At 70.9% G+C, this 56,108-nt stretch carries 54 protein-coding genes and 1 pseudogene (1 of these 55 running past the window's edge); 19 read left to right on the top strand and 36 right to left on the bottom strand.

Features of this window, described 5'->3' with window-relative positions; translation table 11 throughout:
* Positions 1–7: 7 nt before the first annotated feature.
* Positions 8–799 carry a 4,5-DOPA dioxygenase extradiol gene (gene ygiD / locus OPF83_RS08160; RefSeq protein ID WP_264886861.1) on the bottom strand — a complete coding sequence of 264 codons (792 nt, stop codon included), beginning with the start codon at positions 797–799 and terminating at the stop codon, positions 8–10.
* 267 nt (positions 800–1,066) lie between these two features.
* Between ygiD and OPF83_RS08155 the strand changes: the two genes are divergently transcribed.
* The 3 genes from OPF83_RS08155 (at position 1,067) to OPF83_RS08145 (ending at position 3,849) form a co-directional block, all read left to right on the top strand.
* Positions 1,067–1,495, top strand: coding sequence for a rhodanese-like domain-containing protein (locus OPF83_RS08155; RefSeq protein WP_264886860.1), 429 nt, complete (start codon positions 1,067–1,069; stop codon positions 1,493–1,495).
* A 135-nt stretch (positions 1,496–1,630) separates the two neighbouring features.
* A complete protein-coding gene (gene lysS, locus OPF83_RS08150) occupies positions 1,631–3,262 on the top strand; it encodes a lysine--tRNA ligase (protein WP_264886859.1) in 1,632 nt (543 codons plus the stop codon).
* A gap of 35 nt (positions 3,263–3,297) precedes the next feature.
* Complete coding sequence (locus tag OPF83_RS08145) at positions 3,298–3,849, top strand: DUF6518 family protein (RefSeq protein WP_264886858.1); 552 nt, start codon at positions 3,298–3,300, stop codon at positions 3,847–3,849.
* A 13-nt stretch (positions 3,850–3,862) separates the two neighbouring features.
* On the opposite strand, the gene OPF83_RS08140 is transcribed toward OPF83_RS08145, so the two are convergent.
* Together OPF83_RS08140 and OPF83_RS08135 are read right to left on the bottom strand one after the other, a co-directional pair.
* Positions 3,863–4,642 (bottom strand): L,D-transpeptidase, encoded by a 780-nt coding sequence (locus tag OPF83_RS08140; protein ID WP_264886857.1) that lies wholly within the window; start codon positions 4,640–4,642, stop codon positions 3,863–3,865.
* 15 nt (positions 4,643–4,657) lie between these two features.
* Positions 4,658–5,314, bottom strand: a complete 657-nt coding sequence (locus tag OPF83_RS08135; RefSeq protein ID WP_264886856.1) for a DUF1801 domain-containing protein — start codon at positions 5,312–5,314, stop codon at positions 4,658–4,660.
* A gap of 114 nt (positions 5,315–5,428) precedes the next feature.
* Between OPF83_RS08135 and OPF83_RS08130 the strand changes: the two genes are divergently transcribed.
* Entirely contained in the window at positions 5,429–6,067 is a 639-nt protein-coding gene (locus OPF83_RS08130; protein ID WP_264886855.1) for a L,D-transpeptidase, read from the top strand.
* Between the two features lie 88 nt (positions 6,068–6,155).
* Here the strand turns inward: OPF83_RS08130 and OPF83_RS08125 are convergent, their stop codons facing one another.
* Positions 6,156–6,713, bottom strand: coding sequence for a hypothetical protein (locus tag OPF83_RS08125; protein ID WP_264886853.1), 558 nt, complete (start codon positions 6,711–6,713; stop codon positions 6,156–6,158).
* Positions 6,714–6,829: 116 nt separating this feature from the next.
* Positions 6,830–9,559 carry an ATP-dependent RNA helicase gene (locus tag OPF83_RS08120; protein WP_264886852.1) on the bottom strand — a complete coding sequence of 910 codons (2,730 nt, stop codon included), beginning with the start codon at positions 9,557–9,559 and terminating at the stop codon, positions 6,830–6,832.
* Between the two features lie 251 nt (positions 9,560–9,810).
* Here OPF83_RS08120 and OPF83_RS08115 point away from each other — a divergent pair, with 251 nt between their 5' ends.
* On the top strand, positions 9,811–12,468 hold the full coding sequence (locus OPF83_RS08115) for an ATP-dependent Clp protease ATP-binding subunit (protein WP_264886851.1): 2,658 nt from the start codon (positions 9,811–9,813) through the stop codon (positions 12,466–12,468).
* Between the two features lie 119 nt (positions 12,469–12,587).
* Here the strand turns inward: OPF83_RS08115 and OPF83_RS08110 are convergent, their stop codons facing one another.
* Both OPF83_RS08110 and OPF83_RS08105 read right to left on the bottom strand, forming a co-directional pair.
* Complete coding sequence (locus tag OPF83_RS08110) at positions 12,588–13,112, bottom strand: flavin reductase family protein (RefSeq protein WP_264886849.1); 525 nt, start codon at positions 13,110–13,112, stop codon at positions 12,588–12,590.
* 107 nt (positions 13,113–13,219) lie between these two features.
* Positions 13,220–14,395, bottom strand: coding sequence for an ROK family transcriptional regulator (locus OPF83_RS08105; RefSeq protein WP_264886848.1), 1,176 nt, complete (start codon positions 14,393–14,395; stop codon positions 13,220–13,222).
* Positions 14,396–14,542: 147 nt separating this feature from the next.
* On the opposite strand from OPF83_RS08105, the gene OPF83_RS08100 reads away from it, so the two are divergent.
* From OPF83_RS08100 to OPF83_RS08085, 4 genes are all read left to right on the top strand, one after another.
* A complete protein-coding gene (locus OPF83_RS08100; protein WP_264886847.1) occupies positions 14,543–15,802 on the top strand; it encodes an LLM class flavin-dependent oxidoreductase in 1,260 nt (419 codons plus the stop codon).
* A gap of 88 nt (positions 15,803–15,890) precedes the next feature.
* Positions 15,891–16,661, top strand: a complete 771-nt coding sequence (locus OPF83_RS08095) for an ABC transporter permease (protein ID WP_264886868.1) — start codon at positions 15,891–15,893, stop codon at positions 16,659–16,661.
* A gap of 31 nt (positions 16,662–16,692) precedes the next feature.
* On the top strand, positions 16,693–17,424 hold the full coding sequence (locus OPF83_RS08090; RefSeq protein ID WP_264886846.1) for an ABC transporter ATP-binding protein: 732 nt from the start codon (positions 16,693–16,695) through the stop codon (positions 17,422–17,424).
* Positions 17,421–18,464, top strand: coding sequence for an ABC transporter substrate-binding protein (locus OPF83_RS08085; protein ID WP_264886845.1), 1,044 nt, complete (start codon positions 17,421–17,423; stop codon positions 18,462–18,464). Before OPF83_RS08090 ends, OPF83_RS08085 begins: the two co-directional genes overlap by 4 nt.
* Positions 18,465–18,519: 55 nt before the next feature.
* On the opposite strand, the gene OPF83_RS08080 is transcribed toward OPF83_RS08085, so the two are convergent.
* The 23 genes from OPF83_RS08080 to OPF83_RS07970 all read right to left on the bottom strand — a co-directional run bounded on the left by OPF83_RS08080 (position 18,520) and on the right by OPF83_RS07970 (position 35,636).
* Complete coding sequence (locus OPF83_RS08080) at positions 18,520–18,912, bottom strand: DedA family protein (RefSeq protein WP_264886844.1); 393 nt, start codon at positions 18,910–18,912, stop codon at positions 18,520–18,522.
* A 46-nt stretch (positions 18,913–18,958) separates the two neighbouring features.
* Positions 18,959–19,267, bottom strand: a complete 309-nt coding sequence (locus OPF83_RS08075; RefSeq protein ID WP_264886843.1) for an antibiotic biosynthesis monooxygenase — start codon at positions 19,265–19,267, stop codon at positions 18,959–18,961.
* 65 nt (positions 19,268–19,332) lie between these two features.
* Positions 19,333–19,818: a hypothetical protein gene (locus tag OPF83_RS08070; protein WP_264886841.1), complete on the bottom strand. Its 486-nt coding sequence runs from the start codon at positions 19,816–19,818 to the stop codon at positions 19,333–19,335.
* 27 nt (positions 19,819–19,845) lie between these two features.
* A complete protein-coding gene (locus OPF83_RS08065; protein WP_264886840.1) occupies positions 19,846–20,316 on the bottom strand; it encodes a hypothetical protein in 471 nt (156 codons plus the stop codon).
* A gap of 96 nt (positions 20,317–20,412) precedes the next feature.
* Positions 20,413–20,706: a hypothetical protein gene (locus tag OPF83_RS08060; RefSeq protein WP_264886839.1), complete on the bottom strand. Its 294-nt coding sequence runs from the start codon at positions 20,704–20,706 to the stop codon at positions 20,413–20,415.
* A 169-nt stretch (positions 20,707–20,875) separates the two neighbouring features.
* The gene (locus OPF83_RS08055; protein ID WP_264886838.1) at positions 20,876–21,277 is read right to left on the bottom strand and encodes a hypothetical protein; all 402 of its coding nucleotides are present in this window, start codon (positions 21,275–21,277) and stop codon (positions 20,876–20,878) included.
* A gap of 7 nt (positions 21,278–21,284) precedes the next feature.
* On the bottom strand, positions 21,285–25,061 hold the full coding sequence (locus OPF83_RS08050; protein ID WP_264886837.1) for a DNA/RNA non-specific endonuclease: 3,777 nt from the start codon (positions 25,059–25,061) through the stop codon (positions 21,285–21,287).
* A complete protein-coding gene (locus OPF83_RS08045; RefSeq protein ID WP_264886835.1) occupies positions 25,061–25,546 on the bottom strand; it encodes a hypothetical protein in 486 nt (161 codons plus the stop codon). The genes OPF83_RS08050 and OPF83_RS08045 overlap by 1 nt, the downstream gene beginning before the upstream one ends.
* Positions 25,543–26,151: a YbaB/EbfC family nucleoid-associated protein gene (locus tag OPF83_RS08040; protein WP_264886834.1), complete on the bottom strand. Its 609-nt coding sequence runs from the start codon at positions 26,149–26,151 to the stop codon at positions 25,543–25,545. The genes OPF83_RS08045 and OPF83_RS08040 overlap by 4 nt, the downstream gene beginning before the upstream one ends.
* Complete coding sequence (locus OPF83_RS08035; protein WP_264886833.1) at positions 26,148–26,897, bottom strand: hypothetical protein; 750 nt, start codon at positions 26,895–26,897, stop codon at positions 26,148–26,150. The genes OPF83_RS08040 and OPF83_RS08035 overlap by 4 nt, the downstream gene beginning before the upstream one ends.
* Positions 26,894–27,637, bottom strand: a complete 744-nt coding sequence (locus tag OPF83_RS08030; protein ID WP_264886832.1) for a hypothetical protein — start codon at positions 27,635–27,637, stop codon at positions 26,894–26,896. Before OPF83_RS08030 ends, OPF83_RS08035 begins: the two co-directional genes overlap by 4 nt.
* A gap of 5 nt (positions 27,638–27,642) precedes the next feature.
* A complete protein-coding gene (locus OPF83_RS08025; RefSeq protein ID WP_264886831.1) occupies positions 27,643–28,026 on the bottom strand; it encodes a hypothetical protein in 384 nt (127 codons plus the stop codon).
* A 2-nt stretch (positions 28,027–28,028) separates the two neighbouring features.
* Positions 28,029–28,550: a hypothetical protein gene (locus OPF83_RS08020; RefSeq protein ID WP_264886830.1), complete on the bottom strand. Its 522-nt coding sequence runs from the start codon at positions 28,548–28,550 to the stop codon at positions 28,029–28,031.
* 32 nt (positions 28,551–28,582) lie between these two features.
* On the bottom strand, positions 28,583–29,656 hold the full coding sequence (locus tag OPF83_RS08015; RefSeq protein ID WP_264886829.1) for a hypothetical protein: 1,074 nt from the start codon (positions 29,654–29,656) through the stop codon (positions 28,583–28,585).
* A gap of 201 nt (positions 29,657–29,857) precedes the next feature.
* Entirely contained in the window at positions 29,858–30,139 is a 282-nt protein-coding gene (locus OPF83_RS08010; protein WP_264886828.1) for a WXG100 family type VII secretion target, read from the bottom strand.
* 42 nt (positions 30,140–30,181) lie between these two features.
* Entirely contained in the window at positions 30,182–30,511 is a 330-nt protein-coding gene (locus OPF83_RS08005) for a WXG100 family type VII secretion target (RefSeq protein ID WP_264886826.1), read from the bottom strand.
* Between the two features lie 12 nt (positions 30,512–30,523).
* The gene (locus OPF83_RS08000; protein WP_264886825.1) at positions 30,524–31,408 is read right to left on the bottom strand and encodes an ESX secretion-associated protein EspG; all 885 of its coding nucleotides are present in this window, start codon (positions 31,406–31,408) and stop codon (positions 30,524–30,526) included.
* Complete coding sequence (locus OPF83_RS07995; RefSeq protein ID WP_264886824.1) at positions 31,405–32,478, bottom strand: PPE domain-containing protein; 1,074 nt, start codon at positions 32,476–32,478, stop codon at positions 31,405–31,407. Before OPF83_RS07995 ends, OPF83_RS08000 begins: the two co-directional genes overlap by 4 nt.
* Positions 32,475–32,807 carry a PE family protein gene (locus tag OPF83_RS07990; protein ID WP_264886823.1) on the bottom strand — a complete coding sequence of 111 codons (333 nt, stop codon included), beginning with the start codon at positions 32,805–32,807 and terminating at the stop codon, positions 32,475–32,477. Before OPF83_RS07990 ends, OPF83_RS07995 begins: the two co-directional genes overlap by 4 nt.
* A gap of 61 nt (positions 32,808–32,868) precedes the next feature.
* A complete protein-coding gene (locus tag OPF83_RS07985) occupies positions 32,869–34,251 on the bottom strand; it encodes a hypothetical protein (protein ID WP_264886822.1) in 1,383 nt (460 codons plus the stop codon).
* 3 nt (positions 34,252–34,254) lie between these two features.
* Entirely contained in the window at positions 34,255–34,671 is a 417-nt protein-coding gene (locus OPF83_RS07980) for a type VII secretion target (protein WP_264886821.1), read from the bottom strand.
* A 333-nt stretch (positions 34,672–35,004) separates the two neighbouring features.
* Positions 35,005–35,343: a YbaB/EbfC family nucleoid-associated protein gene (locus OPF83_RS07975; protein ID WP_264886820.1), complete on the bottom strand. Its 339-nt coding sequence runs from the start codon at positions 35,341–35,343 to the stop codon at positions 35,005–35,007.
* Complete coding sequence (locus OPF83_RS07970; RefSeq protein ID WP_264886819.1) at positions 35,325–35,636, bottom strand: hypothetical protein; 312 nt, start codon at positions 35,634–35,636, stop codon at positions 35,325–35,327. The genes OPF83_RS07975 and OPF83_RS07970 overlap by 19 nt, the downstream gene beginning before the upstream one ends.
* Positions 35,637–35,831: 195 nt before the next feature.
* On the opposite strand from OPF83_RS07970, the gene eccA reads away from it, so the two are divergent.
* Complete coding sequence (gene eccA / locus OPF83_RS07965; RefSeq protein WP_264886818.1) at positions 35,832–37,640, top strand: type VII secretion AAA-ATPase EccA; 1,809 nt, start codon at positions 35,832–35,834, stop codon at positions 37,638–37,640.
* A gap of 13 nt (positions 37,641–37,653) precedes the next feature.
* Here eccA and OPF83_RS07960 read toward each other — a convergent pair whose 3' ends face one another.
* Positions 37,654–39,393 (bottom strand): type VII secretion protein EccE, encoded by a 1,740-nt coding sequence (locus OPF83_RS07960; protein ID WP_264886817.1) that lies wholly within the window; start codon positions 39,391–39,393, stop codon positions 37,654–37,656.
* A 103-nt stretch (positions 39,394–39,496) separates the two neighbouring features.
* On the opposite strand from OPF83_RS07960, the gene eccB reads away from it, so the two are divergent.
* The gene (gene eccB / locus OPF83_RS07955) at positions 39,497–40,930 is read left to right on the top strand and encodes a type VII secretion protein EccB (protein ID WP_264886816.1); all 1,434 of its coding nucleotides are present in this window, start codon (positions 39,497–39,499) and stop codon (positions 40,928–40,930) included.
* Between the two features lie 37 nt (positions 40,931–40,967).
* Here the strand turns inward: eccB and mycP are convergent, their stop codons facing one another.
* Both mycP and eccD read right to left on the bottom strand, forming a co-directional pair.
* Positions 40,968–42,389 carry a type VII secretion-associated serine protease mycosin gene (gene mycP, locus OPF83_RS07950; protein WP_264886814.1) on the bottom strand — a complete coding sequence of 474 codons (1,422 nt, stop codon included), beginning with the start codon at positions 42,387–42,389 and terminating at the stop codon, positions 40,968–40,970.
* 10 nt (positions 42,390–42,399) lie between these two features.
* Complete coding sequence (gene eccD, locus OPF83_RS07945) at positions 42,400–43,866, bottom strand: type VII secretion integral membrane protein EccD (protein ID WP_264886813.1); 1,467 nt, start codon at positions 43,864–43,866, stop codon at positions 42,400–42,402.
* Between the two features lie 143 nt (positions 43,867–44,009).
* Here eccD and eccCa point away from each other — a divergent pair, with 143 nt between their 5' ends.
* Positions 44,010–48,227 (top strand): type VII secretion protein EccCa, encoded by a 4,218-nt coding sequence (gene eccCa / locus OPF83_RS07940; RefSeq protein ID WP_264886812.1) that lies wholly within the window; start codon positions 44,010–44,012, stop codon positions 48,225–48,227.
* Between the two features lie 42 nt (positions 48,228–48,269).
* Here eccCa and OPF83_RS07935 read toward each other — a convergent pair whose 3' ends face one another.
* Positions 48,270–49,139, bottom strand: coding sequence for an A/G-specific adenine glycosylase (locus OPF83_RS07935; RefSeq protein WP_264886867.1), 870 nt, complete (start codon positions 49,137–49,139; stop codon positions 48,270–48,272).
* Positions 49,140–49,228: 89 nt separating this feature from the next.
* Here OPF83_RS07935 and OPF83_RS07930 point away from each other — a divergent pair, with 89 nt between their 5' ends.
* Positions 49,229–49,882 (top strand): carbonic anhydrase, encoded by a 654-nt coding sequence (locus tag OPF83_RS07930; RefSeq protein ID WP_264886811.1) that lies wholly within the window; start codon positions 49,229–49,231, stop codon positions 49,880–49,882.
* A 105-nt stretch (positions 49,883–49,987) separates the two neighbouring features.
* Complete coding sequence (locus OPF83_RS07925) at positions 49,988–50,653, top strand: hypothetical protein (protein ID WP_264886809.1); 666 nt, start codon at positions 49,988–49,990, stop codon at positions 50,651–50,653.
* An 11-nt stretch (positions 50,654–50,664) separates the two neighbouring features.
* On the opposite strand, the gene disA is transcribed toward OPF83_RS07925, so the two are convergent.
* Positions 50,665–51,714, bottom strand: coding sequence for a DNA integrity scanning diadenylate cyclase DisA (gene disA, locus OPF83_RS07920; protein ID WP_375546230.1), 1,050 nt, complete (start codon positions 51,712–51,714; stop codon positions 50,665–50,667).
* 91 nt (positions 51,715–51,805) lie between these two features.
* Positions 51,806–52,378, bottom strand: coding sequence for a hypothetical protein (locus OPF83_RS07915; RefSeq protein ID WP_264886808.1), 573 nt, complete (start codon positions 52,376–52,378; stop codon positions 51,806–51,808).
* A gap of 198 nt (positions 52,379–52,576) precedes the next feature.
* Here OPF83_RS07915 and OPF83_RS07910 point away from each other — a divergent pair, with 198 nt between their 5' ends.
* From OPF83_RS07910 to rlmB, 5 genes and pseudogenes are all read left to right on the top strand, one after another.
* Positions 52,577–53,071, top strand: a complete 495-nt coding sequence (locus OPF83_RS07910) for a CarD family transcriptional regulator (RefSeq protein WP_264886807.1) — start codon at positions 52,577–52,579, stop codon at positions 53,069–53,071.
* A gap of 17 nt (positions 53,072–53,088) precedes the next feature.
* Positions 53,089–53,838 (top strand): annotated as a pseudogene (gene ispD, locus OPF83_RS07905) (2-C-methyl-D-erythritol 4-phosphate cytidylyltransferase); the annotation flags it as partial.
* 116 nt (positions 53,839–53,954) lie between these two features.
* Entirely contained in the window at positions 53,955–54,437 is a 483-nt protein-coding gene (gene ispF, locus OPF83_RS07900) for a 2-C-methyl-D-erythritol 2,4-cyclodiphosphate synthase (protein ID WP_264886806.1), read from the top strand.
* A 78-nt stretch (positions 54,438–54,515) separates the two neighbouring features.
* Positions 54,516–55,961 (top strand): cysteine--tRNA ligase, encoded by a 1,446-nt coding sequence (gene cysS, locus OPF83_RS07895; RefSeq protein WP_264886805.1) that lies wholly within the window; start codon positions 54,516–54,518, stop codon positions 55,959–55,961.
* Position 55,962: 1 nt separating this feature from the next.
* Positions 55,963–56,108 carry the start of a 23S rRNA (guanosine(2251)-2'-O)-methyltransferase RlmB gene (rlmB, locus tag OPF83_RS07890; RefSeq protein ID WP_264886804.1) on the top strand. The gene runs 823 nt beyond the window's last position, so only the first 146 of its 969 coding nucleotides appear in the window; the start codon lies at positions 55,963–55,965; the stop codon falls past the right edge of the window.

Genomic DNA, 56,108 nt, shown 5'->3' with positions numbered 1-56,108 from the left:
ACGGGGGTCAGGCCGCCGAGCGGTAGCTGGTCATCGAGAGCGAACCCCAGAGGTAGTCCTTGGTGAACGCGTCCAGCTTCTCCTCACCGCCGGCGGCCATACCCGCGGTGTAGAGCAGCGGCAGGAAATGGTCGGCGGTGGGCACGGCCAGGCGGATGTCGGGGTGTTCGATCAGCTTGAGGATGTTCTCGGGGTTCTCGGTGAGCAGTTCCTGGGCGGCATCGTCGAAGCGGCGGGCCCAGTCCGCGCCGGTATCGCCGCGGGAGGGGTCGATGATCGACAGGTTGTGCACGACGTTGCCACTGGCGAGCACGAGTACACCCGAGTCGCGGAGGGCGGAGAGCTTGGCGCCGAGCTCGAAGTGGTAGCTCGCCGGCTTGCCCGCATCGACGGAGAGCTGGGCGACCGGCACATCGGCGTCCGGGAACATGTGCGTCAGGACGGACCAGGTCCCGTGGTCCAGTCCCCATGAGTCCTTGTCGACGCCGATCCAGGTCGGCTTGGCGATCTCCGCGACCTCGGCGGCGAGTTCAGGCGCGCCGGACGCCGGGTACTCGAACTCGGTGAGCTCGCGGGAGAAACCGTAGAAGTCGTGGATCGTGCGCGGGGCGGACATGGCGGTCACCGCGGTGGCGTTGATGTACCAGTGCGCGGAGACGGCCAGGATCGCGCGCGGCTTCTCGGGAAGGGACTGGCCGATGGCCCGCCACTCGCGGGTCCACTTGTTGTCCTCGAGCGCATTGGTGGGTGCGCCGTGACCGATGAAGACGGCGGGCTGACGAGCGGGAGCGGTGGTCATGGAGGTCTCCTTCGATCGGTGTGAGTGCTGGGGTGTTCTCGTTTGTCGCAGTTGCATGATGCATCAACTAACTTGGAGATGCCAGCCCGTAGGGGTGGGGGGCTGTGGTGGTCCTTGATCTAGATAGACCGGTCTGTCTATTATTGGCGTCATGCAGATGCGACGAATGCCCTCGGCCGGTCCGGCGACATTCGCGCACGTGCGCTTCAGGTGTCCCGGCTCGGCAGTCCCTCGCGATCCAGCCGTCACCACTTCCGGGAGCCCCGCATGACCACCGCATTCGCCACCACCGTCACCACCACGACTGTCAACACAGCCCTGACCATCGACGCCTCCGACTACGCCTCGGCGGTCCGCGCCGGAGCCCTCGTCGTGGACATCCGCTCCCGCGCGCAGCGTGAGCGCCAGGGGGTTCTCGCCGGCGCCGTCGCAGTCGAGGCCCGCCCGGTCGTCGACCTCCTCGATCCGTCCTCGCCGGCGCCGCTCGCGGCGGTGTTCGGAGGTCGACCGGTCCTCCTGGTGAGCGACGACGGCCTCGACGCCGAACTGTTCGCGCTCGAGCTCGCCTCGCGGGGAGTGCGCGGGATCCGTGCCGTCGACGGTGGCCACGACGCCCTGCGCCAGGCCCGCGCCCTGGCACTGCTCTCGAACGCCGAGCACCTCCTGCGTGAACGGTCGGCGATCTCCGCGCACTGATCCCACCGCGCCGCCTCGACCCGGCCGTGCCAGGGCGTGACCGTCTCCGGTGGAGGTGACGACCGTCCGGAGGCACTGCCCCCAGAGGTCGCCCTGCCGCGACTTATGCTCAGGCGGCGACTATCCTCGGATGTCGTGACCGACTCGACTCCCGCCGCGACCGGGGCCGTCCAGGACGAGCCCGCAGACGACACCCCTGAGCAGCTGCGTATCCGCCGCGACAAGCGGGCGCGACTGCTGGAGTCGGGAGGGCAGGCCTACCCCGTCGACGTGCCGCGCACGCACGGGCTCTCCGAGATCACCTCGGACCCGCGTTTCGCGGAGCTCGAGCCCGGTGAGGAGACCGACGTCGAGGTGTCGGTGGCCGGCCGCGTGCTCTTCGTGCGCAACACCGGCAAGCTCTGCTTCGTCCGCCTCCAGGACGGTGTCGACCCCGACGCGGACCTGTCCGCCCCGGCCGTCGAGGGCGAGCCGAGCGGCTTCGCCCCGCAGCTGCAGGCGATGCTCTCGCTGGCCAACGTCGGCCAGGAGCAGCTAGACGCCTGGAAGCAGGACGTCGACCTCGGCGATTTTGTCTCCGTGACCGGTCGGGTCGTGCGCTCCAAGCGCGGCGAGCTCTCCGTCATGGCCGACTCCTGGGTGCTGGCCGCCAAGTCGCTGCGTCCGCTGCCGGTCGCGCACAAGGAACTCAGTGAGGACACCCGGGTCCGTCAGCGCTACACGGACCTGATCATGCGGGACCAGGCCCGCCGCAACGCCGTCCTGCGCATCAAGGTGGTCCGCGCCCTGCGGCACGCGCTGGAGAAGCGCGGCTTCCTCGAGGTCGAGACCCCGATGCTGCAGACGCTCCACGGCGGCGCCGCGGCCCGGCCGTTCGTCACCCACTCCAACGCGCTGGACCTGGACCTCTACCTGCGCATCGCGCCCGAGCTTTACCTCAAGCGCTGTGTCGTGGGCGGCATCGAGCGGGTCTTCGAGATCAACCGCAACTTCCGCAACGAGGGCGTCGACTCGTCGCACAGCCCCGAGTTCGCGATGCTCGAGACCTACCAGGCGTACGGCGACTACGACACGGCCGCCACGATGATCCGCGAGGTCATCCAGGAGATCGCGACCGAAGTGTTCGGCTCGACCACGGTCACTCTCGTGGACGGCACCGAGTTCGATCTCGGTGGCCAGTGGCGCGAGATGAAGATGTACCCCTCGCTCAACGAGGCGCTGCAGCGCAAGCACCCCGAGCTCGCCACCGCCGGCGCCGAGACGGTCACCGTCGACACGTCCGTCGAGGACCTCACCGCTCTCGCCGACAAGATCGGCCTCGAGGTGCCCACGGGCCAGGGCTGGCTGCACGGCAAGCTCGTCGAGGAGATCTGGGAGCATCTGTGTGCCGACCAGCTCGAGGGCCCGGTCTTCGTCCGCGACTTCCCGGTCGAGACGTCCCCGCTCACCCGCGACCACCGCACCGATCGCGGTGTCACCGAGAAGTGGGACCTCTACGTCCGAGGATTCGAACTGGCGACGGCCTACTCCGAGCTCGTGGACCCGGTCATCCAGCGTCAGCGCTTCGAGGACCAGGCGCGACTGGCCGCGGCGGGCGACGACGAGGCGATGGTGCTCGACGAGGACTTCCTCGCCGCGATGGAGCAGGGCATGCCGCCGTCGGCCGGCCTCGGAATGGGAATCGACCGGCTCCTCATGGCACTGACCGGGTTGGGTATCCGCGAGACCATCCTGTTCCCGATGGTCAAGCCGCTCCCGCGCGACTGACCGGCGGCAGCTCGAACTCCCTGATCGGCGCCAGGGTGTTGGTACGGGCGTTGGTCCTCGGGTTGGGGGCAGGTGTACTGCTCACCGCGACGCACTGGCTGCTGCCCGATCGGTGGGCGGTACTCGCCGGTACGAGCGCACTTTGGGGAGTGGTCTGCCTCGTCGCCGGTCGGAGCCGTGGCTATCGGGCCGTCGACGGGGCACTTGCAGGTGTGGCCGCGATGGTCGGGGTGCTGATCCCCTGGCTCGCGGTGCATGCCGCCTCGACGTCCCCGTCTGAGCTCGCATTGTGGATGACCGTGGGGCCGGCCGCCGGAGTGATCTGTGGCGCGACTGGTGCCATATCAATGACGGCCGGTCGCAAGGGTGCGCTCGCGGCCGGAGTGGTGCCCGGAATCGTCGGAGGCGAGGCGACCTACGGTCTCCTCCTGATCGGAGGGCCAGCCTGGAGAGTCGAAGCGCTCCTGGCGGTGGTGCTCCTGGCGGTGGCGTCGCGTCGGGGGGACCGGTTGATCTCGGTCGGGTCGGCGGCGGTTGTGGTCGCCCTGGCCGCCACCGCGTGCGTGGTCTACGACTCGATCCCCTGAGAGGCGAGACCGCTCAATAAGCGACGACCTCGTCAAAGAAGTGGGCGGCCGCCTGCTGGTCGAGGTGGATGCACCCGTGCGACGGCTCGTCGAGCCGACCCTCGTGGAAGGCGATACCGCCGGTCGTGAAGTACGTCGAGTACGGCATGGGGGAGTCGAACGGGATGCTGTGGTCGTGCCGGACGTGCCGGATCACGTGGTGTGTGCCCCGCTCGGTCTCGTGTCCCGGGCGACCCGTGGTGGTGGGGACCGGTCCGTAGGTGACACGACCGTTGTCGAGCATCCAGGTGACCTTGCCGTCCACGTCGATGCAGGCGCGGGCGGTGGGCGGGCACTGCGGCGGTGCCAGCACGGGCGCGGCCTCGGGACCGAGGTCCACCGGAGCGCCGGGACCGAATCCCAACATGGCCTCGCGGGTCAGCCGTTCGGCGTCGGCCGGGGTGGCGGGGGCCTGGGAGAGGACGTCCCTGGCGATGAGATCGGTGTTCGTGAGATTCTCCGGCTGCGACTGCTCGAGGAGCACCTGCCGGGCGACGGACTCGATCAACTGGGCGTCGACGGTCACCGGCTGCGGCCGCTCGTCGAGCACCACGTCAGCGTGCGTCGACTCCTCACCCGGCGCGGAGTGGTCCGGCCCGGTCTGGGTGGCGTGGCCGGTGGCGGTCACCGTGTCGTCGTCGGCACGGGTGTCACCACTGGCGGCCGTGGCCGCGCCCGCCGCACCGACCAGCGCTGAGGCCGCGAGCGCTGCGACGTGGATCCGGCCAGGCCGGGGTGTGCTCCGCGTGGACATGCGGTCACCCTAGCGTCAACCGGCGTCGCCCCGCGCCCATGCGGTGTCGACCATGTCACGCAGTGCCTGCTCGTCGATCCCGGACAGGCGCGTCACGTACAGGCAGCCCTTTCCGGTCTTGTGCGGGCCGAGTCGGTCGAGAAAGTCGTTCTGACCGGGGATTCCGAGGAGTCCGTACAGCGAGATCGCCGAGGCGCGGGGCGAGAACCCGACGCGGCAGGTGTCGCCCTCGCGGCCGGTGTCGTACACGTAGTGATGGTGGCCATATCCGACGATCGAGGGCGAGGGCCCCCACATCGTGGCCTTTTCGCCGGTGACCTCGTCGAAGAGCGCCAGGAGTCGGAGCCCGTCCTCGACTCGCCGGCCAGCGGGCAGTGAGTTGATCCAGTCTCGCGGAGACACCGTCGAGGCCGCCAGTGCCGTGTTGTCGTTGCGTCCCGTGGGCGTCGGTCGGGCGATCGGGTCGGTGAACGCCAGCCCTGCCTCTGTCAGCGCGTGGCGCAGGACGCCCAGTTGAGCCGGGCCGAGCCCGTGCAGGGCGAGCACGTCCTTCTCCGCCATGCCGTCCAGTTGGGTGAGGTCGGTGATCCCGGCTCCGGCCAGTGTCCGCTCGGCCGGTGCGGACAGTCGGGGCAACGGCAGTCGGGGCCGTGACGGTGGGGCGTCGCTCATGGAGAACAGAGTATTCATCGCCGCGTCGATGCCGCAGGCGCGGAGGCGCCGTCGAGATCGGACCGTGACCCCACGGTGCGCGGCCCGGTGATGTGGGTGGGAGATACTCCGCTCATGACCAGACGCCTCGCCCGCCCCGTTCTCGCGGCCGCCGCAGCACTCGCGATGGCAGCAGCCGCCGCGCCAGTGGCGTCGGCCCAGGCCCCCGGCGCGTTGCCACCGCAGCTCGAGCAGGCTTTTGCTCAGGCGCAGGCGGGCTCGGCCCAGGCGCAGGCCGGTTCCGCGCGGGCCGAGGCCGACGCCCGCACGGCGGTGGGTGGGGCGCTCGAGGCCGCCGGCATCACCCCGCCACCGGGTCTGGTCCCGGCGCCTCCCGCTCCTCCGACGCCACCGGACCCGACGCCGGAGAGCCCGTGCCCGCGGACGGCCGACGCCTGCATCGACTTGGACGGGGAGCGGAGCTGGCTGCAGGAGGACGGTCGTCTGAGCTACGGGCCGGTCCCGATCTCGCACGGCCGGCCGGGCTGGGAGACGCCTCCGGGGACGTTCCAGGTCACGCGCAAGGTCCGCGATGAGGTGAGCCGGATCTTCGACAACGCGCCCATGCCGTATTCGGTGTACTTCGTGGGCGGGATCGCGTTCCACGAGGGCGACTCGAACATCGATTCCCACGGCTGCATCCACCTCGAGCACGACGCGGCGGTCACCTACTTCGACCGGCTCGAGGTGGGCGAGACGGTCGTGGTGTTCTGACAGCCCCCGATAGGGGAGAGCCTGCACTCTGACGGTCCCCGAAAGGGAGGGCCCGCACGGTGAGAGCCGTGCGGGCCTGGCGGACTGCTCAGTGCCGGTGATGCGTCGGCCGGGCGGATTCGAGGTCCGGCAGGACGTACTCGGCCGATCGCGCGGCCCAAGCCGATCCGCCGGCCACGAGGATGAACCCGACCAGCGCGACGAACGCCCCGTAGGACAGTGAGGTGTCCGACGGCAGGCCCGAGAGCATCGGTTGGCCGGATCCGGTCGAGGACATGAGCGTCCACATGAACGTCACGTGCCCGAGCAGGATCAGTCCACCGATGATCGCGCCGGCGATCGCGAACGCGCCGAGCCTGGTCACCGTGGTGACGATCACGAGGAACATCATCACGACCAGTCCCAGGAAGAGGATCGGCGCGACGCTGCGGACGTCGATGATCTCGGTGATGCCGACACCGGTGATCGTCTCGCCGCTACTGGTGTTGAGCCACGGCACGTAGAGGCTGATCAGTGCGAGCGCGAGCCCGGTCGCGGCGGCGAGGGCCCCGATCCGGTTGGTGACGTGCGGGATGATCCCTGCCTGGGCCGGCGCTCTGGTGGGCAGGGCCGTACGGTGCGGTGCGGGATGTGTGTAGGCGGTCATGACAATCACCCTTCCGACGTCGACGCCATCAGTGATATGCCTCACAGCCTACGACTGAAAAGAAGGTTAATCCACCACTCCGTGCCTCGTTATGGTAATGACGCCATCCGCCGCAGTCACCGCCGTCGGTTGGTGTGCCGCGTCGGCTCCGCGCTCATCGGATCCTCCGGCCACGGGTGCTTGGGGTACCGCCCCCGCATCTCCGCACGCACGCCGGGATACGCCTCGCGCCAGAAGAACTCGAGGTCGCGCGTCACCGCGAGTGGTCGGCCGGCGGGGGAGAGCAGGTGGACGGTCACCGGTACCCGTCCGTCGCAGATCCGCGGGGAGGTGGTCCAGCCGAAGCACTCCTGGAGTTTCACCGCGAGGACCGGCGCGTCGCCGGAGTCGGGGAGGGGGTAGTCGACCCGGTATGACGACGACGAGGGCACAGTCAGCCTCTCCGGCACCAGCTCGTCGAACCTCCCGGCCTCGGGCCAGGTGAGCAGTCGCCTCAACGCGGGGCCGATGTCCCGTCCCGCCATCTTCCCTCCCGTCGCCAGGGTGGCGAGCTCGGGTCCCAGCCACTCCTCGAGCCTGTCGGCGAGGGCGTCGGAGGAGACGTCCGGCCACGGCTCACCGAGCACGGAGTGCGCCAGTGCGAGGCGGCGCCACAGGGTGTCCGCGTCGTCGTCGGGATTCAGCGCTGCCAGTCCGCCGGCCCGGACGGCGGCGGACACGGCGTCGACGGCCGAGGCATGCGACGGCCTGACGGGTGTAGAGGACAGCTCGATCGCGCCGAGGCGCCTCACGCGTCGCCCGGTGAGGGCTCCACCGGAGAATGATGCGGTCTCGTCGTCGTCGACCAGGTGGGACGCTGCGTCGAGCGCGTCGTCGACGCGCAGTGCGGCGGCCGCGCGGATCACGGCTCCGGTCTCTCCGGCGGCGCGTCCCGAGGCGCGGCCGACCTCGGCCACGGCGAGCCATTCGTGGCCGGTCAGGGCTGAGCCGGGTGGCAGGACGGCACCGGTTCCCGAGGCGAGGGTGTACTGGTCGCCGCGGCGGCGCGCGACGCGGTCCGGGTGGGCGAGGGCCACGACCAGTCCCACGGCGTCGTCGGGGTTCCCGGCGCCGCCGCTCAATCCACGCCGGTCGTCGCTTGCTCCGTACCCGCCGCCGCTCCTCCCACGACCGCCGTCGCTTGCTCCGTACCCGCCGTCACTTGATCCACGTCGACTGCGACCGTCGCCCCCGCGCTCGATCTGTTCCAGGCGGCGGGCCTGCTGCTGCCACGCACCCGCATCCGGCGCGCGGCCCGTACGCAGCGTCCGCAGATCCGCGGCCAGGTCCCCACCGGGGGAGCGGCGACCGGAGGCCAGTGCCGCCACCACCTCGGCGGCGGTGCGCGACCCCACCAGGCCGGCACCGTCGAGCAGGGCCCGCGCGTGGCGGGGGTCGGCGGGAACGCGGGCCAGATCCCTCCCGCGATCGGTGGCGCGGCCATCCTGATCCACTGCGCCGAGCCCCCGGAGCACCGACTCCGCGCGCGAGATCTCGCCGACCGGCGGGGCGTCCGGCAGGGCGAGGCCCTCGCCACGCGGTGCGCCCCAACACGCCACGTCGAGGGCGAAGGTCGTCAGATCGGACGTGGCGATCGCCGGCGCACGGTGGGACGGCAGGCGCGAGAACTCCTGCTCGGTGAGGCACCGGATCGCGCGACCCGGCCCCAGGCGGGCGGCACGGCCGGCGCGCTGGACACACGAGTCCCTGGATGCCGACACGGTGACCAGTCCGGTCATGTCGCGGGCGGTGTCCCGGCGGGGCTCGCGGCTCAGGCAGGCATCCACCACGGCACGCACGCCCGGCACGGTGAGCGAGGACTCGGCGAGGTCGGTCGACACCACCACGCGCGGCCGCGCCCCGCTCCCGGCAGTGCGCTCAGCAGTGCGACCGGACACCGCGCGGTCCTGGGCCGCCGGGTCGAGCCCTCCGTGCAGCGGCAGGATCTCCGCGGTGTCGCCGAGGCGGGCGCCGAGAGCCCTGATGACACGGTCGATCTCACGCACGCCGGGCAGGAACACCAGCGTGTCGTGGCCGTGCGCGGCGACCTCGTCCGCGGTCACGGCGGCGACGTGCTCGAGGAATCCGTCGGTCACACCGCGGGCGTCGAGGCGGGGGACCGGCGCGGGGGCGTAGGTGATCTCGAGCGGGTGGAGGACGGCCGGCACGTCGACGACCGGGGCGGACGGGTGCCCGCTCGAGTCGGCGCCGGTGTCGGCTCCGGCTGCGCCATCGGCACCGTCGAGCAGCCGGGCGAAGCGGTCGGCCTCCACGGTAGCCGACATCGCCACCACCGGCAGGTCGTCCCGGAGCTCGCGCAACTCGCACAGGAGGGCAAAAGCGAGGTCGGACTCGACATCACGTTCGTGGACCTCGTCGAGCACCACGGCCCCCACGCCGGGCAGGTCCGGATCGGCGATCAGTCGACGCACCAGGACGCCGGGCGTCACGAATTCCACCCGGGTGTCCCGGCCGACCCGCGAGTCACCGCGAACCGAGTAGCCCACCGCGCTGCCGAGTTCGGTGCCGGTCAGGGCGGCCAGCCGCCGGGCCGCGGAGCGGGCGGCCACGCGGCGGGGCTGGGTCACCACGACGCGCTCGGTGCCGCCACCGTCGGTCGTGTCGTGGCCGGTGCTGACGACGCCGACGACGACATGGTTTGCGACTGCGGGCGGGACGAGCGTGGTCTTACCGGTCCCCGGTGGGGCCTGGACGACCGCGGTTCCGGCCGAGGAGAGCGCGTCCCGTAAGTCGGGCAGGGCCTCGGCGAAGGGCAGGCCGCGACCGATGTGGTCAAGGTCGAACATGCTCACCTCCGTTCGCGCGGGAACGCCGCCGTCGCAGCTTCGTACAGTCTGCCCCGGCACTACGACAGTCCGACTCGCCCGGGGCGGCCCGTGGCCGGTCCGGGCGTTCGCTGTCGGCGTACACGAAACGGCAATGATTCCCCGACCTGCCGCGTTGGATAGACGTGACGGACCGACTGCCACCTCTGTGGCTACGGGCGTCGGACCGGGCCACTACAGTGGTGAAAACCCGAGGAATGTGAGGTAGCACGATGTTCGAACGGTTTACTGACCGCGCGCGTCGCGTCGTCGTCCTGGCCCAGGAAGAGGCCAGGATGCTCAACCACAATTACATCGGCACCGAGCACATCCTGCTGGGCCTCATCCATGAGGGTGAGGGAGTGGCCGCCAAGGCCCTCGAGTCCCTCGGGATCTCGCTCGAGGCCGTCCGTAGCCAGGTCGAGGAGATCATCGGCCAGGGCCAGCAGGCGCCGAGCGGGCACATCCCGTTCACCCCGCGCGCCAAGAAGGTGCTCGAGCTGAGCCTGCGCGAGGCGCTGCAGCTCGGCCACAACTACATCGGCACCGAGCACATCCTGCTCGGACTCATCCGCGAGGGCGAGGGCGTGGCCGCCCAGGTGCTGGTCAAGCTCGGCGCAGACCTCACGCGGGTGCGTCAGCAGGTCATCCAGCTGCTCTCGGGGTACCAGGGCAAGGAGGCGGAGGCCACGGGCACGCCCGCCGGTACCGGTGGACGCGAGTCCGGGACGCCGTCCTCGTCGACGGTCCTGGACCAGTTCGGCCGCAACCTCACCCAGGCCGCCATGGAGGGCAAGCTCGACCCGGTCGTGGGGCGCGCCAAGGAGGTGGAGCGCATCATGCAGGTGCTCTCCCGGCGCACCAAGAACAACCCGGTCCTTATCGGTGAGCCCGGTGTCGGTAAGACCGCCGTCGTCGAGGGCCTGGCCCAGGCCATCGTCAACAACGAGGTCCCCGAAACACTCAAGGACAAGCAGCTCTACTCGCTCGACCTCGGTTCGCTCGTGGCCGGCTCCCGCTACCGCGGTGACTTCGAGGAGCGCCTGAAGAAGGTGCTCAAGGAGATCAACCAGCGCGGAGACATCATCCTGTTCATCGACGAGATCCACACGCTCGTCGGCGCGGGTGCCGCCGAGGGCGCGATCGACGCCGCGTCGATCCTCAAGCCCAAGCTGGCCCGTGGCGAGCTGCAGACCATCGGTGCCACCACGCTCGACGAGTACCGCAAGCACATCGAGAAGGACGCGGCGCTCGAGCGCCGTTTCCAGCCGGTGCAGGTGCCCGAGCCCAGCGTCGAGCTGTCCATCGAGATCCTCAAGGGCCTGCGGGACCGCTACGAGGCGCACCACCGCGTCACCATCACCGACTCGGCGCTGGCCGCTGCGGCCCAGCTGGCCGACCGGTACATCAACGACCGGTTCCTGCCGGACAAGGCGATCGACCTCATCGACGAGGCGGGTGCCCGCATGCGCATCAAGCGGATGACGGCTCCGCCGGACCTGCGCGAGTTCGATGAGAAGATCGCGGAGGCCCGCCGCGAGAAGGAGTCCGCGATCGACGCGCAGGACTTCGAGAAGGCCGCCGGCCTGCGGGACACGGAGAAGAAGCTCATCGCCGAGCGCTCCGAGCGTGAGAAGCAGTGGCGTGCGGGCGACATGGACGTGGCCGCCGTGGTGGACGAGGAGCAGATCGCCGAGGTCTTGGGTAACTGGACCGGCATCCCCGTCTTCAAGCTCACCGAGGAGGAGACCACCCGTCTGCTCCGCATGGAGGACGAGCTGCACAAGCGGATCATCGGCCAGGAGGACGCCATCAAGGCGGTCTCGCGCGCCATCCGCCGCACCCGCGCCGGGCTCAAGGACCCCAAGCGTCCCAGCGGTTCGTTCATCTTCGCCGGCCCCTCGGGTGTCGGTAAGACGGAGCTGTCCAAGTCGCTGGCGAACTTCCTGTTCGGCGAGGATGACGCGCTCATCCAGATCGACATGGGCGAGTTCCACGACCGTTTCACGGCCTCCCGCCTCTTCGGCGCGCCCCCCGGGTACGTCGGTTACGAGGAGGGCGGTCAGCTCACGGAGAAGGTGCGGCGCAAGCCGTTCTCCGTGGTCCTGTTCGACGAGATCGAGAAGGCCCACTCGGAGATCTACAACACCCTGCTCCAGGTGCTGGAGGACGGCCGTCTCACCGACGGTCAGGGACGCATGGTCGACTTCAAGAACACCGTGCTGATCTTCACCTCGAACCTGGGGACGAAGGACATCTCCAAGGCCGTGGGCATGGGCTTCTCCGGCATCGGCGAACAGGATGCCGAAGGCCAGTACGAGCGCATGAAGCAGAAGGTCAACGACGAGCTGAAGAAGCACTTCCGCCCGGAGTTCCTCAACCGTATCGACGAGATCGTGGTGTTCCACCAGCTCACCGAGGATCAGATCGTCCAGATGGTCGAGCTGATGGTCGGGCGCGTCCGGTCGGCACTCAAGGCCAAGGGCATGGACATCGAGATCACCGAGCGGGCCGGACGCCTGCTGGCCAAGCGTGGATTCGATCCGGTTCTGGGCGCGCGGCCGCTGCGTCGCACGATCCAGCGCGAGATCGAGGACGCCCTGTCGGAGAAGATCCTCTTCGGCGAGGTCGCCTCGGGCGAGCTCGTGTCCGTGGACGTTGAGGGCTGGGACGGCGAGTCCGAGCGCACCGAGGACGCCAAGTTCACCTTCTCGAGCACTCCGCGTCCCGAGCTGGATGAGGAGCGCGAGGGCGAGGAGATCACCGCCAGCGTCGCCCCCACGGGTGAGGCCGGGCCGGGCGACTCCCTCCCGCCGAGCTCGGGTGGCTTCGGTGGCGGCGCCACCGGACCGTCCGGTACCGGCGGCGGGGCGGCTCCCGCCACCACCTGATCCGCGAGGGTCCCGACCGGAACAGACGACCCCCGCCCTCTGACCGAGGGCGGGGGTCGCCCCATTTCTTTCGATGTATCAGTTTCCGTCCGCTTCGCGGATTGCCGGGTGATGCCCGACTAGTGAGACGCCCCCGACACCGAACGGAATCCGCCGTCGAGGATCACCAGCGGGTCGGCGGGCGCCTCGTGGAACCAGGCGTTGAGCAGGCGTGCGATCACCAGGACGTGATCGCCGGCGGGCACCAGACGGTCAAGGGCGACCCGCAGTCGGACACGTCCGCCGTGCAGGAGTGGTTCACCGTTCTCTGCACGGGTCCACAGTGCGGTGTCGGCGAACCGCAGATGCGACGGACCGGCGAAGCGGAGCGCGAGATGCTCGTCCCCTTCTCCGAGTAGATGCACGACGGCGGTTCGGGCATCGAGGACGGCCGCCAGGCTCGACGAGGAGATCCCCACGTTGAAACTGATCAGGGCGGGTTCGGCCGACAGGCTCGAGGGGGATGATGCGGTGAAGCCGACCGGTCCGTGGGGGCCGTCCAGGGTTACGATCGTGACGCCGGCGGGGTGCGTCCGCATGGCGCGCCGGTGGATCTCGGGGGAGACGGACGGGAGTGCAGGGGATAACGACCGGTGTTCAGACATGACGGAAGTCTGCGGTCTGCACGCTACGGATGTCGAGACTTCTGTTCACGGTGAGGCAAAAGAAGCGTGCGGGGGAATCCGCCCACCACGGCGGCATGAACCGGGGCCTACTGCGCCGTGAGTTCGCGGGCTGCGAGCGCTCGCGTGGGATCCACGGAGATCGCGTCCAGAGCCACGGCCATGGCGGCGAACTGTTGGATGCGGCCACCGGCCGTCGAGACCCGGAGATCCGGCATCCCTCCCACGAGCCGGATCCTCCGGGTCGAGGTGATCAGTGCGGACAGATACTTCGGATGGTCGGTGAAGGCCTGACCGCACAGGACCACGGCGTCGGGTCGGGTGACGGAGGACAACAGGCCCACCAGGCGGCCCAGGACGGTGGCCCGCTCGACGAGGATCGCGTCCGCCACCGGGTCCCGCCGTGCCCGCACGGCGAGTTCGGCCACCGTTCCCACCTCGATGCGGTGGCGGGTCGCGGCCCGGAGGATCCCGGAGTCGCCGACCACGTCCAGGACACCTGCGCCGCGGTCGTCGAGCAGGTCGGTGGCCCCGACGGGCAAATGCGTCAGGTCCGGGGAGCCCGCCCGCGGCTGGTGGACGACACCGTCGATCACGAGTGCGGAGCCCAGATGCTCGCGCGCGTAGACGACCAGGGTGGTGCCCTCGTGGATCTCGTGCCCCACCAGTAGTTCCGTCGCGGCCATGGCTTCGACGTGCGGGGCCACCGAGAACGGCACCCCGATCCGTTCGGCGAACAGGTTTGTGACGGGCACGTCCTCCCATCCGAGTAGGTCGTGGATGATCCGCCCCGCTCCGGTGATCCGGGCGGCGGTGGCGATCCCGCCCCGGACCAGCCGGCGGTCGCGGTGGCCGTCAAGGAGTCGGAACGCGACCGCGGTCAGTTCGTCGGCGATGCGCGCCGGGTCGCGTCCGGGTGTGTCGATCGCGTGCTCGGACAGGATGCGGCACGCGAGGTCGCACACCGCCACCACACTGCGGTGTAGTCCGATGTGCACGGCGACGGCCACCGGGCCGGACGGGTCGATCTCCACCGGGACGCTCGGGCGTCCGACCGATCCGTCATGCATGAGCTCGGGTCGTTCCCGGATGGCGCCCGCGGCCACCAATGCGGAGGTCGCGCGGCCGACGGTCGCCACCGACAGCCCGGTCGTCGCGGCGATCTCGGGTCGGGAGACGGGGCCCCGGAAGCGGATCGTCCGCATGACCCGCGACGCGCTGGAGTCGGAAAGGCGCAGGTCGGCGACGGGGGACGGAGTGGGCATGGGGAGGACAGTAGCACAGAGAATAGACCGATCTGTCTGGTGGAGTTAAGCGTTTCGATCGCGGTGATCGCAACTCTGGGTTTCCCGTGTCGGCCGGCTCCACGATGAGTCGGTCCGACACTAAGCCCGACCCCCGAGGAGTACTTCGTGGCCACCCATCCGACCGACCCCGCCGCCGAGCACGAGAACCTGCACTTTCACTGGTTTCTGCCCACCTATGGCGATTCGCGACACCTCGTGGCCGGGGGCCACGGCACCTTCATGTCGGGCGACCGGCCCGCCACCCTGCCGTACCTCCGCCAGATCGTGGCCGCGGCCGAACACAACGGGTTCGAGTCACTGCTCACGCCGACCGGCGCGTGGTGTGAGGACGCATTGTTGACCTCGTCGCTGCTCGCCGAGTCCAGCGAGCGGATCAAGTTCCTCGTCGCGCTCCGGCCCGGTCTGATGAGCCCGACCCTGGCCGCCCAGATGGCCACGACCTTCCAGTGGCAGACCCACAGACGGCTGCTGCTCAACGTGGTGACCGGCGGAGAATCCCGGGAACAGCGCGCCTACGGCGACTTCCTCGACAAGGAGGCCCGGTACGCCCGGGCGGACGAGTTCCTGGAGATCGTGCGTGGACTGTGGACCTCGCCGGAGCCGCTGTCCTTCGAAGGCGAACACCTCGCCGTGGTCGACTCGGTCCTGGGGCGCCGCCCCGACGCCGCGCCGCCGATCTTCTTCGGCGGTTCCTCCACGGCCGGGATCCGTGTCGCCGCCCGTCATGCGGACACGTATCTGACCTGGGGCGAACCCCCGGCCCCTGTCGCCGAGAAGCTCGACCGGGTCCGGGTGGCCGCGGCCGCCAACGGCCGGACGCCGTCCTTCGGTATCCGGCTCCACGTGATCGCCCGCGACACCTCGGAACAGGCATGGGCCGAGGCCGAACGACTCCTCCGTGGGATCGATCCGGCCGACGTCGAGCGGGTGCAGGCGTCCCTACGTGCCAGCGAATCGGAGGGACAGCGCCGGATGCTCGATCTCCACGGGGGCAGGGCCGACGCACTGGAGATCGCACCGAACCTCTGGGCCGGCGTCGGGCTGGTCCGTGGCGGTGCGGGGACGGCTCTCGTGGGATCGCACGAGGAGGTGGCCGACCGGATCGCCGAGTACGCGGAGCTGGGGCTGAGCCACTTCGTGTTCTCCGGGTATCCGCACCTGGAGGAGACCTACACCTTCGGCGAGGGCGTGCTCCCGGTGCTCGCGCGACGGGGCCTGTGGTCCCCGCCGCACGTCGTCGGCGGTTCCGGCCACCACTCGTCGGCGGTGCCGTTCGCCGGATCCGGGACAGCCACGTCGTCCCCGGTCACCGCACCGGACCGTGCGCCAGCGCACACCCGAGAGCCCGCCCGTGTCGGCGGCTGACCTGCAGGAGAGGAAACCCATCGTGACCACGATCGTCCGTCCGACCCCCGTCGCGGAACCACGACCCTCCCCGCGCCGCGCCGAGAAAATACCCCGACGACGACGGCGTCGACGCCGTGAACTCACCTGGCTGCGGTGGCTCAGTCCGCTCGTCCTGATCGTGATCTGGCAGGTGGCTGCGGCCACCGGGGTCCTGCCCGAGCGTACATTGCCGGCACCCCAACTAATCGCTGAATCCGCGCTCGACCTGGTGACCTCCGGGGAGCTCGTGGACGCCCTGGCGGTCTCGAGCCTGCGCGTGCTGCAGGGCTTCGCCCTGGGCGCCGTGGCCGGGCTCGTGCTGGGGATCCTGGTGGGCACCTCGAGGTACGCGGACGCGATTGTCGACCCGCCGCTGCAGATGCTCCGCGCCCTGCCCCACCTGGGACTGATCCCGCTGTTCATCCTGTGGTTCGGCATCGGTGAGGCGCCAAAGGTCTTGCTCATCGCCCTGGGTGTGGTTTTTCCCATCTACCTCAACACCGCCTCGGGGCTGCGCCAGGTGGACCCCAAGCTGCTCGACATGGCCACGGTGTTCGGACTGTCACCGCGGCAGCGCCTGACCGAGGTGATCCTGCCGTCCATCGCGCCGCAGGTGCTCGTGGGTGTGCGGCAGTCACTGGCGATCGCCTGGCTCACCCTCATCGTGGCCGAACAACTAAACGCCACCACCGGCCTCGGCTACCTCATCATGAACGCCCGCGACTTCTTCCGGATCGACGTAATCATCGTCGGCCTGGTCGTGTACGCACTGCTGGGGATCGCCACCGACGTCCTGGTCCGTGCCGCCGAGGCCCGGGCCCTGCGGCACTACCGCTGACACCCCACCCGCACTGACCCGGAGGTCACCCATGCCCACCACCCACGCCCCGGCCGGGGCACTACACGACGTCACCCGTCAGTTCGAAGGCACCACCGTTCTCGACGGACTCGACCTAGAGGTCCCGCGCGGACAGATCGTCGCGCTGCTCGGCCGCAGCGGCAGCGGCAAATCGACCGCCCTGCGCATCCTCGCCGGGCTCGACCCCGACCACGGCGGAACCGCCCACCTCGACGGGGCGCCCGCCGTGGTGTTCCAGGACGCCCGATTGCTGCCGTGGCGCACCGTCGCCGACAACGTCCGACACGGCCTCAACCGGGTCGACGTGTCCGGCTCGGTCAAGGACGAGCGGGTATCGCAGATGCTCGCCGAGGTGGGGCTGGCGGGCCGGGACGACGCCTACCCGGGCGAGTTGTCCGGCGGCCAGGCCCAGCGCACCTCACTGGCCCGGGCCCTGGTCGCCGAACCCTCACTGCTGCTCCTCGACGAACCGTTCGGCGCGCTCGACGCGCTCACCAGACGAACCATGCACGACCTGCTGCTGCGACTGTGGCGTCGACACGGACCGGGGATCCTGCTCGTGACTCACGACATCGACGAGGCGATCGCCCTCGCCGACCGGGTGCACGTCCTGGGCGGCGGCCGCATCGCCCACACCGAGACCATCGACCACCCCCGCGAGGGCGGCCCCACCGGTCACCACCGCCGCTCACTCCTCGACGCGTTGGGCGTCGAGGACACCGACGAGGAGTTCACCATATGACCACCGTCCACCCGGCCCGTGCCCGATCCGGCACCGCTGTCACCGCACTCGCTCTGGCGTTGGCGGTCCTCGTCGTCGTCACCGGCTGCGCCACCCGCGAGTCAGAGGCGGCCGCACCGGCCCCTGACCGCGTCCCGGTGGCGGAGCTCGCCGACCTGACCCTGCGCGTCGGCGACCAGAAGGGCGGCACCCAGGCCCTCCTCGCCGCCGCCGGGCAACTCGACGACCTGCCCTACCAGGTGGAGTTCTCCACCTTCACCTCCGGCCCGCCGCAGATCGAGGCGCTCAACGCAGGGCAGATCGACGTGGCCGTCACCGGGAACACCCCGCCCGTGTTCGGGGCCGCCGCCGGTGCCCGCGCGTCCGTCGTGTCCGCCTACGCCAACCGCGGTGAAGGTGACCAGATCCTCGTCCCCGCCGACTCGGATGTACAGTCCGTGGCCGAACTGGCCGGAAAGAAGGTCCTGGTGGCCAAGGGGACCTCCGCGCACGGGCACCTGCTGCTGCAGCTCCGCGCGGCCGGGGTCGACCCGCAGGACGTGGAACTGGTGTTCCTCCAGCCCGCCGAAGCAGGGTCAGCATTCTCCCGCGGCGACGCCGACGCCTGGGCCATCTGGGACCCGTACACCGCCATCACCCAGACCACCACCGACGCCCGCACCCTCGTCACCGCCTCCGGCGTGTCCAACGGGTTCTGGTTCGGGGTGGCCTCCGACGAGGCGTTGGCGGACCCGCGGCGGCAGACCGCGATCGCCGACCTGCTGGTCCGGATCGCCGAGGCGGGAACCTGGACGGCGGAGAACCCGGCCGAGTGGGCGGACTACTACGGCGAGGCGGTGGGTGTCTCACCGGAGGCGGCCGCGTTGTCGCAGGGACGAAGCACCCGGGCCCCTGTGGCGTTGGCGGAGACCATCGCGCGCGAACAGGACCTGGCCGACGTGTTCACCGAGGACGGGCAGATCAACCCGGTGGACGTGTCCGAACTGGCAGACGACAGGTTTGCCGACGATCTCGCGGCGGTGGTGGGTCCGCTGCCCTGAACCGGACCGAACTGCACCACGCTGGTGGACCAACCTCGCGTCCGGGCGGTCCGGGTCAGGCGGCGATCCGGTCCCAGAGGGTCGCGATTGCCGCCCAGCCGACCATGCCGACAGTGGAGTAGAGCAGTGCCCAGAGTACGCATCCCACGGTCACTGCCGGCAGGTAGCGGCGCAGGGGCATGAGGGTGAACCCGGCGGAGAAGTTGATGGCCGTCTGCACCCCGATGGTGAGAAAGGACAGGGGGACGGCAATCACGCCGTACCGGGAGGCCAACCGGCGGGCCCGCAGCATCGCGGGCCCGTCGAGGCGGGTGGCCAGCCGCTCGCTGAGCCGCCCGCCGTTGAGGGCGCCACGGCCGAGCCAGTAGGTGGAGTTGGCGCGCAGCATCACGATCACGAACAGCAGGCTGAAGGCGATGACGAACGGCTGCTCGGCGATGCGGTCCACGGTCGGGTGAGCTGTAGGAGAGTGGTGGTCTCGGGCGCGGGGATCGTCAGCCGGCGGGCTTGACGTCCATCACCACGTCGAACTCGAGGAGGTTGGCACCCTCGGCGACCGGCTTACCGTGCTTGCCTGCGTGGGCGGCGCGGGCATCGCCGTCGCGCCAGGCGACGAACGACTCCTCGTCCTCCCAGGTGGTCACCACGAAGTAGCGCGACTCGCCGCCGGTGGGGCGAAGCAGCTGGAAGCCCAGGAAACCCGGCGAGTTCTCCACGGTGTGGGCCCGCTCGGAGAAACGGCGCTCGAGCTCGGCACCGGCCTGCTCGGGGACGTTGAGGGCGTTGATCTTCACGACGGCCATGTAGGACAGCCTACGCTTGGTTCCGGGTGCGTCGATCAGGGACTCGCCCCGGTCCCAAGGGGTGGTCAGGCACGCGAGAAGCGGTAGAAGTATTTGGTGACGTAGAGTTCGTCGACGATGGTGGTGACCATCAGGATGAGGTCTGGGCCGTCGGTGAACAGGTTGCTGTCCATGTCGAGGTCGCTGTCTGAGTATTTGCTCACCCAGGTGCCGTCCACCAGTCGCTCCATGCGGAGGTAGGGCGCAACACTGCTGACGATGCGTCCGTCCTGGTCCTCGATCGAGTCGAGAAGGACGCCCTGCTCTTTCTCGGCGGAGGTCCAGGGGACCTTGGCGCCGCCTCGCATCGAGAAGTGGACCTCGCCGCCGGAGTCGGTGATCTCGAGCGTTTCGCCACCGGCGGGAGAGAATGTGTCCGGGGTGTAGAGCGAGCGGTCGCGGAAGATGATTGCGTAGCTGCCTGATCGGTGTCCGGCGTCCTGTTCGGAGAAGCCGGTCAGTTCCCACCTTCCGAGCAGGGGCGTCGGGTCAGTCTTCTGGGGTGCGGGCATGATCGGGTCCTCTCGGTGGGAGTCTGGTCAGGGGGCCAGTGCAGCGCGTAGCTCCATGGAGTTGTCATTGTTGTAGCGCCAGGCCTCGGCTTCGTCGCCGAGGTAATAGGTTGCAGTCGCCGCTTTAGCTTTGAGGTCACACTGGATGATCGCGGCAAGGGGTTCGCCTGGTTGGTCGTCTTGGTTGTCGAGCCAAGTGTTTTGGACGACGCCACGCAGAATTCGGGCAGTTCTAGGGTGTATGTCCCCGTGAATATCGCTTCGTTCAGGGCCGTATGCCGCCGCAAGTATCTTGATGGTACTTGCTTCGTAGAAGAGGATCATGGCTGCGTGGTCAGCAGGTTCTTCAGCAAGAAAGTATGGGTCGTTGGTGAGCTTGTCGACGAGCGCAGCGGTGGTCTCGTCATCGACGGTCAGCGTGATCGGCATCGTCCCCTCGATTCCTCCCTGCTCTCCCGGCAATTGGTTCGTTGCCTCGTTGAATCGGTGAGCCTTCATGGCGAACGCATCTGGCAATGTCGGAACTAGGCAGAAACTAGTGCTGAGTCGACATCTGCTATTTCTACATTGAGGAGGCCCTAGTTATGATCACGCTTAGTCGGTACGCGCTTCAGGAGGATTGATTGAGGCCGGGCGCAGCTTTTCGCGAATCACGGAGATGTCGATAGCGTCCACGTCCCACTTAAGCGCGTCGCTACCGGTCAAGTAGTGTGCAGTAAGTACCGCATCGCCGTAGGAGTAGATGAATACTTCAGCAAACGGGAATTCTGGCACGGTCCCGACGTTGTTTCGCCAAATATCCTGAAAGGCTTGGCTAGCCTCCTCTCGTGTCTTGATCTTAAGGTTCGCATTGATGCTAGATTCCCCAGCTCGGTAAAGGGAGCTCACCGTGGACACTATGGAATTAGCGTGATAGTTGAGAATGGAGTACCCCTCGAAGGGGCCTTTTCTGGTGGCATTCGGATCCGTCCACACCGCTCGAGAAAGGTCCATTCGCTGTTGGTCGGAGCTTGGAAAGCTGTAGATCATCCAGCCCGACCCGGTGCTGTCCCCGTGGTCACGGCGCGAGTTCGGCGCGGAGTTCCTTGGAGTTGGCGTCGTTGAATCGCCAGGCCTCGGATTCGTCGCCTAGGTGGTAGGTCACGGTGGCTGTCTTCGTCTTGAGGTCGCACTGGATGATCGCGGCGAGTGGTTCGCTCAGCTTGTCCTCGCGGTTGTCGAGCCACGTGTTGTTGACGACTCCCTCGAGGATCCGAAACGCCGAAGTATGAAGTCGGGCGCGGGGGTCGTCCCGCTCGGGCCCGTAGGCGGCGAAGAGCATCTCGATGGTGTCAGCCTCGTAGAAGAGGATCATCGCTGCGTGGTCGGCGGGTGCTTCGGCGAGGAAGTATCGGTCGTTGGCGAGTTTCTCGACGAGGATTCCGGCGGTCTGGTCGTCGACTGTCAGTGTGATAGGCATGGTGTCCTCACTTTAGCGATACGCGCTTGAAATCTTGGCCCGCCTCGTTCTTGAATCTGACGTTGCGATCTTTGTCCAGGCCGGGCGATTCGTACGCAACGTCAACCCCGGAGGGCCTCGTGCCGTCCGGCGGGTAGTGCAGCGTGATGCTCCCGTCCACCGGGTGCTGAGCCGACACGAGCGCGGCCAGCTCGTTCTCCATCGTCTTGTAGGCGCTGGTGTTGAAGTTACCGTTCTGCGGGAAGAGGTTGTGCAGGCCCTGGTCGAGCATGAACCGGTGCGCAACGACGTGGCCGGCGTGGTCGCCCGTGACGGCGCCGTGCTGGTTGGAGCCGTCGGCCACCCCACTGGACACATCACGCTGATGCGAGGTCTCCTCGCTGGTGCGCCCCATGCCCTCGAATGTGTGCCGCAAATTGAGTTCCGCCTCGATGGTCCGGCTTCCGTGCTCGGTCCACGTGACGGTGTTGCGCACGTCCGGGCTGTCGCCCGCGGATACCGATGTTGTGGTGACGGTGACGCGTTCGCCGTCCCGGGGCGGGGGGTCCTGTCCTGGAGGGTGGCCGGGCGCGTAGACGGTCCGACGCTCCTCGATGGTCACAGGCTCCCCGGTGGGCAATGTCGCGGTACGGGTGCGGACCTCCTGCTCGGAAATCGCACCGTCGGGGTGAGCGTGCCGTGGGGCGTCGAAGTCGGGGTGCAGGTCGGACCGGTCGGCGGTCTCCCAGTCGGTGTACGTCGCTGGCTTCTTGTTGGCGTCGACTTCGCCGATCGCGGAGCTGACATCCCCTGCGGTGGAGTTCCCGTGAGCGGGAGTGCCGTCGGAGTTCACGTATCCGGCGGCCACGTCGCCCACGTCGCTGTACGTCGGTGGCCACGGGTGGGACTCGCCCGAGGTCGGGTCGGTGAACGTGATGTCGCCGCCGTCATTGTGGGCGAGGTACGTGTGGCCTCCGGTGTGGGTGCCCGCGGTCCAATTGGAGGTGACCAGAGCGGTGGAGCCATCCCCGAGTTCGGTGAGTCGGTCGCTGATCGCATCGAATGCGTCGGTGGCGCTGTCGTCAGGGTGCCCCGCCTGGTCAGTGCCCTGGCGCGGGTGCAGATCAGGGGTGATCCCGGCGGCGTCGTACAGTGCCCCGGCGGGCACCGGACCGTCGCCCCGCTCCCCGATGCCGGACCGGTCCGACGGGAGGTCGGGGTGCCGTTCGGAGAGCGCGTCGAGGGAATTGTGCCCGCAGTCTGTCGTGTCGACGTCGTCCGGATTCGTGGGCGTCGACGGGTCCTCCGGGGTGCTGGACGGGTCGTCAGCCGGGGCCGGGTCTGCGTCAGAGGTGTCGGTCGGGGTGCTGTCGACCGAGGTGGTCGGGTCCGTCGTGGTGACCGGGGTGGTGCCGTCGCCGTCGGGCAGATCGAGTCCCGAGAGGTGGTCGGAATCCGGCACCACGGTCTCCTCCGATGCCGGGGCGTCGGAGTCACCCGTGTCCCCGACCTTGTCGGCGGGGGCGGCCGTGTCGCTGTGCTGGTCGACGGCCGGTAGACCTTCGGGCGACTGCGAGGCATCGGTTCCGCTGTCGGCGGCTGCCACGATGTCAGAGTCGTCGGCCGTTTCTCCGGGTGTCGTCTCGGCGGTGTCCGCAGTCGCGTTGCCAGAGTCATTCGCGTCCCCGGAGTCGGGCGTGACGGACTCGCCGCCGGGGGTCGGGTCGGCGCCGTCGGCTGAGCCGGGATCGGCGGTGCCGGTGTCATCAGAGGTGCCCCGGTCGCCGGTGGTGTCGGTGCCCTTGGCCGACGACGACGACGACGAAGATCCGCCCGCCGAGCCGCCAGCACCTCCCGAGGCCGCCGACATCGCGGAGACCGGGGGAGCGGCCGCCACGCCGCCGTGGTCCTGCCCGGACTGCTCGCCGCCGGTGGCGGCGTGGTTGCCTGAGGCCGAACCCGCGTCGGAAGACGATGCGGTGCCGGAGGTGCCGCCGCCAGCCGTGCTGGTGGCGGTGTCCCCGGTCCCCGGTCCTGAGCCGCTTGCCGAGTCGCTGCTGAGTCCGGCGGCATCGGTGATGTTCGAGTTCGCGACCGAGTCGCTGCCCGTCCCTCCGAGATCGAGGCCGGAGAGGTTGTCGCCATTCGGGAGCGCGTCGGAGGACTGGCTGCTCGACCCTTCCGATCCCGAGCTGGTGGATGAGTCGGATCCGGCGGTCGAGCTGTCTCCAGCGCTGGACGAGGTGTCGCCGACGGACGCGGCACTGTCGCCCGCCGCGGCTCCATCGTTGCTGTTGGTTGCGGACTCGCCACCAGACGATGAGCTGTCGGACGCGGCTCCGTCGCCCTGGCCGCTGCTGTTGCTTCCGGCGTCGCCTCCTGAGGCGGCATCACCGGAGCCTTGACCTGCGCCGTCGGCCTGGGAACCTCCGTCGGCCTGGGAACCTCCGTCGGACTGCGAGCCGCCGTCTCCCGAGCCCTGACCTGCGCCGTCGGCTTGGGCACCTCCGTCGGCTTGGGTACCTCCGTCGGCCTGTGCGCCGCCGTCAGACTGTGCCCCACCCTCGGCGTGAGTCGTGCCGTCGCCGTGCCCACCAGCCCCGGCGTCGCCTATCGCGGAACCATCAGCGCCTGCAGGGGTCGTTGCCGTGCCGTCTCCGACCGGGCTCACCGACTCGCCCGCTACAGGGCCGGGCGGTGCGCCACCGGGATCTCCGGGTGTCACGGATTGACCGGGGCCCGGACCACCCGGATCTCCCGGTGCGCCACCGGGATCTCCGAGTGTCACGGATTGACCGGGGCCCGGACCACCCGGATCTCCGGAATTCGGGGTGGTCGACGTCCCCCCGGCGTCCCCGGGGGGACCCGCGGTCGTGGGGGAGTCGGAGTTGATGTTCGGCCCCGACCCCGGGTTCGAGGCGGCACCGGTGTCGCTTCCCGGATTACCTGCACCGTGGTGGTTTCCGCCCATTACCCCTTCGGCCGCGCCGATAGTGAGATCCTTGACATCCGGCGCTTCGCCGTGACTCGCCGAAACTGCGGTGGTCCCCGCCATCCCTTCGGCGGCGTTACGGGCGACCCGTCCGGTGGTTGTGGATCCTCGACCAAGACCCCGACGGGCGGCGGAACTGCCGAGACCGTAAACCGCGCCGTCGCGCAATGCTCCGGCCGACTCGGAGAAACTGGTGCTGGTGCTCCCGTCCATTGCGGAGATCCGTCGACCCAGCTGATCTACCGCCGCCTCGGTAACCGCCTGCTGCGCAACCTCCTTCGCCATCACCGTCGGGGCCTTCTTGGCTACCGCCTTGAGGCTGGTTTTAGCACCCTCTGTGGCGACCTTCTTGATGGCTGCCTTGATCGCAATCCGGATCGCCACCTTCTTGGCGGCGAGTTTGGCGAGCGCGGCGCCGGCGCCGAGTGGTCCGAGAAACATGAAACCGAGCGAGGCCACCGCCTCGACCATCGCCACGTTGATGATCCACTTGGTTTCCTCGAGGCTTTCGGCAAAGCCTTGGCACATGTCCGCCAGTGCCCGATAGTCAGTGGCAAGAACACTGAGCCCGGACTCACCGTCGATGATTTCTTCCGTCGAGGTCTGCATCGCCTTCTTGGACTCGCCCTCGATGTGGGACAGGAGGTCGGTGAGCGCAGTGTTCGCCTCTTCGACGATCGTGTCTATGTCGTCCGCAGCCGCCCGCCAGACGCCAGCGAGTGCTCGCATCGCCGTCTCGCTGCCCTCGGGCCATTCGCCACCGAGAATCTCGATCACAATGTCCGGAACCGGAGGCTTGGGGACGTCACCCATCAGGAATAGTCCTCCTCCGCGTCATCGCGGGCCTCTTCCTGGGCGTCTTCGATGGCGTTCATCTCCTCGGCGACCTCATCCAGGGTCTCGTAGGACTTGTTGCCATCGAACGAGATCTCCTCACCTGCTTCGACGGTCATCGGCTCATCTGCACCGTCCGGTGTGATCTCCTCGCCGATGCGAGCCTGGAGGTCGCCATTGGCGCCATCGCGCGTGACGAACGCTCGCCGTGCGTCGACGAAGCCCTTCCGGTATCCGTCGAAGCTCGTGATGAATTCGTTCGCGTTCGTCAGTGCCTCGGTGCGCAGTTTCGTGTAGTTCTTCGAGAAGGAATCGCCCATTTCGTCGCCGCCCCATTGCCCCGAGTAGCTGGCCGAGTCGTCACGCGCGGTGGTGCGCGCCGTCCGCTGGTCCTCGGTGACGGGGATAAAGGCGAGCGCTGCCTGGTAGTACTCCTCCGACTCAAGTTCGAACTTGTCGCTCATGGTCTGGTCCTTCCGTCGGTATTCGGCCGTGGATCAGGGTCCGGTTCGAGGCCGGGATCGCCGGGCTCGTGGTAGAGGCGTCGCTGGGTGGACTGCAGGTCGTCGAAGAACTGATTGACGTCGGGGGCCCCGGGCGGGACGGGTACGGCGTCCTCGAGCTGGTCGAGTCCGGGAAGCAGTGGGCTGAGCTGGTTCGCCACGGCGGTCTGGGCCGCCGCGGCGGCAGCCTGGGCGGCCTCGGTGACCGCCGCCGCGAGGCCCCGCGGGCTACTGCGACGCATCGCATCGGCGTCGAACTCGGTGGAGGTCACCACGCCCACCGAATTGACCGTGACGTGGACCAGGTGGTCCCGGTCCCACGCGTCCGCGGTGACCGCGGCCGCCGCCGTCTGGGCGTCCTTGGCGGCGTCGAGGAACTCCTCGAGCTGGGCTGTCATCGCCTCGGTGGTCAGTCCGGAATCATCGCCGAGCAGGAAGTCCCAGTCGTGCTGCGTCGGCGTAGACGCCTCCCGGCCCGGAGTGCCCTGCGCGGCGGCGCGGTCGTCACCCTCTGCCTCGGGGTCGCCACCGACCGGGCCGAACGCGTCCCAGTTGAATTTGCTCATGATGTGGCTCCTTCCGGCGCCAGGCACAGTCCCCGATCCCAGGAGAGTCGGGAGACGGGCAGGTCACGGTCGATGCTCCAGGTGTAGAGGGACTCGGCGTCGTCGTAGCCGGCGTCCACGCACGCGGCGAGCACCCCGGAAATAACGTCGGGCACCGCCGTACCTTCCTCGACCACGCCCACGACACGCGCGGCCCCGGCCGTTCCGCACTCGGCGCGGCGAGCCTTGTCGCCGTCGACGACCACACAGTCGCCGGGGACCACGGTGTTGACCGAGAGGGCGGGATCCGCGCCGACCGGGCCTACACACAGTGTCCGAGGGTGGGGCTCGGTCGAGGCCACTGTGGCGGTGGCGCCGTCGACCCCGAGGCATGTCGTCGGATCGGCGTCGGCGGGGCGTTCGCCGAGGACCACGTGGACCGCTGCGCCGTCGTCGCAGCCCACCACGCGCTGCTCGCGGGGACCGTCGACGACGCGCCGCGCGCGGCGGCTGGTGGAGGCGTTCCCGTCGGACTCCTCCGCGGCCTCGAGGCAGTCGCCGACCTCCGGCGCTCCGGAGCCCCGGAAGGCGTTCACGGCGGCGACGCCGCCCACCACCAGGCCGCCCAGCACCACGACGCCGGCAAGGCCGAGCGCCGAGATCCGGACCCCGCGACCGCGACCGCGCCCCAGACGGCCAGGACGGCTCGGATGACCCGGGCCGACCTGATCCGCGGCGTGGCCCGGGAAGGGGGGAGAGGTGGTCACGGTGCGGCCTGCGCTGGCTCGAGGCACACGGCCTTCTCGTGATCGAGGCTCTCCTGCTCGTCCAGCCCCCAGGAGAAGGCCTCGGTGGCCTCGGGCGCGTCGGCGTCCTCGCAGTCCCGGATCTGACCGATCGAGCGGTTCTCGAGATCGTCGCCGCCGCCGCGGAGCACGGCCAGGACGCGCATCGCGCCCGATTCGGCGCAGTCCGCGCGGCGCGGGTTGTCGTCGCTGCCGTCGACGTCCTCGGGGTCGTCGCCGTCACGGACCAGGCACTCGCCAGGAGCGATGGTGTTGATCGACGAGGCCGTGTCCACCCCGACGGGGCCGAGGCACAACACCGGGCCGTCGACACCGTCGGCCTGCATCTCGGTGGTGACGCCGGGGAAATCGGTGCACAGCACCTCGCGCTCGGAATATCTGATCCCGGCCTGGGCGGGGCGTTCGCCGAGCACCGCGAACTGCGCCTCGGGCGCCGAACAGTCCACCGGGACCGCCTCGGGGGATCCGCCACCGCCGCCCCGGCCGCGCCGGGAGAAGGAGGAGGACTCCTCGATCGTGATGCACTCCGCGGTGCCGTCCGCACCACCCCCGGCGACCGAGTCCGCGGCGTCGTCCCCCGCAACCCTGTCCCACGTGAAGTAGACGCCGCCGGCCACCAGGATCACGACGGCGACGAGCGCCGCGGGCACGACCCAGGCGGGGCGGCCGGTCGACCCGGGATCAGGAGTAGGTGCGTTCACAGGGATCAGCCCTTCCGGATCATGTCGGCGATCTCGACCATCGAGGTCTTCTCGAGGTCCACGGCGTCCGCTTCGTGACCGAACAGGAACTGCAGGCGCAGCGACGGTGTGGACTTGTCGAGGTGGACGATCACGCCGTCCCACTTCTCTGTCTCGTCACGTCGCAGGGCCCGCAGTTCGCGCTCGAGCGCGGGCGCTGCGGAATCCAGGCTGAACGGCTGGATGGTGCCCGGCTCCACGGCGAACGCGAGCAGCGTGCCGCTGGCCACGTGGAAGGTGAACGCCTGTGTGGCCGCAGGGGAGTCGAGCACCGCGCGGTCGGCGGCAAGCGCGCCGCCGAGGGCGTCGATCGCTGCCATCTGGCGCATCCGTGGGTCGAAGGTATCCATGGTCAACTCCTGGAATCGCTGCTGTCGGTGGTGCCGAGGGGGACTGCGGGGTCGTGGCCCGCCACAGGGCCGATGCCCGCATCCGCGGGTCCGACCCCGGCCGCGGGCATCGCCCAGTCGGCGGCGGCGCCGACGGAACCGACGGCGGGGTCGACGGTGTGTGTGCCGGGATCCGTGGGGGCGGGGGAGGAGGCTACGGCGAGGCCGTCACCTGCGGTGCTGCCCTCCGCGAGTCTGCCACCCGACTCAGAGACGGTCGCCCGTTCCCGGGCCTCGGCGGCCTGTCGGGCGGCTGCCTGCGCCCGCCCGCGCGCGGCCTCGATGTCGCATCCGGCGAGTTCCGGATCGGCGTCGGCGGTGGCGGGGACACCTGTCGGATTCGACCGTCCGGCGGCGTCGACGGTCACCCCGCCCGGACCCGGTGAACCGGATGCACGGGTGAGCAGGCGCCACAGGCAGTAGAGGATCACCGCGATCAGCACGAGGACGGCCACGCCGCCCCACACCAGTACCGATTCGTCCACGACGGACCTCCCTCCTCGAGTGGTGCCGGATATCAGGCGCAGGGCAGCAGCAGGCTCGCGCTCAGCTCACAGGTGGACTCGCGGGTGAGCTTCCACTCGCCGTCCACGTTGACGAACGTCACCGGCCGCCACGCCTGGTTGAACAGCACGTCCGACCGGACCCGGACGGTCGCACGGTTCCCGTCGATGATCACGGGGTCGTGTACGGACCAGTGCAGTAGCGACACCGATCCGGTCGACAGTGCCGCGAGCCGGTCACTGAGCGGCCGGGACTCGGCACCGCCCTCGAACAGGCTGTCGCGCATCCCGCCGGGGACCCCGGGGGCGAGGGCGTTGCGGAACGCGCCGTCGATGCGGGTCGCGGTGAGCGGGGCACGGTCGGACAGCAGGGCGTTATCCGGCGCCTCTTCTCGTGGCTCCGTGTCGGTGCGGTCCCCGCGATCAGCCTCGGGGCGCTCGGGGTCACGCTCGTCCCCTCCGTCACCTGCGGGGACGGTGGTCGTGCGCTCGGCGTCGCCAGGGGTGTCGGCGTCCTTCTCGGAGTCGTCGCGATCCCGGTCGGATGCGCCCGGGGACGTGGTGCTGGGCGTGGTGCCGTCGGCATCGTCGACTCCGGCCTGACGTACGTCGGCCCCGCCGTCACCCGTGCGTCCGTTGCCGTCACCCGCGCGGTCGTCGTCGGCGCCCGGGGTGGTGGTCAGGGTCGGCAGGACCCGCTCGGGCAGTACGGCGGGCGCCTCACCGGAGTCGTCGCCCGAATCCCGGCCGGCGGGAGTGCCGGATCCACGCGGGGCCGACGCCGACGTGGTGGGGGCCGCGGAGGACGAGGACTCGGTGGGCGTCGGGGTGACGGTCACCGTGTCGGGCGTCAGCGTCTCCGTGCGGGGAGCGGGCACCTCCATGGTCTGCGTGGTGGGGACGTCCCGGCCTGACGACGTCAGCGAGGTGTCGTCCCCGGAGACGGCGTGGGCGACACCGAACGCGGCGAACCCTCCGACGACCCCGGCCAGGCCGGCACCGGCGATGGTGAGCGCGATGACGTGGCGTCGCGCCAGCGGGGCCGTGGCCCGGCCGCTGTCGGGGCCGGCGCCGTCAGTGGGTGCCATCGTGTGAGTCCTCCGTGTGGTCTCGGACCCGTGGGGTCCGGTCGTGATCTGCTGTGGTCATCTGTGGTGCGTTCAGGGGTGGACGGGGACCTGCGGTGGTCCACCACGCGGCGGACCCCCGGCGGGTGCCGGGGGCCACCGGACGGCTCCCGTCCGCGGTGCGGGCGGGCCGACCAGATACCTCGTGAAGGTGACGTCTCGTTAGAAACCGCCGCCGACGGTGGTGTCGGTGCCCTTCATGTCGTTGGCCGAGGTCTCCACGGCGTTGGCGAGCTTGTTGAGCAGGGTGCGGGTGTCCGAGAACTCGGTGTCCCACTTGCTCTGGGCGTCCAGGTACTTGTCGCGGGCCTCGGGGGACTCCCACGCGGAGGCGATCGTGCTGACCTCCTCGCCCAGGGACTCGGACTGGGTGGTGAGGACCTTGAGCTCCTCGCGCAGGTCGTCGGCGAGCTGGTGGAGCTTGGTGAAGTCGTACTGGATCATCTGGCTACTCCTGTTGGTGCCGGTCGTTCTGGTGGGACGAGATCAGAGGTTGAGGCCCTGGCCGTCGAGCTGGCCGCCGAGGGTGGTGAACGTCTGCTCGACGCTGTCGTCCTGCGTGTCGTACTGCTTGTAACCGCTCTGGAGCGCGGCCTCCAGCTCGTCGAGGCGCTTGTTCAGGCGCTGGCCCTCGTCGTCCCACTCCTGTGCGGTCTTGACGAAGGACATGTTGCCGCGGCCCTGCCAGTACTGCTTGGCGGACTGCGCCTGCTCGTTGATGGCGCTGAGCGTGGTCTTCATCCCGGCCACGATGTCGGAGATGGAGTCGGTCGCCTTGACGGCGGTTTCGACCTCGAGGTTGAGACCCTGCTGCATCGGTGCTTCCTCCTACGGTGTGGTGTCGCCCGGGCGGTCGCCCGGACGGTCGGCTCTGTGCATCTCGCGCCGCGCCGTCACACGACGCGTCCCGGACTCGGGGTCCTGCGGCACGTCCGCTCCCGGCACAGTCGCCACGAGCCGGCCGAGGGCCTGCTCGAGACGGAGTCCCGTACCGGGGGAGAACGTGGTCCACGGGGTCCCGTCGACCGAGAGGTCCGGCCCGGCGATCACTCGCCCGGCCGGTCCGTCGAGCACGGCGACCGCGCCGACGGAGGTTGTGGGGAGACCGTCCACCCGCACGCGGGCGACGATCTCGGTGCGTCGCCGCGCCGAGGAGACGGCGGCGGCGAGGAGTGCGGCCTCGCGAGGGGACAGCCCGCCGCTGGCGAACGCGGCGGTCAGGTCCGTCGCGTCGTGGCAGGCCCGGAGTCGTTCAGCGAGTGGTTCGAGGGGGAAACGTGCGACCGGCACGTCAGCCGGGGTGGCGGTGCCGCCGGCACGGTCGAGCACTCCTCGCAGGACCCGCGCCGCTGCGCCGGCGTCGGGGGCCCACACCGGGCGGAGGGTCACCGAATCCGCCACGCACTCCGCGAGGACCGAGTGCTCGCCACCGGTGGCCAGTATCGCGAGGAACCCCGACGCGGGGTGGCGGGCCGTGTAGGTCACCGCGGGCGCGGCTAGCGCCTGCAGTAGTCCCACCAGGACGAGGTCGGACACCTCGTCGTCGTCCACCACGCCCCGCCCCTCCAGGGCGGCGAGGGCCGCGCGGCGGTCGGCTCGGGGTACCGGGGTGATCCCCAGGTCATCGAGGAGGGTGTCGGTGGCCACGACGACGGCGAGGACCCCGATCTCGGCGTGGCTGAACTCCCACGCGGTGTCCACGGCGGTGCTCATACGACACCACTTCCCGTGGAGACAGCGGCCGGCTCGGGCGGGGTGCCGCCGAACACCGGCGGGGCCACCGCGACCGACAGGCCGTAGAGTTCCTCGATCTCGGCGGGACCGGGGGCCGTCCGGAGGGCCCCGTCCGCCTGATGGGCGTCGTCGCCGTTGCCCGCGGCGCCGGCGGCCCTGGCCACGGGCGGGATCATCGGCAGGCCTGCCCCGGCTCGCTCGGCGGACGTGCCGCCGGCAGCGGGAGCGACGGGGGTGGTGGGACCTGTCCCGGGTGCGGTCGGTGCGGCCGTGGCCGGACGGACCTGCGCCTCGGTGGGCTGGGTGGACCCGGGGGAGCCGGTCGGGATCGCACCGGCCGCGGTGAACGGTGCGAGCGGGGCCGCGACGGCGGCCGGCGATGACGAGGTGGACGGCAGAGACCCGGCGGATCCGGTCGACCCGGCGACCCGGTCGGCAGCCGCCGACGGGACGGTGTCACCGGCCGTCCGGGCCAGGAGACCGGGCAACAGGTGTCGGGTCGCAGGCGGCCGCTCGCGGGGCACCTCGAGCGGCGCGGTCCGGGCCTCGTAGTAGGCCATCACCGTCGCGGCGGCCCTGCGCAGGTCGGCGGACCGGGTCTCGAGTGCATCCGTGGCGCCGGTGAGGACGCCGGCCAGGCCGGGCCCGAGGGAGTCCAGCGCGTCAAGGGCGCGGCCGGTGACCTCGATCTCCTCTACGCGGGGCATGGTGGCCCGCGCGACCGTGTGGTCGTGCGCGTGGCCGCCGGCGCGGTCGGCCAGCTCGCGGGCGTGGGCGGCCAGCCCGAACACGTCGTCGGCCACCTCGCGCGACCGGGCGTCGAGGTGTGGGGTGGCCTCGGACACCCAGTCCGCGGCCAGTTCCACGGCGAGCCGCCGGTACTCGGAGGACACCGCCTCGAGCTCCTCGGCCGCGGCGGTCCAGGCCGCCGCCAGTTCTCCGGCCTGTCCGGGACCGGGGCCGGCGGTGAGAGCGCGCGCGAGATCGTCCGGCGTGCGCTGATCCCACTCCACGCCGGTGAAGCCCACGGTGCCGTCCCGCTCGGTCATGGCAGGCGCACCCCGGACATGATCTCGGCGTTGGCGTCCTCTGTCCGCTCGTACGAGGCCGCGTACCCGCGAAGGCCCGAGGCGTCCGCCCGCATCCGCTCGGCCGTGTCGGTGACCACGGCGAGCAGATCGTCGGACTCACGGCCGAGAGTTCCGGCGGCCCACACCGACACCTCGTCGCCCCCGGCCGGAACCGGGTTTCCTGCGCGTTCCACGGCAGCCAGCGCCGTACGCAGCCGGTCGGCGAGCGCGTCCATGCGGTCGGCGGAGGCGGCAAGGGCGGCGGGATCCACCGCCAGCTGGTCGCGGGTCGTGTCCGGTCCGGTCATGTGGTGCTCCCTCCTGGGGCTCTCGCGTGTGCGTGTACGTGGACGCGTGCGTGGTCAGTGGTCAGAGGCTCAGGTGCGTCGAGTCGACGCCGTCGTCGTCCCGTTCAGCAGGCCCCGGGTGTGGGGTCCCGCCCAACACCCCCGGCGCGACGTCGGGCTGGTCGCCCACCACCTCGTCGCCGTGGGCGGCGATGACGAGGAACTCCGGGGTCTTGTGCGACTCGTCGCCGCCGCCGCGAGCGGCACCGGCACCCGCGCCCATCGGCGGTGGCGGCATCATGGCCGGTTGGCCGGCACCGGCGGTGGCCGCGCGCGCCGCGGCCGGGGCCGCCTCCGCACCCGTGGCCATCGCGCCCATCGCCCCGGCCGCACCCATGGTTCCGGCCGCGCCGAGCATGGCCGCGGCCCCGAGTGCGGATGCACCGCCCAGAGCGGAGCCCTCGTCGGCCCAGGCCGCGGCGAGGTCGTCGGAGAAGAGGTCGTCGAGGCCGGTCGAGGTGGCGTCTGACGCGTCGGAGGCGCCGTACCCCGCCGACAGGCCGGAGGAATACGGATCCAGCTCGTCGGAGTAGTCCAGCGCCGCGGACTCGGCGGTGGGGTCGCCCGCACCCATCTGCTGCATGACCTGCTGGACCGGTTCCATCACCTGCTGCGCCAGCTGAGAGGCCTTCTGCAGCTGCGCGGCCTCCGCTCCCGGTGGCATGCGGACCGGCACCGGCTCGGACAGCGACAGCATCGTCTGCGTGGGCGGGACCAGCTCCGCCTCGGTGGTCGCGATGATCGCCTCGGCCTCCGCCGTGGCCGAGGCGATGGCGGACACGATCGCCGCCTGCCCGGCGGGCGTCACCGCGGTGGGGGACAGGGCCGCCAGTGTGGTGGCGAGCCGCGAGGCGACCGCTTTGAGCAGCATGTTGCCGTGGTTGATGATCCCGGCGCCCGCCCGGACGGTCGCGGCGATCTGCTCGCCCTGGGTCTTGACCGCCTTCTTGTCCGCCTCGATCTGCTCGCCGGTGACCTGTGCGGTGTCGGAGGCCTCCCCCTGCCACTGTCCCTGCAGTGAGTTCAGCGCCGACGCGCCGGTGGACAGGGACTGGGTGAGGGTTTGCGAGAGGTTGAACAGGCCCGACAGGCCTCCGCCGGCGCCTCCGCCGCCACCTGTTCCGGCGTAGTCGGCCTCCCCGCCGGTACCCCACGGCCCGGCGATGAGTCCCTCACCGAGCAGCTGCATCTGCGACATGAGCGGCAAGATGAGGGCGGACAGGTCGAGAGCAGGAAGCGGCGGCAGGCTGGCGAAGAACTCCTCCGGGGTGGGCAGCGGCGGGATGTGGATGCCCGTGAGTGCGCCGAGATCCGGGGCCGGGGGCAACGCGAACTCCTGCATCCGCACGTCCACCACCGGGAGATGCACGGGCGCCGCGGCCGTGGTCGCGTCGGGGGCGGTCACGCCTCAGTCCGCCTGCGGGTCCGTCGGCGGATCGGTCTTGGTCGACGCGAGTCGAGCCGCATCAGTCGCGGTCTCCGACAACGACATCGCGGTGCGGACCGCCCCGGTCAGGGCCGCCGAGTCCGCGTCGGTCCCGTCATAGGCGGCCGCCGAGGTCTGGGACTGCGTGGCCATGGCGTCGTGGGCAATGGACACCTTGGACGCGCCCTGCAGGTGCGCCGCCTCCGCCTTGTGGAAGGCCGCGAGGAAGCCCTTGCCGATCGGTCCGAACGCCCCGGCGAGTTCAGCCTGGGAGGTCAACGCCCGCCCGCCGGCAGCCGTGGCCACCTCGGCCGACATGGTGCGCGAGATTTCCGAGTACGTACGCAGCGCGTCGGTGACGACGCTGATCCCCTGACCGGTTCCGCCTGATGCGCTCATCGTGAATCCTCCCCCGCGACTGGTGGCGTGCTCTGTCGCCCCATTGGACGCGCACCCGACGAACTCACGTCGGGTGCGGGACGAAAAGCGATGCTACAACCGAGAAATGACAGCACAAGCCCGGCATCTGATCGTTGACGTGACCACGGTGTAGGTGCTCAGGAGCGGATGTAAGGCGCGTGAACTGCACTGATCGTGCCGGAGGGGGCGGTCGACGGCGATCTCACCCGTGAGCTGCGTGGGAAGGTTCTCACCTGAGTTCATCGGCGCGCCCGAATCTCGTTACCGTTTCGAGACCTAAACGCTGTGGCGCAGGTCATAGCGCTGCGGGCGTCAGTCGGACGAGTACTCCGCCAGCACCTCGAGATGGCGCTCATAGGCCTCGCGCGCCGCGGCCTCCGCCGTCTCCACGATCACCCGCCCGAGCTCGCCCGGCGACCGGGACAGGGCCGACGGGTCGAGGCGGAGATCCACCATCGCGCCGGAGCCCTCGGCCGTCACGTGCACGTCACCCTGCTCCGAGTCCGCGTGGCCGCGCACCGCGGCCATTGCCTCCTGCATCTCGCGGATCCGGTCCAGTGCCGCCGACGCGGCCATCGTCACGGCGTCGAAGTCAAGTTCGGCGGAGACGTCCCGCCCCGAGTCCGGTCCGGTCACGGTGCCTGCATCCATGAGCCGACCTCGTCGTCGTCATCATCAAAGCGTGATTCCAGGTCGGCGAGTCGGTCGCGCGTCGGCAGCCCCAACTCGGCGAGCATGACCGCGTCGACCCCCGCGGCGGCGAGCTCGGCGCGGCGGGCGACCTGCGCCCGCGTCCCGGCGATCCGGCACAGCGCGAGGATGTCGGCGCCCAGTGCCTCGGCGGACCGGTGCAACTGACCGGCCTCGAGCTGGACTTCCATCGGTCGTCCGACCTCGTCGGTTCGGACCCTGATCCCGCCGTCGCGGCGCGCAGCTGTGTTCACGTCCCGTCCTCGTCGGTCGATGCTCATCCCACCGGGCCTGCCCCGGTGCGTACCCGCACCACGATAGCGGCCCCCGCCGGCCGCTCGCGCGGTCACGAACGTCCCGCGCGCCGGGCGTGGCTATACTGGCCCGCGGCCGAGCCCCGGACGGCCCGGCCCGCCAGACGTGGAGTGGGGAGCGGGGAATGACGGCACATGGTTGACGTTCGCCAGGCGCAGAAGGCCTTTCACGCCGGGGTGTTGTCCCTGGGGATCCAGGTCGAGGACCAGCAGGCACCGCGTGATGCGAAGTATGCAGAACTGGCCTTCCGGCGGGCGTCCGAATGGGACCCGTCCATGGCCGACGCGTGGCTCGGCAGACTGGTGAACGGCGACACAGACCCGGCCGTGCTCGAGGCTCTACACCGCGAGAGCCGCACCCTCGGCCGCGAGTCCCGCCGACTCGGACTCGCCCCCCGCACCCTCGCCGCCCGCTTCCACGCCGGTCTCTACATCGAGCACCCACTCGCCGACCGTGCCGAGGCCGCGTGCGCGCTCGCGGTGCAGCGCATGGGTCAGTCCCGTTTCTCCGAGGCCGAGCAGCTCCTGGACGAGGCCGAGCAGCTCGTCAGCAGGGAGCAGTCGGAGGCGGCCACCGACCGGCGGGTCATCGCCTATGTGCGGGGCGTTCTGTACCACCGCACCCAGCGCTGGCCGGATGTGATGACCGCGCTCGCCGGATCCAGGGAGTGGGAGGAGCCGCACATGGCCGCCGGCGCCCACGTCATGGTGGGCACGGCGTGCGCGCAGCTCGGTCTGTTCGGCGAGGCGGTCCAGCGGCTCACCGCCGCTGACGAGGGGCCGCTCGAGGCGGCCCGTACCGCCGCGCGGTTCACCCGCGGACTGACCCTGCGCGAGATGGGCAAGGAGGAGGAGGCGGTCGAGGTGTTCGAGACCGTGTACTCCGAGCAGCCGTCGTTCGAGGCCAACGCCCGCGCCCTGCGCGACCCGCGGTACCGGCTCGTGGTGACCAGCCGCGAGGCGATCGACGCCCGGACCGACCGGTGGGACCCCGCCTCCACCCCGACCCCGGAGGAACTCGACCGGGCCGAGGGCGAGGCCCGCGGTGCCGAGGTGCTCGCCGCCGCCCGCGCCGAACTCGACGCGCAGATCGGCATGGCGGAGGTCAAGGAGCAGGTGGCCAAGCTGCAGTCCGCGGCAACCCTCGCACGGGTGCGTGCCGACCGCGGGATGGCCACCGCCGCCCGCAGCAACCACCTCGCCTTCACCGGGCCGCCCGGCACCGGCAAGACCACCATCGCCCGCGTGGTGGCCAAGATCTACCAGGGGCTGGGCGTCCTGCGCACCGACAATCTGGTCGAGGCCACCCGTCAGGACTTCGTGGGCCAGCACCTGGGCTCCACGGCGATCAAGACCAACAAGCTCATCGACAGCGCGATGGACGGCGTGTTGTTCATCGACGAGGCCTACACGCTGGTCCAGCAGGGCCTGTCCGGCGGTGACGCGTTCGGCCGCGAGGCGGTCGACGCGCTGCTCGCCCGCATGGAGAACGACCGCGACCGGCTGGTGGTGATCATCGCCGGGTACGACGCCGAGATCGACCGCTTCCTCGACGCCAACGAGGGCCTGGCCTCGCGCTTCGCCAAGCGCGTCCGGTTCGCCTCCTACGACGCCGACGAGCTCACCGCGATCGCGACCCTCATCGCCGGGAAGCGGGACTCGGACCTGTCCCCGGAGGCCGCCGACGAGATCCGGCGGGTGTGCGCGCAGCTGCACTCCACGACCCGCCCGGACGGTAGCGGGCAGCAGCGGCGCGCGATCGACCTCGCCGGCAACGGGCGGTTCGTGCGCAACCTCATCGAGGCGGCCGAGGAGGAGCGCGAGTACCGCCTCAGCTCCGACGTCTCGCTCGACGTGACCTCGTTGGACGAGTCCACGCTGCGCCGGATCGAGGCCGCGGACCTGCAGGCGGCAGTGCGGTCGGTCCTGTCGACAATGAGCTGATCAGAGGAGCTGATCAGACGTACTGCGCCTCGTCGCGCAGTTCGAGGAGTCCGAGGTGCATCCGTCTGCCGTCGGCGGTCACGGTGAGCGACCCGGCCGCGTCCCCGACGTTCTCGGTCAGCTGAACCGCCGCGCGCGGGGCCCGGCCGCCCGGTGGGGTCACCGTGAGGACGGGGGCCCCGCCCGGGAGGGTGGAGGGGAGCTCTCCGGAGGCGCCGCCGGTCGATGCGGTGGGGTCGGTGGAGGTGGCGTCGACGACGACGAGGCCCGGCGTCCACCCGGGGTCGCCACGGTCGTCGGGGTGACTGCCGTTGGGGTGACTGCCGTTGGGGTGACCGGCGTCGGGGTGACGCACGACGAGCCGGTGCCCGCGGGAGTGCAGTGCGCCCCACGGGGTCGGATCCTCGGTGATCACCTCCACGGCGATCCCGGCGGACAGGGCGCGCGCCGTGATCAGACGGGCCGTCCGGGCGGTCCCCACCAGGGACATCCGGCGCGCGTGCCCGGGCAGCCCGAGGCGCACGGCCCGTCCGTCGGCGTCCACTCCGAGCAGTGGGTGCGTGCCGTCGAGGACCGGGGAGACCGCCGCGAGGGCGGGTGCGGTGTCCCGCTGCGGCCGTAGGGACGAGTCGGCCCCGATGCCCGGTCGCCCGGGAGCAGTGGCGAGCGGGTCGCCTCCGGCGCGCGGGTCCAGCAGGCGGGTTCCGGTGGGGGCGTCGGCGCCGGGTGGAACGGTCACCGCCGCGCACCAGTGGAGTCGGCCCGCGCGGTCGCGTCCCCGCAGTGAGATCCAGGTGGCTCCCGCGTGGGAGCGGGCCAGTGCGTCGATCCGGAGCACGCCGGCGACCCCGGAACCCGCGACCCCGGAACCCGCGACCCCGGACGCAGCGACCCCGGACGCCGGGTCGACGGCCGCGGTAGCGGCGTCCGGCGTCTCCCCACCGTTCGGCGTCCCCGCACCGGTCGGCCCCGCCGCGTACCGGCCCCGTCCCGTGTACCGGGCGATGTCCCTGTCGATCCCGGCGGAGTCGAGCGGGGTCACCCCGAGTCCCTCGCCGCCCAGCCGCAGCGCGAGTCGACGGGTCACGGTGACGAGCGTGCGCACCGCGCCGTCGTCCCCGCCCCCACGGCGGTCCACGGCGGCGGGGTCGAGAGCGGGGTCGAATCTGAGGGTGATCCAGGCCGTCCGGTCGCCCTCGCCGACCCCGACCGGGGCGACGGTGACGTCGATCGAGTGCAGGTCGACGTCGTACCGGCTGAGGTGGTCCGAGAGCAGGTCCAGCGGGATGGTCGCGGCCGGGCGCGTGCCGTCCACCACGAGGACGGGCGAGTCCGGGCGGACCGCGAGGACCGACACCAGCAGTCGGCCGTCGCGGATGACCCCCATCGTGGACCCGTCCGGGAGGTCCACGGCCAGGGGCGCCGGATCGGCGACGGTCCGGCCGCCCCGGTGCACCAGGCGCTCGACGGGGGAGTGATCGCGCCACCGGATGGTCAGGGCGAGTGCCGCCACCGCCACGATCACCGGGACCACCCAGACGGGCACCCCGTGCGGGGCGAGCAGAACCCCCGCCACGAGCGCCGGGCCCAGGGCGAGGACCTGCACGGTCACGATCGATCCGGGCGAGAGCCGGTTGAGCGGCGTCGGGTTGGACCGGTCCGGCACGGTGCCCTCGAACCCGGCGGGCGGGCGCACGCGTGTCCTCCCGTCCCGGATCACCACCGCGTCGTCCCCGTGATCGCCCGTGCTCATCGACAATCCCCGATTCTCGTCATCACTTCGCCAGTGCCACTTGGTCGCCGTCGATTCACTAGGGTAGCCGTGGCGACGAGCGCAGACAGACGGGGGAAAATCCATGGCGGCACCGCTGACCACCAAGCCACAGGTCAACGGCTATCGGTTCCTGGTGCGGCGGCTGCAGCACGCCCTCATGCGCCGGGACCCGAGGATGATCCACGATCCGATGCGCTCGCAGAACCGTTCCGTCATGGTGGGCCTGGCGCTGGCGGTGCTGGTCCTGCTGGGGTGCGGGATCCTCGCGCTGTTGCGACCGCAGGGCGCCGTGGGTGATTCCTCGATCGTGCTGGCCAAGGACTCCGGCGCGCTGTATGTCCGGGTCGGGGACCGACTTCACCCCGTGCTCAATCTCGCGTCCGCACGCCTCATCGTGGGCGAGGCCGAGTCCCCGACCGACGTCAAGGACGACAAACTGGACGAGTACCCCCGCGGGCCGATGCTCGGTATCCCCGGGGCCCCGTCGGCTCTCGACACCGGCGGCGGGGCCGTGGACTGGACCGTCTGCGACACGGACGCGGAGGGAACCGTGACCACGGGCGTGGTGGCCGGTCCGACCGACGCCGCCGGTGCGGCGCCGACCGGCCCGGGTCAGTCCGTGTTGGCCACGGGCGGGGACGGTACGTACCTGCTGTATGAGGGACGTAAGGCGCGGGTCGACACCGCGGACACGTCCCTGATGCGGTCGCTGGGCCTGGCCGACGCCACACCGCGACCGGTGAGCACCGGGCTGCTCGACGCGCTCGAGGACTCCCCGCCGCTGGCGGTCCCGGAGGTACCCGACCGTGACTCCGCCGGCGCGCTGGACGGGTTCGGGGTGGGCACGGTCGTGCGGGAACCCGGCACCGACGGCGACACCTATCACCTCGTGTTGTCCGACGGCGTCCAGCCGATTCCGGTCACCGCGGCCGCGGCCCTGCGCGCCGCGGACTCTTCCGGTCGCGCCGAGATGCCCGAGGTCTCCCCGGAGCAGATCGCCGCGGTGTCCGTGGTGCAGCGACTTCCCCTGGACCATTTCCCCACGGCGAAGCCCGAACTGCTCGAGGCCGACGCCGAGCCGGTGACGTGCGTGCTGTGGCACCGGGCAGACGGTGACCCGCGAGCCGAGCTCAGCCTGCTGTCCGGCCGTGACCTCCCGCTGCCCGAGGGCGTGGTGCCCACACCGCTGGCCGGGGCCGACGGCGGCGGCGACCACACCGACTGGTTCGCCAGCCCCGACTCCACCGGCTGGTTCGCCCAGGTCACCGACTCCTCGGGCGAGGCACGGCGCGCCGAGTCGCTCGGCTATATCTCCGCCACCGGGACCCGCTTCGAGATCCCCGACGCCGGTGTGGCCGAGGTGTTGGGTCTGGGGGCCGCCCCCACCCCGATCCCGTGGTCGATCGACCGGCTCCTCGCGCCGGGCCCGCTGCTCAGCCGCGAGACGGCGCTGGTCGCGCACGACGGCGTGGGGCCGGACTCCGTACCCGTGCCGATGCAACTGCGCGGCGGCTGAGTCGGAGCGGGCGGCACGGACCGCCGTCGCCCGGGTGTCAGTACGTGTCGTCCACGGCGTCGACGGTGACGTCCGGGCGGGGCTGGCGCCGGACGGCCAGGGCGATCGCCCAGCCTCCGCCGGCGAGCACGAGCAGAAGGCCCGCACCGGAGAACGCGAGGATCGTCGGGAGCGGATCCGGCCCGGGATCGGGCTCCGGCTCGACGAACTCCACCGATCCGACCCCGGACTCGGGGATCGTGGTGTCGGTGAGTGCGGCCACGGGGTCGATCACCCCGGCGCCTGTCCGCTCGTCGTGACCGGATTGCGGGGCGTGCGAGGTGGCCTTGATCCGGTTCATGATCTCGTCGGGCCCCGCGTCCGGGAAGCGTTCACGCAGCAGGGCGGCGAGCCCGGAGACGTACGCGGTCGAGAAACTGGATCCGGCGAACGGGGAGAGACCGTCGGCGGTCTGCTGCCGGTTCACCAGCCCGGTGGCGCCGGGTGCGGGGTCCAGCGAGACGATGTCCGTGCCGGGCGCGGCCACGCCCAGCCACGGTCCCCGGATGCTGAACGGCACGGCACTGCCGCGCGCGTCGACCGCCCCCACGGTGAGCACCTGGTCCGACCACCGGGCGGGGGAGACGTGCGTGGAGACGGTGTTCCACGCCGGTGCGTGCGGACTGGCCGGGTCGGCGAGAGGGTTCTGAGCTCCGCACGGGCCGTTGCCCTGGAGGTTGCCGGCAGCGGCCACCACCACCACGCCACGGTCGTGCGCGAAACGCAGGGAGCGGCCCAGCATGTCGTCGTCCAGCGCTTCGGCGGATGGAGCGCACGCCACCTGGGAGATGTTGATCACGGTGGCGCCCAGGTCGACCGCGCGCACCACCGCTGCGGCGAGGGTCGTCACGGTTCCGTAGCCGTCGCCGACCTGCTGGTACTCGGGCAGGGACCCGCGCTCGGCCGGGCCGAAGGCCAGGCTGGACTGTCGGATGGAGAGGATCTCGGCGTCGGGGGCGACACCCGCGAACCCGTCGTCAGCGGACGGCGCGGCCGCGATGAGGCCGGCGACGATCGTGCCGTGGCCGTCGCAGTCCTGGAGACCGTCGCCATCGGAGACGTAGTCGCCGCCGGGCTGGACCGGGCCCAGCCGGGGATGCGGGGTCACGCCGGTGTCGATCACGGCGACCTTCTGGCCGCGGCCGGTCGCCAGCTCCCGGGCACGGTCCAGGTCGAGGATCTGGCTCGGGGCGGGCACCTGCGAGGCGTCGCCGGAGAACTCGGGGGCCGCACACTCGGATGTCCGCTCGGTGGGGGACGGGGGTTGCGGGGGACCACCGAGGATCGGGCCCTCCGTCGCCACGGGTGGGCCCGCCGACTGGGCGAGCGCAGCCGGTGCGCCGGTGGAGGCGGCCACCCCGAGGACCGCGGCCACGGCGAGCGGCGCGGCCGCCACCCGCAGCCGGGGGCGTGAACTCACGTCCCGCCCCTCACAGGTTCCGGACCAGGGCGTACAGCCCGAGGATCCAGAACAGGAGCGGGATGATCGAGCAGAGCAGCAGGTACTCGCCGATCTCGACGAGCCGCCGGGTGGTGGGGGCGTGCTCGGTCCGGGGCACGACCACGCCAGACCACAACGCCACCGGGGCCAGCAGCACCATGAGTGCCAGCCCGATCGACAGCGCCGGCTCGGACCCCGCCACGGTGAAGCTGTAGGCGACCCCGGCCAGGACCACGGCCCCGCACGAGATCAGGACGGTCGCGCGCGTGAGGTCGGAATGCGAGCGACCGCGCGCGGCCACGACGAGCCCGAACACTGCCGCCAGTGCCACGGCCTGCCACCGGTACGAGGGCCCACCGGGCAGCATGAGCAGCGCAGCCACAGTGAGGGACAGGGCCGAGCCCACGGTGACGCCGGTCAGGACGCTGTCCGCGCGGTGAGCCCGCTCGGCCAGTCGTGTGGCGGAGGGCAGCGTGGTGGCGCCCACCGCGCCGACCGCCTCGATGGTGGGACGGGAGTCGTCGTCGCCGGGATCGATCGGATCGCCGGCGGTGGGCACCGGCGGCACCGGGAGGCGGCCCACCGCGATGGCGATCCTGGGCCCCAGGGCCAGGACCAGCAGGGCCACGGCGGCGGTGCCCGCGGCGACCGGCCGCAGCGGGAGGTCGGTGAGCAACGTCACCGCGGCGGCGACGGCCGTGATCGCGCCGGCGGTCGTGGCCGCGGTGAACTCCGGTTCGCCTGCCCCGATCACGCGCATGAGTGGCAGTGACGCCGCGGTCACCACGGCAGCGGCGAGAAGCAGGTGCGCGGCGCCGGGGGTGCCGGGAAGTGCCAGTCCGGCCCCGCCCGCCACCACCGCGACCCCGCCGACCCCGAGGACCCGCGCGGTGGTCCTGTCGGCGTACACCAGCGAGGACAGCACCGCCGTCACCAGCAGGCCGGCCCCGATGAGGGCCACCGCGAGAGGCGGCACCACCGAGGCGCCTCCGGCCCGCGTCTGCCACAGCGTGGCGAGCGTAGCGAGGAGTCCCACGAGGAACACCGCATAGCCGGTCCGGCGGGCTGCCGTGGGACTCCACGAGCTCTCGTCCCGTCGGAGGGTGGCCACCGCGTCGATCACGTCGTCGAACAGGGCCGGCGGTTGCGCAGAGTCCGCGCGCTGGAGGATCACCAGGTCGCCGTCCCGGATCCCGGCCTCCGTCAGGGAGACTGCCGGGTCGATGGGAGCGTGGCCGATGGTGGCGATCGACCAGTGCCACGTCCGGTCCTCCGGCTCCGGCTCGAGCTCCGACCGGGCGGGGGCACGGGACTCCACGAGTGCCACGAGGTCCGGTACTAGCGCCCCCACCGGGACGTCCGCGGGGAGTCCGAGGTCGATCTGGGTGTCTCCGCCGACCACGGACACGCGGCACAGCGCCGCGCCCCCGGTCGGCTCCCCGGTCTGAGCAGTCACCAGCGACAACCCCCGTCTACGTTGTGTGGCAGCATGTTCCGTCGTTTCCGGGGACACTGTAGCGTCGTGGGGTCCCGGACGGTCGGGGGCAGGGCACACCCGTGGACCGATACCGGTCGGAGTACGAGGAGGGGACTTCCAGGGTGACCACCGAAGCGTTCGTGCGAAGGCCACGACTGGCCCCACCCCGTATACCCGGTGGCGAGGTACCCCTCACCGCGCCGCCCGAGGTCCCGCGGCCGGTCCCGGGCAACCTCATGGCCAAGATCATGCCGGTGATCCTCATCGTGGCGGTGCTCGGCATGCTCGCCCTGTTCTTCACCATGGGTTCATCCATGATGCGCAACCCGTTCATGATGATGTTCCCGCTCATGATGCTCGTCTCGATGGGCGGCATGCTCGCCTCGGGCCGCCAGAACGGCGGGAAGCGGCCGGCGGAACTGGACGAGGACCGGAAGGACTACCTCCGGTACCTCGAGCGCACCCGGCGCGAGGTAGGGCAGACCGCCGCCGCCCAGCGCGCGGCTCTGGAATGGAACCACCCCGAGCCCTCCGCGCTGCTGACCTCGGTGGGGTCACGGCGAATGTGGGAGCGCCGCCCCTCGGACCCGGATTTCGTCCACGTCCGCCTCGGAGTGGGCAGCCAGCGGCTCGCGACCCGTCTGCAGCGACCGGAGACCGGGCCGGTGGAGGACCTGGAGCCGGTCTCGGCGGTGGCGTTGCGCCGATTCGTGCGCACGCACTCGGTGGTCCACGGACTCCCGGTCTCCCTCAACCTCCGGGCCTTCCCCGCGGTGAACATCGATGGCCCCTCCGAGGACACCCGCGCGTTGGTCCGGGTGATGCTCTGCGAGCTGTGCACGTTCCACGGGCCGGACGACCTGCAGATCGCCGTGGTGACCGGGGACCCCGACGATCCGCAGTGGTCGTGGGCCAAGTGGTTGCCGCACCTCGGCCATCCCACCGAGGTGGACGGGATGGGTCCCGAGCGGATGTTCTACACCTCGCTGGGGACTCTCGAACAGTCCCTTGAGGACGAGATCGCCGACCGGAGCAGGTTCAGCCGCTCGGCCAAGCCTGATCCGGACCGCCCCCACCTGGTGGTGGTGATCGACGACGGGTTCGTCGACGGCACGGAGCGGCTGGTCGGCGAGTCCGGCTACGACGGGGTGACGGTGCTCGACCTGACCGCCCCGGAGTCGGGCCTCGCCGTCCGCCGGGGTGTGCAACTCGTCGTGTCCGGCCGCACGCTGGCAGCGCGCAGCGCGGCGGGGACGGAGGAGTTCGCGACGATCGACCGGTTCCCGGTGGCGCAGGCGCAGACCCTCGCGCGCCGGCTGGGCCGCCACCAGCTCGCGAGCGCGGCCCGGTTGGTGGATCTCGGCGCCGATCCGACCGGGCCGGCCAAGGGCCTGATGTCCCTGCTCCGCATCCCCGACGCGGCGGCCATCGAGCCGGCCGACGTGTGGCGTCCGCGCACGGCCCGGGAGCGGCTGCGCGTGCCCATCGGGACAACGGTCGACGGCCGCCCGGTGGAGATCGACATCAAGGAGGCCGCCGAGAACGGCATGGGTCCGCACGGCCTGTGTATCGGTGCCACCGGTTCGGGTAAGTCGGAGTTCCTGCGCACGCTCGTGCTGTCGATGGTCACCACGCACTCGCCGGACGCGCTCAACCTCGTGTTGGTCGACTTCAAGGGCGGCGCGACATTCCTAGGTCTCGAATCGCTGCCGCACGTCTCGGCGGTCATCACCAACCTCGAGGGCGAGTTCGATCTCGTGGACCGGATGAAGGATGCGCTGTACGGCGAGATGACGCGCCGGCAGGAGCTACTGCGGGCCGCGGGCAACTTCGCTAACGTCGGTGACTACGAGAAGGCCCGCGCTGCGGGAGCGCCGCTGGATCCGCTGCCGGCCCTGTTCATCGTGGTGGACGAGTTCTCCGAGCTGCTCACCCAGAAGCCGGACTTCGCGGAACTGTTCGTGGCCATCGGCCGCCTCGGCCGTTCGCTGCAGATGCACCTGTTGCTGGCCTCGCAGCGGCTGGAGGAGGGCAAGCTCCGCGGGCTGGACAGTCACCTGTCGTACCGGATCGGCCTCAAGACCTTCTCCGCGAGCGAGTCGCGCTCGGTGCTCGGCGTCGTCGACGCCTACCACCTGCCCGGCACCCCGGGTGCGGGCTACCTCAAGACCGATTCCGACGACCTCACCCGGTTCCACGCCGCGTACGTGTCGGGTCCGTACGAGACTCCGGTGATCGACGACGACGACGAGCGCACCGGCCCCAGACTGCGTGCCGTGGAGTTCACCTCGATCGGCGTCCCGCTACCCGAGCTGCCGGAAGCGGCACCCGACACCCGGGATGCCGACCACGATGTCTCCGCCCAGGCCGGGCCGGCGGACGTGGCCGGGGCGTCGGACTCGTTCGGCGGCACGGGTGCGTTCGCGGGGCTGCCCAGCATGGCGGACCTCCTGGACGACTCCCCGCCCCACCTCGACGCCGACCCCGGTCCCGACGCCGCGCCCGCCGCCGGTGACGGCGCCGCCACCGGCGGGGAGCACACGCCCAAGTCGCTGCTGGACGTGGTGGTGGACCGCCTTCGCGGCCACGGCCGGCCGGCCCACGAGGTGTGGCTCCCGCCGCTGGACGAGCCGGAGTCGGTGGACGTCCTACTCGGCGGGCCGGTCGATGTGCCGGTGTCCGCGGCCGACGTGCCTACGTTGACCTGGCCGGTCGGCACGGTCGACAAGCCGTACGAGCAGCGGCGGGACCCGTTCCTGGTCCGGCTCGACGGCGGCGCCGGCAACGTGGCCGTGGCCGGCGGGCCGCAGTCGGGCAAGTCCACGGCGTTGCGCACGCTCATCATGTCCGCGGCCGCCACCCACGCGCCCGAGCTCGTCCAGTTCTTCTGCGTGGACCTCGGCGGCGGTTCGCTGGCGGGTCTGCGCGACGTCCCGCACGTCGGGTACGTCGCCGGCCGGCGGGACCTGGACGGGATCCGCCGCTCGGTCGCCGAACTCACCACGCTCCTGGCCGAGCGTGAGGCCCGGTTCCGCCGACTCGGGCTGGAGTCCATGACGGATTTCCGTCGGCAGCGGGCCGAGTACCTCGCGCTGGAGCCGGCTGAGCGTGCGTCGCACCCGTTGCACGGGGACCGGTTCGGCGACGTGTTTCTGGTGATCGACGGCTGGGCGACGTTCCGGGGCGAGTTCGAGGAACTTGCAGAGAAGGTCACCGCGCTCACCTCGGGGGGCCTGTCGTACGGGATACACGTGGTGGTGTCGGTGTCCCGGTGGGCGGAGCTCCGCTCGACGATGAAGGACTTCATGGGCACGCGGATCGAGCTCCGGCTCGGCGATCCGGGCGAGTCCGAGGCCGGACGGGTCAAGGGCGCGCTGGTGCCCGAGGGCCGGCCGGGTCGCGGCATCGTGAAGTCGGGGCTGCACACGCTCATCGGACTCCCGCGGCTCGACGGTGGTTCGTCGGTGGCCGATCTGGCCGAGGGCGTCCGCGCGGCAGCGGCGGACCTGAGGGCGTTGTACGGCGATCGTGCGGCGCCGCCGGTGCGGTTGTTGGCCGATGACATCCCGCGGTCGGCGGTGCTCGCCGAGATCGAGGCGGCCGGTGCCCGGATCCGCCCGAACCGGGCGTTGCTGGGGATCGGGGAGAACGCCCTCCAGCCGGTCACCCTCGACTTCCGGACGCAGCCGCATTTCATGGCGTTCGCGGACGCCGGTTCCGGCAAGACCACGGTCCTGCGGAACATCGTCGAGTCGATCGTGGCCACCACGACCCCCGAGGAGGCCAAGATCCTGCTGGTGGACTACCGGCGTTCCCTGCTCGGGGTGGTGCCGGACGATCATCTGGCGGGCTACATCTCGTCGGCCAAGTCCGCGCAGGCCCTCATCCCGCAACTCGTCCCGTACTTCCAGAAACGGCTCCCCGGTGACGACGTGACGGCCGAGCAACTGGCCACCCGCTCGTGGTGGACCGGGCCCGAGATCTACGTGGTGGTGGACGACCACGATCTGGTGGCCCCCTCGGCGGGCGCCGATCCGCTCTCTGATCTCCACCAGTTCTTCCCGCAGGCGCGCGACGTGGGCCTGCACATGGTGGTGACCCGCCGGATGGGCGGCGTGAGCCGGGCCATGTACAGCGGCACCATCGCCAAGCTCCGGGAGCTGTCGGTGGACATGCTGGTGATGTCGGGGTCGCGGGACGAGGGCAACATCGTGGGCAAGCTCAAGCCGAGCCCGCTGCCGCCGGGCCGCGGCACGCTGGTCTCGCGGGACTCCGGGACGCAGATGATCCAGGTGTGCTCGGTGCCCCCGGTGGTGTCAGCGATCCCGGGCGACGACTGAGCCGTCAGGCCTCCCCGAGGGTTTGTGGGTGCCCGCCGTGACTCAGCCCGGCAGCGCGTACCCGCCGTCGACGCGCGCGACGAGCCCGTCGTCGACCAGCGAGGCCAGGGCCCGCCCGCGCTGGACCGGGTCCGGCCACACGGCGTCTAGGCGCGCGGCGGTCGCGGTGCCGTCGCCGTCGCGCAGCACGTCCAGCAACATGCCGCGCACCTGGCGGTCGGTCCCGGCGTAGGTCTGGGCCTTGCGCCGGGGGCCGTCCCACTCGGGTTTCCCGGCGGCGACCCAGGCGCACGTCGGCGCGAGGGGGCAGGCATCGCAGTCGGGGGAGCGGGCGGTGCACACGAGCGCGCCCAGTTCCATCACCGCGACGGAGAACGCGACGGCCTCCTCTCGCCGCGCGGGCAGGAGTGCCTCGACGGCAGCGAGGTCGCGACGGGTCGACGGCGGTCCGGCCTCGGCGACCCCGTTCACCGCGCGTGCCACGACGCGCCGCACGTTGGTGTCGACCACCGGGACGGCTCGGCCGTGGGCGAAGCACGCCACGGCGCGCGCGGTGTAGTCGCCGACGCCGGGCAGGGAGAGGAGGTCGTCGACCTCGGTGGGGACCTCGCCGTGGAATTTTTCGACGACGACGACGGCGCATTCCCGCAGCCGCAGCGCGCGGCGGGGATAGCCGAGTTTGCCCCACATGCGGATCACGTCCGCGGGGGCGGCGGCGGCGAGTTCGGCCGGGCCCGGCCATCGTGCCAGCCACTCGCGCCAGACCGGCTCGACCCGGGCGACGGGCGTCTGCTGACTCATCACCTCGCAGAGCAGGATCTCCCAGGCGCTCACGCCGTCCTTGCGCCATGGCAGGGCCCGGCCGGCACCGGCGAACCAGTTCAGGAGTGCCGGGGTGTCGATGGCGGCCACGGGATCGGAGGAGGGGCCGCGATCGGAGGAGGACCCGCGTTCGGAGGTCAATTTCCTGCCTCTCCTGCAGCGTGTGCACAATATGAGGCATGCCTCACACCAACCCGATCAGCGCCTGGGCCTCGCTCCGCGACGGCAACCGTCGTTTCGTCAAGGGCGAGATGCGTCATCCGAGCCAGAATACCCAGCGGCGAGAGGATCTCGTCGCCTCGCAGCACCCCAAGGCCGTGCTGTTCGGGTGTTCGGATTCGCGGGTGGCGGCGGAGATCATCTTCGACCAGGGGCTCGGCGACCTGTTCGTGATCCGCACGGCGGGGCACATCATCGACACCGCGGTGTTGGGGTCGATCGAGTATGCGGTGCATCTTCTGGATACCCCGCTCATCGTGGTGCTCGGTCACGACAGCTGTGGTGGCGTCGCCGCCGCCGTCAACGCGCTCCGGACCGGTGAGATCCCGCCGGGATTCCTGCGGGATGTGGTGGAGAAGGTCTCGCCGTCGATCCTCAACGGTCGCCGGGAGGGACTCACGAGTACCGACGACTACGAGGCCCGCCACATCCTCGAGACCGGCGAGCTGTTGCAGCAGCGGTCGAAGATCATCAGCGACCGGATCGACGCGGGGGAGCTGGCGATCGTCGGGGTGACCTACAAGCTCAACGACGGACGGGCGTACCTCCGCAGTGTGATCGGCGATGTCGAGGACATCCCGCACGGTCCCGGCGAGGAGATGGTCGCGGTCTGACGCGCGGCCCGGTCTGCCGGCGTGGGACCGCCCCGTCTGCTTGCTTTGCGGGACACGCCGCATCCCAGGTCCCAGGTGCGTGGGTCCGCCTCTAGAGTTGGCCTCGTGCACGAACCACAGGGCCCCCTACCGCGCGAAGTCTATGTGCGCCGTCGTTTCGCGGCTGTCGTCGTGGCGGTGGTGGCCGTCATCGTGGTGATCCTGGCACTGTTCCTGGCCTCCCGCGACTCGGGTACGGACACCCAGGAGACCGCGGGCAGCGTCGATCCTGATTCGGCGGAGGCCGTCGAGACCACTGACACCACGGCCACGACGACCAAGGAATCCGACGAGGACGACGACGGCGGCGCCTCCCGTGGCCGCTGCGCGAACGAGGATCTCCGCCTGGACGTGTGGCCGGCTGAGCCCAACGTGGTCGCCGGCGAGGACGTCCGGTTCTTCGTCAACATCATCAACACCTCCGAGACGACCTGCGACCGCAACCTGTCGGAGGCCCCGCTGTCGTTCGAGGTGTACCGCCTCGACGACAACACGAAGATCTGGTCGAGCATCGACTGCACCACCCCGCGCGAGGAGGACGAGGTGGACCTGCGTCCGGGCGAGCCGGAACCGCGTCAGATCGACTGGTCGGGCCGTCGCTCGGCCGAGGGGGCGTGCTCCGAGGGCGACCGCACCCCGGTCGAGGTGGGCGCCTACCAGGTGTACGCGCTGGTCGGAAGTGTGTTCAGCCCCGCAGCCACATTCAACGTGGTCGAGGCTCCCGAGTCCTGAGCGGAGTCCCTTCAGCCGGTGACGAGGCCGGTGAGTCGCTGGCGGACGTGCTTGGCCCACAGGGCGCCCACACCCTCGACGTCGGCGAAGTCCGACTGCTCCGCCTCCAGTAGCGCCGTCACCGATCCGAAGCGTTCCACCAGGGCCGCGATCTGTACCGGCCGGAGCCGGGGGATGTGCGCGAGCATGCGGTGACCGCGCGCGGAGACCTGTGCGTCCAGGTCCTCCGGCTCGGCCGGCAGGCCCAGGCACCGCGCGACCGGGCCGGGGAGCAGCAGATCGGCGTCGGACAGGGCCGAGAGCCGTTCGAGGGCGGCGGCGACCTGCTCGGAGGAGGGGCGGTCGCTGTGATCCGGGTCGACGTCGGTGCCGACGTGGGTGCCGGCTGCGTGCTGTCCCGTCACGAGGTAGTCGGCGACCAGCCCCCACAGTTCGTCGGGGGTGTCCGAGAGCAGTTCCTCGAGTTGCAGCGTGGTCTGCCGCCCGTACTCGCCCATCTCCACCGCGAGTTCGGCGAGTTCCGCTCCCAGACGCTCGAGGCGCAGGAGCCGCTGGGCCATGGTGATCACGTCCCGGACGGCGGCATACCCACCGATCTCTGCGCGGTCGAGCCGGTCGCGGGCCCGTGCCGTACGGGCGCCGTGTCGTTCCATGGCGGCCACGGACTGGTCGGCCCGCGCCAGGAGCACCACGGGGTCGGCGAGGACCTTGGCACGGTCACCGGAGTACACGGTCACCGTGGTCATGGACGCGGAGACCGCGATGGCCGGGACACTCGTGTGCCGGGCGGTCCGCTCGGCGGCGCGGTGGCGCGTGCCGGTCTCGCTCGCCGGGAGGGTGGGGTCGGGGACCAGGTGGACGTTGGCCCTGGTGATGCGCGTTCCGTCCGTGGAGAGGACGACGGCGCCGTCCATCTTGCTCAGCTCACGGAGCAGTGCCGGGGTGAACGGGACGTCCAGAACGACCCCTCCGTCACAGATCGACTGGACGTCGGAGTCGTCTCCTAGTACGACGAGGCCGCCGGTGCCGCTACGGCGGATCCGGTCGAGCGCGTCGCGCAACGGCGTGCCCGGGGCGACGCGCCTGAGAACGCGGACGAACTCGGGATCGAGTGGCGAACCGTCAGCCGAGCGGGCGGAGAGGGCGGACGTCTCAGTGTCCCTCAGTCGCGGCGGCGGTCTCGGCCGGGCGGGTGAACTCGCCGACCTCGACGAGCTCGGCCACCACGGCGGCGTCGGTCTCGATCTGGTCGCCGTTGCTGAAGCTGACCGTGGCGGGGACGGAGACGCCGATGTTCAGGTCGTCCGCGTTCGGGACGGTGGCGGTGGCGTGCTCGAGGCAGAGGCCCTCGATCTCCGGGCCGGCCTCGGCGTCCTCGGTCGCGTCGAACTCGATCGAGCAGCCGCGCTGCAGAGGCGCGAGGGCGCCGAGCTGGACCTGGTTGCCGTCGATCTCGAGGGAGTCGACGGAGACCTCGTCGCCCAGGCCGTAGCCGGTGTACGAGATCATGCCGCCGACGCGGGCCTGGCCGCCGTCCTCGGAGATGACGACCTGGAGGTCGTTCAGCGTCAGATCGCCGGCCTGGCCGCGGCCACCGTCGACTGCGGCGACCTGGTTGGCGGTCTGCGAGATCTGTCCGGCACTGCACGCGGTCATTCCGAGGGCCGTGCCCGCGGCCAGGACTACGAGCGCGGTGCGGCGCAGGCCGGTGTTCAGTGAAGTCACGTCAGGCTCCTCGGGGAATATTCGTCTCTCAGGCGCGTCTCATCGTAGTCCACGGCTGTTCGTGACCGGTGCCGGAGTGGCCCCGTTCCACCCGGTTGACTGCCCGGATTGGCTGCGCACGGTGCTGACCTGCGCAAACAGAAACCATGTTCCCTGAGGTCGTGCTAAGATGGCTCAGTCGAAAGGGGAAAGCCACTCATGGAGTTCAAGGTCGGCGACACCGTCGTCTACCCGCATCACGGCGCCGCGACCATTCAGGCGATCGAGATGCGGACGGTCAAGGGCACCGAGAAGGAATACCTCGTCCTCAAGGTCTCGCAGGGTGATCTCACGGTGAAGGTGCCGGCCGAGAACGCGGAGTACGTCGGTGTTCGTGACGTGGTCGACCAGGCGGGCCTCGACAAGGTCTTCGAGGTCCTGCGCACCGAGCACGCGGAGGAGCCCACCAACTGGTCCCGCCGCTACAAGGCCAACGGCGAGAAGCTCGCCTCGGGCGATGTGAACAAGGTCGCCGAGGTCGTGCGTGATCTCTGGCGTCGCGATCTCGACCGTGGTCTGTCCGCGGGCGAGAAGCGCATGCTGGCCAAGGCGCGCCAGGTGCTCGTCGGTGAGCTCGCGCTCGCCGAGCAGTCGGATCCCGAGCGTGCCGAGGCGGTCCTCGACGAGGCGCTCGCCACCGCCGTCACGGCGTAGTTCGTCCACCACGTCAGGTGACGCACCCGGCTCGACACGGCCACCCCGCCCCCACGGGCAGGGTGGCCGCTGTCGTGCCCGCCGCGGGGTCGGGGGTCCGCCTCGGCGCCGGTCTCCCCAAGGCGTTCGTCGAACTCGACGGCAGGACCATGCTCGAGCGCGCCGTCGCCGGACTGCTCGGCTCCGGGGTCGTCGACGACGTGGTGGCTGTGGTCCCCGACGATCGCGTGGACGAGTCCCGGGAACTGCTGGCGCCGCTCGGGGTGGACGGCCACGTCGTCGTCGTCACCACCGGCGGAGCCGAGCGCACCGACTCGGTGCGTCACGGCCTCGCGGCACTGACCACCGCCCACGTCGCGCCTGGGAGCGACGCCGCCGCGCAGGGCAGTGGCACGGCGGGCTATGACGTCCTGCTCGTCCACGACGCGGCGCGCTGCCTCACCCCAGCCGATCCGATCCGGCGCGTGGTCGAGGCGGTGCGCGCGGGCGAGGTCGCGGTGGTGCCCGTGGTCCCGGTCGTCGACACGGTCAAACAGGTCGACGCCTCCGGTCACGTGGTGGGCACCCCCGACCGCGCGGCACTGCGCGCCGTCCAGACCCCGCAGGGCTTCGCGCCACACGTGCTGCTCGCCGCCTACGACGCCGCCGGGGAGGTGGCCACCGACGACGCCGGGCTCGTCGAACGGCTCGGTCACCGTGTGGCCACGGTCGACGGTGACCCGCTCGCGTTCAAGGTCACCACCGGCGAGGACCGCCTGCGCGCCGAGATTCACCTGGCCTCCGAGCGCAGCCTCGCCGACGGCCCGCAGTCCATCAGCTTCGGCTGGCGTCCCTACCGGCCCGAACCCGGCTCCGAGCCGCCCCCAGACCCCGAGGAGAACCCATGACCGGTCCCGTCATCCCGCGCGTGGGGATCGGCACCGACGCCCACCGCGTCGAGCCCGGTAAGCCCTGCATGATGGCCTGCCTGCACTTTCCCGACGACCACGGCTGCGAGGGCCACTCCGACGGCGACGTGGTGGCGCACGCCCTCGTCGACGCCCTGCTGTCCGCCGCCGGGCTCGGTGACCTCGGGTCGATGGTCGGCACCGGGCGGCCCGAGTATGACGACGTCTCCGGCGAGCGTCTGCTCCGCGAGGCCGTGGAGCTGCTGGCACGCGAGGGCTGGACCATCGGCAACGGCGCCGTGCAGATGGTCGGCAACCGGCCCAAGATGGGGCCGCGGCGGCTCGAGGCGCAGGAGCGACTGGGCGAGATCATCGGCGCGCCCGTCTCCGTCTCGGCCACCACCACCGACGGTCTGGGGTTCACCGGCCGCGGCGAGGGAGTCTTCGCCACCGCGACGGCACTGGTCTACCGCGCCTGAGCCTGCAACCGCGCCGCGCGTGGGGAGCGGGAAGCGGAAAGCGGGAACGACGGCGCGGCACCGGTAGACTCGGCCACCGTGACACTCCACCTGTATGACACCGCCACCCGAACCCTCCGGGAATTCACCCCCGTCCGGGAAGGGCACGCGTCTGTCTACCTGTGTGGAGCCACCCCGCAGTCGGCGCCGCACATCGGGCACGTGCGCTCCGGCGTGGCCTTTGACATCCTCCGCCGCTGGCTGACCGCCGCCGGCTACGACGTGGCGTTCGTCCGCAACATCACGGACATCGACGACAAGATCCTCACCAAGGCCGCCGAGAACGGTCGCCCCTGGTGGGAGTGGGCGGCCACGCACGAGCGCGAGTTCACCCGGGCCTACGACGTGCTGGGCGTGCTGCCGCCGTCGACCGAGCCGCGGGCGACCGGGCACATGACGCAGATGATCGACTACATGGAGCGGCTCATCGAGCGCGGCTTCGCCTACCCGGCGGAGGGCTCGGTCTACTTCGACGTGGCGGCGTGGTCGGCGGCGCCGGAGGGCGATTACGGTCACCTGTCCGGCCACAAGCTCGACGAGGTGGACCAGGGCGAGTCCGCGGAGCTGCGCGGCAAGCGTGACCCCCGCGACTTCGCGCTGTGGAAGGCGGCCAAGGAGGGCGAGCCCAGCTGGCCCACACCGTGGGGCGACGGCCGTCCGGGCTGGCACCTGGAGTGCTCGGCCATGGCCACCTGGTACCTCGGCGGCACGTTCGACATCCACGGCGGCGGCCTTGACCTGCAGTTCCCGCATCACGAGAACGAGGCCGCCCAGTCCCACGCCGCCGGCGACGGGTTCGCCCGCTACTGGCTGCACAACGGCTGGGTGACCATGGCCGGCGAGAAGATGAGCAAGTCTCTGGGCAACGTGCTCAGCGTGCCGAACATCCTCACGGCGGTCCGGCCCGTCGAGCTGCGGTACTACCTGGGCAGCGCGCACTACCGCTCGATGCTGGAGTACTCGCCGGAGGCGCTGCAGGAGGCGGCCGCCGGGTACCGGCGGATCGAGGCGTTCGTGAAGCGGGTGGCGGAGGTGGCCGGCTCGTCCGGCTCCGCTGCTCCCGGCTCCGCAGTGCCGGTCGGCGCGTGGACCGACGGGTTCGCCGCCGCAATGGACGACGACCTCGGCGTCCCGGCCGCGCTGGCCGAGATCCACGGGCAGGTCCGTGCGGGCAACACCGCGCTGGCGGCCGGCGACACGGAGGCGGCCGTGGCCGCCGCCTCGTCCGTGCGGGCCATGGCGGGCGTGCTGGGCGTGGATCCGCTCGACGCCGGGTGGGCTGCCCGTGGTGGGGACGACGACGACGACACCGCCGTGGCACTCGACCTCCTGGTGCAGGCCGAGCTCGCGGCACGTCAACAGGCACGGGCGGACAAGGACTTCGCCACCGCCGATGCGATCCGGGACCGGTTGGTCGCGGCGGGCATCGAGGTGGCCGACACCGCGGACGGCCAGAAGTGGTCGCTCGCCAACCGGAAGGACTGACATGGCGGGCAATTCGAGCAGGCGCGGAGCTATTCGAAAGGCGGGGACCAAGAAGGGCCAGGTCGTCGGCTCCGGCGGTCAGCGGCGCCGCGGCCTCGAGGCGCGTGGCGCCACTCCCAAGGCGGAGGACCGGACCTATCACCCGGC

Origin of the sequence: Dietzia sp. NCCP-2495, assembly GCF_026011735.1 — a bacterium.
Lineage (GTDB): Bacteria > Actinomycetota > Actinomycetes > Mycobacteriales > Mycobacteriaceae > Dietzia.
The sequence above is the reverse complement of the archived record's forward strand: the minus strand, read 5'-3'. Positions and strand labels throughout refer to the sequence as shown.

Bases quoted from the DNA above. Each gene is read 5' to 3' on its own strand.
- ygiD (WP_264886861.1), bottom strand. From the start codon at position 799: ATGACCACCGCTCCCGCTCGTCAGCCCGCCGTCTTCATCGGTCACGGC.
- OPF83_RS08155 (WP_264886860.1), top strand. From the start codon at position 1,067: ATGACCACCGCATTCGCCACCACCGTCACCACCACGACTGTCAACACA.
- OPF83_RS08140 (WP_264886857.1), bottom strand. From the start codon at position 4,642: ATGTCCACGCGGAGCACACCCCGGCCTGGCCGGATCCACGTCGCAGCG.
- OPF83_RS08135 (WP_264886856.1), bottom strand. From the start codon at position 5,314: ATGAGCGACGCCCCACCGTCACGGCCCCGACTGCCGTTGCCCCGACTG.
- OPF83_RS08130 (WP_264886855.1), top strand. From the start codon at position 5,429: ATGACCAGACGCCTCGCCCGCCCCGTTCTCGCGGCCGCCGCAGCACTC.
- OPF83_RS08125 (WP_264886853.1), bottom strand. From the start codon at position 6,713: ATGACCGCCTACACACATCCCGCACCGCACCGTACGGCCCTGCCCACC.
- OPF83_RS08120 (WP_264886852.1), bottom strand. From the start codon at position 9,559: ATGTTCGACCTTGACCACATCGGTCGCGGCCTGCCCTTCGCCGAGGCC.
- OPF83_RS08115 (WP_264886851.1), top strand. From the start codon at position 9,811: ATGTTCGAACGGTTTACTGACCGCGCGCGTCGCGTCGTCGTCCTGGCC.
- OPF83_RS08110 (WP_264886849.1), bottom strand. From the start codon at position 13,112: ATGTCTGAACACCGGTCGTTATCCCCTGCACTCCCGTCCGTCTCCCCC.
- OPF83_RS08105 (WP_264886848.1), bottom strand. From the start codon at position 14,395: ATGCCCACTCCGTCCCCCGTCGCCGACCTGCGCCTTTCCGACTCCAGC.
- OPF83_RS08090 (WP_264886846.1), top strand. From the start codon at position 16,693: ATGCCCACCACCCACGCCCCGGCCGGGGCACTACACGACGTCACCCGT.
- OPF83_RS08085 (WP_264886845.1), top strand. From the start codon at position 17,421: ATGACCACCGTCCACCCGGCCCGTGCCCGATCCGGCACCGCTGTCACC.
- OPF83_RS08075 (WP_264886843.1), bottom strand. From the start codon at position 19,267: ATGGCCGTCGTGAAGATCAACGCCCTCAACGTCCCCGAGCAGGCCGGT.
- OPF83_RS08070 (WP_264886841.1), bottom strand. From the start codon at position 19,818: ATGCCCGCACCCCAGAAGACTGACCCGACGCCCCTGCTCGGAAGGTGG.
- OPF83_RS08065 (WP_264886840.1), bottom strand. From the start codon at position 20,316: ATGAAGGCTCACCGATTCAACGAGGCAACGAACCAATTGCCGGGAGAG.
- OPF83_RS08055 (WP_264886838.1), bottom strand. From the start codon at position 21,277: ATGCCTATCACACTGACAGTCGACGACCAGACCGCCGGAATCCTCGTC.
- OPF83_RS08050 (WP_264886837.1), bottom strand. From the start codon at position 25,061: ATGGGTGACGTCCCCAAGCCTCCGGTTCCGGACATTGTGATCGAGATT.
- OPF83_RS08045 (WP_264886835.1), bottom strand. From the start codon at position 25,546: ATGAGCGACAAGTTCGAACTTGAGTCGGAGGAGTACTACCAGGCAGCG.
- OPF83_RS08040 (WP_264886834.1), bottom strand. From the start codon at position 26,151: ATGAGCAAATTCAACTGGGACGCGTTCGGCCCGGTCGGTGGCGACCCC.
- OPF83_RS08025 (WP_264886831.1), bottom strand. From the start codon at position 28,026: ATGGATACCTTCGACCCACGGATGCGCCAGATGGCAGCGATCGACGCC.
- OPF83_RS08015 (WP_264886829.1), bottom strand. From the start codon at position 29,656: ATGGCACCCACTGACGGCGCCGGCCCCGACAGCGGCCGGGCCACGGCC.
- OPF83_RS08010 (WP_264886828.1), bottom strand. From the start codon at position 30,139: ATGATCCAGTACGACTTCACCAAGCTCCACCAGCTCGCCGACGACCTG.
- OPF83_RS08005 (WP_264886826.1), bottom strand. From the start codon at position 30,511: ATGCAGCAGGGTCTCAACCTCGAGGTCGAAACCGCCGTCAAGGCGACC.
- OPF83_RS08000 (WP_264886825.1), bottom strand. From the start codon at position 31,408: ATGAGCACCGCCGTGGACACCGCGTGGGAGTTCAGCCACGCCGAGATC.
- OPF83_RS07995 (WP_264886824.1), bottom strand. From the start codon at position 32,478: ATGACCGAGCGGGACGGCACCGTGGGCTTCACCGGCGTGGAGTGGGAT.
- OPF83_RS07990 (WP_264886823.1), bottom strand. From the start codon at position 32,807: ATGACCGGACCGGACACGACCCGCGACCAGCTGGCGGTGGATCCCGCC.
- OPF83_RS07980 (WP_264886821.1), bottom strand. From the start codon at position 34,671: ATGAGCGCATCAGGCGGAACCGGTCAGGGGATCAGCGTCGTCACCGAC.
- OPF83_RS07975 (WP_264886820.1), bottom strand. From the start codon at position 35,343: ATGGATGCAGGCACCGTGACCGGACCGGACTCGGGGCGGGACGTCTCC.
- eccA (WP_264886818.1), top strand. From the start codon at position 35,832: ATGGTTGACGTTCGCCAGGCGCAGAAGGCCTTTCACGCCGGGGTGTTG.
- OPF83_RS07960 (WP_264886817.1), bottom strand. From the start codon at position 39,393: ATGAGCACGGGCGATCACGGGGACGACGCGGTGGTGATCCGGGACGGG.
- eccB (WP_264886816.1), top strand. From the start codon at position 39,497: ATGGCGGCACCGCTGACCACCAAGCCACAGGTCAACGGCTATCGGTTC.
- OPF83_RS07930 (WP_264886811.1), top strand. From the start codon at position 49,229: ATGCCTCACACCAACCCGATCAGCGCCTGGGCCTCGCTCCGCGACGGC.
- OPF83_RS07910 (WP_264886807.1), top strand. From the start codon at position 52,577: ATGGAGTTCAAGGTCGGCGACACCGTCGTCTACCCGCATCACGGCGCC.
- ispF (WP_264886806.1), top strand. From the start codon at position 53,955: ATGACCGGTCCCGTCATCCCGCGCGTGGGGATCGGCACCGACGCCCAC.